We start from the raw sequence: 57,671 nt of genomic DNA, 5'->3' as shown, positions 1-57,671 counted from the left end.
TAGGTCTAGGTGATACAATAGCTGAAGCTGAGCAAAAAGCTGAAAACGCAGTCAAAAACATTTATGGTAAGCTATTTCACCGTCCTGATATAGGTACCAAAGAGCTTATTAATAAGCGTATTAAGCATATGAATTTATTGCGTGGTAATAAGTATCAGGAGCTATAGAAGTGTCTAGGCTAAAACTTGTTGTATTGGGTTCTACGCGTGGGACTAATATGCAGGCTATAATAGATGCTATAGCTGATAGGCAAATAGATGCTGATATAAGTTTGGTCATTTCTAATAAGCAAGATTCTTATATTTTACAAAGAGCAAAAGATCGAAATATAGCTAATAAATTCATAGCTTCAAAAGGTCTATCAAGAGAGGCTTATGATAAGCTTCTTGTCGAAGAAATCCAGAAATATAATCCAGATTTGATTTTACTAATTGGTTTTATGCGTATTTTAAGTCCAGTCTTTATAAAGGCTTTTGAGGGTAAAATTCTAAATATTCATCCATCACTATTACCAAAGCATGCAGGATTAATGGATTTGGCAGTGCATCAGTCAGTTATTGACGCTGGAGATAGTGTATCTGGATGTACTATCCATCAAGTAAGTGAAGAGGTTGATGGTGGTGATATGGTTTTGCAGTTGAAATGTGATGTAGCAAAAGATGATATTGCTGAAAGCTTAAAAGAAAAAGTACAAGCTCTCGAGAGTAAAGCTTGGGTAGAAGTTATTAAAAATTGGAAGCAAATAATTCGGTAGTGTCATTCTACGACTTGATCGTAGAATCTAAGTAAGGTGTTGAGCATCATTATAAATGGATCCTATGGTCAAGCCATAAGATGACATATAAGGGAGAAAAAGAGATGAGTATAGATGTTGGTGTAATCATGGGCTCTAAATCTGATTGGAGCACAATGAAAGAGTGTTGTGATATTTTAGAGAATCTAGGCATTAGCTATGAATGTGAGGTTGTTTCAGCCCATAGAACTCCTGACAAAATGTTCGATTATGCTGAGACAGCCAAGTCTAGAGGCCTAAAAGTCATAATTGCAGGTGCTGGCGGTGCAGCCCATCTACCTGGTATGGTTGCTGCAAAAACAGACCTGCCAGTCTTAGGTGTACCTGTGAAGTCTAGCACATTAAGTGGCAAAGATAGTTTATTATCTATTGTACAAATGCCAGCGGGTATTCCGGTTGCTACTTTTGCAATTGGTGTGGCAGGGGCTAAAAATGCCGCTCTTTTTGCTGCAAGTATTTTGCAACTTGTAGATTCTAAAGTAGGTCAAGCTCTTGCTAAGTTTAGAGCAGATCAAACTCAATCAGTACTAGATAATCCTAATCCGAGGGAACAGTAATATGAAAATAGGTATTATTGGAGCAGGTCAACTTGCAAGGATGCTAAGTATAGCTGGTACGCCTTTAGGTCTAGAGTTTCACTGTCTTGGTAAAACAGATGATTGCGCCGAAGAGGTTGTAAAAAGTGTAACAGATATTGATTTAGAACAAGTTAATGATGTTGTTGTATGGGCAAAACAGTTTGATGTGATAACTTTTGAGAATGAAAATATATCTCACGAGCTTATTAAAGCAATTAACCATGAGGTGAATGTATATCCATCTGCGAAAGCTATTGCTATCTCTCAAGATAGATTACTTGAGAAATCTTTTATGCAAGATCATGGTATAGCTACTGCTAAATTTGTAAATATTGATAGTCTAGATAAGCTTGAAAAAGCTGTACTAGATTATGGGCTACCGGCTATAGTCAAAACACGTAGATTTGGCTATGATGGTAAAGGTCAATTTATGCTAAAATCTCAAGAAGATGTATCAAAAGCTTGGGATGCTCTTAAAGATGCTCCAGATGGTCTTATTTATGAGGCTTTTGTTGATTTTGATTATGAAGTCTCACAAATTTGTACCGCTGATATTAAAGGCAATATAGCTTTTTATCCATTGGCTAAAAATACTCATAGACAAGGTATTATAGTTGAGTCAGAAGCGCCTTTTGAAAATCAGGTTTTAGCTGAAAAAGCACAACAGATAGCTAAAACCTTAGTCAAAGAGTTTGCCTATGTTGGTACTTTAGCTATAGAATTCTTTGTCAAAGGTGATGAGTTAATAGTCAATGAGATAGCTCCTAGAGTGCATAATAGTGGACACTGGAGTATTGATGGCTCAATTACTTCACAATTTGAAAATCATGTTAGAGCTATCGCAGGTTTGATCTTGGGAGATACAACAAGTCGTAAAACTGTGATGTTGAACTGTATTGGTGGTATGCCAGCTACAAAAGATTTAGCAGCACTTGATAGAGTTAAAATTCATAGCTATAACAAGGAGCCGCGTAAGGGCAGAAAAGTAGGGCATCTAAATCTTAATTTAAATGATGAAACCGATGCTTATCAGCTACTACAAGCTAAAAAGCTTATAGAACTTTCTCAAGAGCTTTAATTTAAGATAAAAGCATTTTTTATCCAGTTAATATTTTCTTTGTTAATTGCTATTAAATCGAATCTACATTCGTAGTTTTCAAACTTAGGATTCTCTTGTAAGAAAATATTTGCTGAATTAATAATTTTTTGCTGTTTACTGTAAGTTAGCATTTCTTCTGCTTTAGCAAATTTTGTTTTGCTACGATATTTTACTTCGATAAATACAAGAGTGTTTTGGTCTAAAGCAATAATATCAATTTCACCATAAGGCAAGGCTTTAAAATTTTGAGCTAGAATTTCTAGATTTTTAGCTTGCAAGAATTTAGAGGCTTGTTCTTCAGCTTTATTACCTATTTCAATTGCTTTCATGTTTTATAACTGTGGTATATATTGTAGGAATAAATGTTGCTGGTAGATTAAAGATCTATAGCCACATTTAGCTTTGTTACTTTAATTAATTCCACTATGTCGAAGCAAGGCTTCTTCATTTGGTTTACGCCCCATAAATGCTACAAAGTTATCCATAGCATCACGTGAAGAGCCCTTTGAAATTATGTTTTCTAACAAGTCATTACCAACTTCATTACTAAGGATTCCTTCATTTTCAAAACGTGAAAACACATCTGAAGAAAGTATTTCAGCCCATTTGTAGCTATAGTATCCAGCAGCATAGCCTCCAGCAAAAATATGCGAAAATCCATTTTGGAATCTATTGTAGCTAGGAGTTTTAAGTAAGCTGACTTTTTCTCTAATGCTATCTAATTCATCTTGAACTTTAGCTACCGTAATTAATTTTTTGTAGTGGATATTCATATCAAATATAGCAAACTCAAGCTGTCTAACCATCATTAATGCAGACTGAAAATGTCTCGTGCCTACAAGTTTATCAATTTGTTTGTCACTGAGAGCTTTATCATCGCGTGATCCAGATATAAGTGCTAGTCCTTCTTCGCACCAGCAGAAATTCTCCATGAATTGGCTAGGTAATTCCACAGCGTCCCATTCAACTCCATTGGTTCCAGAAATTGAAGCAACAGTTACACGTGATAAGATATGATGAAGAGCATGACCAAACTCGTGAAATAATGTTACAACATCATTATGCGTTAGGTTTGCACCATCTTTTGATGGAGGTAAGAAGTTGCAATTAACATAAGCTACAGGTTTTTGAGCTAAGCCATTCGGCTGGATAAACGCTGTGCGTGAGCCATCCATCCATGCGCCACCACGTTTATTATCACGAGCAAAAAAATCACAAATTATACTGCCAATATATTCTCCATCCTTGAAAAAATCAAAAGTCTGTTGTTCATCTATATATTTTGTATAGCTTGAATTTTCTTTTATTTCTAAGTTATAGATTTTATTAAGTATCTTGAATAGTCCTTCTAAAACTCTCTCTAATGGGAAATATTCTCTAAGTTCTTCTTCTGTAAAGTCAAATTTAGCTTTTTTGAGTTTTTCAGAATAATATGCTGTATCCCATGGTTGAAGGCCATCTACAAGCCCAGCATCTTCAGCAAATCTGCGCAATTCATTAATTTCTTTTTTTGCTTGAGGCAATGATTTTTCAAGAAGGCTATTAAGTAGTTCAAGTACTTGGGTTGGTGTTTCTGCCATTTTGGTAAATAGAGAATTCTCTGCATAATTATCAAAACCCAATATTTGCGATTTTTCAGCACGTAGCTTTAGGATTTTTTCAATATTGTCATCATTATTGAAGTTTTTGTTATCTGCCTCTTTTGATGCTCTAGTACAGTATGCTTTATAGAGTTTCTCACGTAATTTGCGATTATCAGCTTGTTGCAACACTGCTAGGTATGTTGGGATATCTATTCCTAATGCATATTTTTCAGAAATATTTTTTTGTTTTGCTTTATTTATTGCTGATTCAATAGTATTTTGGGATAGCCCTTTTAGCTCTTTCTCATCATTTGTGGTGTAGAGCCAGTCCATAGTAGCATCTAATACATTATTCTCAAATTTTGTAGTTAGTTGAGCTAACTCTTGCGAGATCTCTTGCAATCTTTTTCTTTTTGATTCGTCAAGATTTACGCCTGATTGCTCAAATCCGACAATGGCTTTTTTTATAGCTTGTGCTTGTTCAGCATTAAGCTCGTGATTTTGAATTTGTTTATATAAATTGTATAAATCTTTATTTTGTCCAAGCTTGGTATAGTAATCTGTAAGTTTTGTTACAGCGTATTCGTAGCTCTCGCGTAACTCTTTAGAATTACAAACAGCATTCATGTGAGCAATTGTAGAAAATGCTTGGCTTATTTTCTCATCATCTACTTCTAGTTGTAGGAGAGTTTGCCAGCTAGGATTTTGTTCTTGCAGTGCCTTTTGTAGATTGGTTTCAGCATGTTCAAAAAGATAGTCTATTGCTGGCTTGACTTCATCAGTTTTAAATTCAGCAAGTTTCGGTAAATTAGATTCTTCTAGTATTGAATTCATGGTAGCCTCAAAATAATGTTTAGATATAATATTGATAAGTTATAATTTATATATGTTAGCTATATTATTATAATCAAGGTTTTTTTGCTATGATGACTTTACAAGAAGAAAAAATTCAAGCTCCAGTTTTTTTTAAAGAATATATAAATGGGCGAATTATTCTTAATATTGGTGAATATGATCATCCTTTGATTTTATCCTCTACAGAGATACTAGAATATCAAGGTGAAATTAGTGATATAAATAGTATTAACAAGAGTCATCTTGATCTTGTGCTATCAACTGGCCCAGAAATTATCATTATTGGAACAGGCAAAAAACAGTTATTGCCTCCAATAGAAATAATTAATGAGTTAGCAAAAGCGGGTAGAAGTGTTGATTTTATGGCGAGTGATACTGCTTGTAAAACATACAATTTGCTTGTTAATGAGAATCGTAGTGTTAGCTGTATAATCATTTGATAAACAGCTGTTTATTTGGTGCAAATTAATGTTATAATCGATTTTGAGTGTATAACTTGTAAAAGGAGTAATTTGTATGAAAAAAATAATTAAACTTAGTCTATTGTCTTTATCAATCGCCGGTCTTGCTAGTTGTTCGACTGTTGCAGGTGAAAATTCTGCTGCTCAGGATCAAGCACCACAAGCTTCAGATGCTACAGCTGTTCAAGATTCTGCTACTAGTACAGCGCCTACAGCTAAGATAAAGTTAAAGAAAACTAACCAGGATGATATCAAAGCTACTATCTACACTACTTACAATAACAATCCTCAAGGAAGTGTAAGATTGCAATGGCAAGCTCCTGAGGGATCTAAGTGTTATGATACTAGTTTCCCTATCACTAAGTATGCTGAGAAAAATGATAAAACATGGGCAACTGTAGAAATTAAACAGGGTAATAAATATTGTAGCGGTAAATGGACAGCAAATGTTCTGTTTGATAAGCAAGTAATTGCTACTGATTCAATCACTGTATAGTCATTGTAAAAAAACACACTATACTCTTTTCTAGAAAGCCTATTCTTTAAATTATAAAATCAGATTATTATTAAATAGCAGTTTTTGCTATACTAATTATTTATAAATAATTAAGGTAGTAGTTTTATGAAAAAGATTTTAATAGTATCAGTAGCGCTGTTGGCTATATTAAGTCTTAGTTCTTGTGGATCTAGTACTGCAGAGCAAATTCAGCAACTTCAGCAAACTCAAAAACAATTAAGTGAACAAGCATCTCAGAATCTTGCTAATATTGATAGTCTACAGACTAAAATAGCTAAATATAGATTGCAAGCTGATGATATGCAAAAAAAATCAGATAAGTTAGGTAGTGATATTGATGATCTGAAGAAAGCGTATAGTAACTTTAGTGATCCAAATAATGATAGTGCAATAGCAGTTAACAAAGAGCTGGTTCAAAAGACTCTTCAAAAAGCTAAAATTGATGAAAAAATAAATGAGTATCGAACTCTTGCAAATGGGTATCAATCTCAGATAAATAATCTAAAAGCTACTTCACAAACTCAGGCTAATCAAGCATCTAAAATATCTCAACAAATAGCGGAACTTAAATCTCATTCAAAATAATGAAGTATTTTATTATCTTGAGTTGTTAATCTTCTTTACTTAAAGCTTCTAGCTGATAAAATATATGCTTATGAATACTGTAGAGATAGATTTAACTTATGAAGAAAATTATATCTGTTCTGCTGATATGTGTGATTTCTGTATCAGCTTTAATGTTAACAAGTTGTGCTGCTGATAGTGAAAAGATGGCAAATTTACAAGATAATCAGCAACAGCTAGAGCAACAAACGCAAGTGCTTCAAAAAGAAGCTCAGGAAGCTGAGCAAAGAGCTGAAAAATATGAAAAATTATCACAAAAATATAAAGGCTTATTAGACCAAAAGGTACAGGAGCTTGATCAGCTTCAAACTGAATACTCTAAACTTAGTGAAGAACACAATGAACAAGTAGCAGCTAAAAAACAAGAGATAAAAGACAAGCTCTTAAAATCTGCACAAGATTCGACGGTTCTTAAGAAGAGATTTAAACGATATACTAAAAAAGCGAGTGTATATAAAGAAAAGTCTTTGAAGCTTGAAGAGCAAGCAAAGCAGACGCAAGATAATCTTGAAAAAACAACTCAAGAGATAGAGCAACTTAAAGGTCAATCAGTGGTTGAGAACAAAGCAAACTAAAAGTGATAGGTAACAATATAATGAAAAAATTTTTACTATTAATATTAATAGCTACGGGATTAGCAAGTTGTAGTACATATAATAACTTTATTGATAAGCTATATAGCTCAGATGATTCAATACAAGTTAATCCGGATGATAATCTTGATAATCCTGATCAAGAAGATCGTCAAGATAGCTCCGAAGATAAACCAACAGCTTCTCTAAATATGAGTTATAAGCCTGAATCTCATGAAATAGAAGCTAAGATTATAACTAATTGGAATGGTGCTCCTCAGGGTACTATCTACTTGACATGGAGAGCTCCTAAAGATACAAACTGTTATAGCACTTCTTTCCCTATTACTAAATTTAAAGATGCTCAAGACTATACTGTTGATAATCAGAGTGTTCTTAGTGATGATAAAGTTTGTGATGGAGTTTGGACTGCAACTATTGTCAATAAATCAGATAACTCAGAATTAGCTAAGTCTTCACTTGAAATTAAATAATATTTCTAAAAAAAATCTAAATTATTATATTTTAATTAACTCAAATTTCTAACTCGAGAAGTAACTGTGAAAAACTTTATAAGAAAAATAAACTTTGATGATTGTATATTTTCTTTTCTTACTATTTCAATATTTTGTGTGTTTTTAATGCCATTTATGAAATATATACCTTTGAATTTAGTGCCCGTATCATCTGGAGGTAAGATTACCGGCTATTTTAATGATACTTTTACAGCTAATCTTCATTTGTTTTTTAATAGATACTATATTTTTTTCTATACACTTTGTACAGCTAGTATAGCTATTTTGCTAAATAAGCAGACCTTCTATAAGCTTATACAAACATTTATGAGCTTTAGTAGTATAGTAAGATATGCGATTTGTATGTTTTTTGTACTTGGTGTTATATCCTCAGCTTTTGCAATTTCTCCATCGATTGCATTCAAAGGTGTTAGCGTAACATTTCTGCAATTTATTTGTATATTATTTATAGCTAGTTACATTAAAGATAACTTAAAGAGTGTACAGTATTTTTATGTAATTATTTTACTTTCATTGATATTCTTTGGAGGAGCATTATTTCTACAGTTATCGTTAGCTAATTATTCAATATATGGATCAGTAGCTGCTGGTAATATACAAAAAGTTTTATTATTTATATATAACTGTCTAAATCCAAGGTTCTTAGATAATTACTTTAGCTGGTTTATTCCTTTATTGCTTTTACCATGGTTTATTAACCTAAGAGCTATTTATAAGGTAGGGTCGTTTATAGCTTTAACAATTGCATGGTTTGTACTGATTAACCATGCATTTAGGACTATATTTGCAGAGTACTTGGTTATAATGCCTTTGCTTTTTATCTTTGCTCGTAAGTATTTCAAAATTACAGTTATAGTATTCTGTTTAACTTTATTTTGTAGTGGATTGCTAGAGTTATTTTATACTCATTTTATATCAGCTGTTGATAACACTAATATTAAATCTTCTGCTGATCTTATTCGAGGTGGGTTTAGTGGCAGGATCCCTCTTTGGAATGAAGCTTTTTGGGTTGGGGTTGAGCATCCTTTTACTGGAGTTGGGCAATGGAATTATTTAGCAATTACAGAAAGACCTGATGGATATCCGCATAATTTACTATTAGAAATATGGTCACAGTGGGGGATCCCAGCCTTTATTGCTGCGATTATAGTTATTATTACAGCGGTTAAGAATTTACTTAAAAAACGTATAGATATTTGTATCAATCCTTATCACTGTATGTTTGTGATGATGTTAACAGCTGGAATGATAGATGGTATGTTGAATGCTATGTTTAAGACATCATTGGGGCTCTTTGGTTGTGTGTTTGTATTTGGCTTTTGCTTATCAATATTTAGTAAGCAGGTTCAAAAAGTAGATGGTATGCTTTCATATAGGTATTATTTGTTGGTTGGTTTACCTGTTGTTGCTAGTATATTTTGTATAACAGTATTACCTCTTATTTTCCCTCCTATGTGGATATGAGCTAGTCATTCTAAAATTGCAGATGCAAATTTTAACTTTTAGCTTATAAACTTTAAAGATACTAGAGAAGCTTAGTATGTAGGATGTGTTGGTTACTAATATTTAAATAGAAATTTTTTAGATAGCAAAATGTTATTATTTGTTTTCTTCCCACGGTACAGCATAATCACATTCTGGATTAGGACATGCTTTTTGTTCACCGTCTTTTTTAGTTGTTTTATGTAGAAGTATTGGTGATTTACATTTTGGACATTCTTCTTTTATTGGAGGATACCAGTAAGCATTTTTACATTTAGGGAAACCAGAACAAGCATAAAAGACTTTGCCTTTACGAGATTTTTTCTCAACAATATTATTTTTATTGCATTTTGGACACACTACGCCTGTATCTTTGGGCTTCTCAAGTGGCTCCATGTGCTTACAAGTTGGATAGTTTGAGCAACCAATAAATTTACCATAACGTCCTTGCTTGATATGTAAATCTGATCCGCACTCTGGGCACTTTCTATCTTCGACAACAGTAGGTTCTTCTTTTTCTATTTCTTTGCCGTCACTGTCGACACGACGAGTATATTTACAGGTTGGGTAGTTTGTACAGCCTATAAATCTACCATTTTTGCCTAAGCGAGATGATAGTTTGCTACCACATTCAGGACAGTCTTCATCGAGCTCTTCTTGGACTACATCTTTACGAGATACATCTTCAGCAATTTTGTTAATTCTCTCAATGAAAGGCTTCCAGAAGCTGTTTAATACGGTAAGGTAATCATTTTTATGATGCGCAATTTCATCTAATTCTTTTTCTAAGCCAGCAGTATAAGAATATTCAACATATTTTTTGAAATATTCTGTCAAAAACTTATTTACGACACGACCTTTATCGGTAGGTATGAAACGACGTTTTTCAACTTCAACATAGTCTCTTTGTTGGAGTGTTGAGATTATAGTCGCATAAGTCGAAGGTCTACCAATCCCATACTTCTCTAGGGCTTTGACTAGAGATGCTTCAGTGTATCGAGGTGGAGGTTCAGTTGAATGAGCTTTTGTTATAATATCTTTAAGAGGAACTTTTTCACCTTTTTCAAATTTTGGTAAAGTTTGTTCATCATTAGACTCTTTTTCATCTTCATCTTTTTCGACATTGTAGATTTTTAAGAATCCTGCATCGACAATTACGGTACCAGTTACTCTAAACTTGTGTTTTTCATTTTCTGTGATTAAATCAACAGATGTGCTATTCAATGTTGCGTGCTTCATCTGACAAGCAATTGTTCTGTTATATATTAGGCTATATAACTTAAATTCATCAGTAGTTAAATAAGGTTTCATAGACTCAGGAGTTCTACTAGCAGAAGTTACACGAATTGCTTCGTGAGCCTCTTGAGCGTTTTGTGATTTTTTACCAAACACTCTTGGTTTAGATGGCAGCATATCCTTATCAAACTTAGATTCAATGAAACTTCTGATATCATTAAGAGCGTCATTAGATAAGTTGGTTGAGTCTGTTCTCATGTATGAGATAAGACCAACAGATTCGCCATTGCCTAAGTCCATACCTTCATAAAGCTTTTGAGCCGTAGACATTGTTCTCTTGGCAGTGAAGCCTAGCTTTTTTGATGCTTCCTGTTGCAATGTTGATGTTATAAATGGAGGGTATGGGTTTCTTCTAGTTTTTTTCTCAGTAATACCTTCTACTATCAAAAAACCATTAGCATCTTTTGTGATGGTTGCTTTTGCATTTTCAGCATCTTTTTCTGCTGTGAAAGTGAACTGTTCAACTTTAGTGCCGTCAAACTCAGTCAGATTTGCAAAAATTTGTTTTTGCTTGAATATATCAGCAGTCAAGCTCCAGTAATCTTTTTTGACGAAATTCTCACGCTCAATTTCACGTTCAACTATCATTCTAAGAGCAGGGCTTTGAACTCTTCCAGCAGATAAACCACTAGTTATTTTACGCCATAGTAGAGGTGAAAGGTTAAATCCTACAAGAAAGTCTAATGCCTGACGAGCTTTTTGAGCATTAACTAAGTCCATAGATAGTTCTTTTGGATTTTCTATAGCATTCGTTACAGCTGATTTTGTGATCTCATTAAATGTAACACGATAAACATTTTTATCCTTCAGTAAACGTGCATTTTTAAGTACTTCTTGTACGTGCCAAGATATGGCCTCTCCTTCTCTATCTGGATCGGTAGCAAGATATATATTTTCTGCATTTTTTGCAGATTTTTTTATTGCATCTAAATGTTTCTTGCTCTTTTCACTTGTTGTAAATTTGATTTTAAAATTATCGTTTACATCAATTGACGTATCTTTAGAGGGTATTTCTCGAACATGACCAAATGAAGCCAAGATATCAAAATCGTTGCCAAGATATTTTTTTATAGTCTTCGTTTTGGCAGGAGACTCAACAATTACTAAATTTTTTGCCATTTTAAACCTTTGAAATAATTTTGTATAAAAAGAGTATTTTTGCGAATACTCGCGAATGAATTAATAAAATATAAGAAAACACTCAGCTTATCAATAGCTAATGTATAAAAGTTGGTTTTATAGCAGGCAAATATAGACTATAATTTCCTAAGTACTCTATATAATAAGTTAATTTATATATTTTAAGGTTTTTTTAAAATGAATCAAAAATGTGCAAAAGTTGTGTCTTTGTTGCAACAAAAAGGTGGCTCGGGAAAAACAACAACGGCAATTAATATTGCGTGTGGCCTAAAAGAGCAAGGCTATAAAGTTGCTATAGTTGACATGGATAAAGATAAACCTGATGCATACATGTGGATGACAAAAAACAATGATGCTGGTGATTTTGTTTATAACCTTGACGAGAAGAATGTAAGAGAAAAGGTTATAGAATTAAAACAAAACTTAGACTTTGTTGTTATTGATACTCCACCTAATTTCCAAACTGCAGCCCTAAAGTCAGCTTTGCTCTCTGACTTGGTGGTTATACCATGTTCACCAAGTGGAATGGACTTATCAGGTCTGATAGAGGCTAAGGATTTGGCTTTAACAGCTGAAAAGCCATACAAGTTTTTTGCAAATAGAGTGCAGATGCAATCGAATATGGCAAAGAGTTTACTAGAGTTTTTTGAAGAGGATGGAAATTATTTTGAAGCTTATGTATCTCAAAGTGTTAAGTTTATAGAAGCTGAAGCTGAGGGTGTATATGTGGGTGAGTATGCAAAGCAAAGTAAAGTACATATTCAAGTTAAAAAATTAGCTAGAGAAATAGTTGAGTTTTTTGGGGAAGAAAAATAATGGCCAAGAAAGTTTCTTTAATGAATCGTAAAACTAATTCTAAAGTTCATGATGCAGTAGCTCAAGAAAAAAAAGATATTCTCAGAGCTATGCAACTACAAGAGCTTAGTGATCAAGCAAGTAAAGTGGGCCAGCTTTTTGAATTACCTTTGAATCTTGTTAAACCTGATGCTAATCAGCCAAGAAAGACATTTAAAAATATTGATTCTCTTGCGGAAAGTATCCGAGAAAATGGTGTTATTCAGCCAATTATTGTTACTGCTAAAAAAAATGATGGAGCACATCATATCATTGCTGGAGAGAGAAGATATTTAGCAAGTCAAAAAGCAGGATTGACAACTATACCGTGTATAGTAAGACAAGAAGAGTCTGATGCAAGTATTATCTTATTACAGCTTTTAGAAAATGATCAAAGAGAGAATGTATCACCATTTGAAGAAGCAGATGCATTAAGAGATCTGATCGAAAATAAGAATGTCAAAAAATCTGATATAGCTAAGGTTTTAGGTCGAGATAATAGTTGGATATCGATGCGTCTAAAAATAGCTGATGCAGAAGATAATATCCGTGAATTATCAAATAAAGGTATTATTGAGGATGTAAGGACTCTATATGAGCTTAAAAAGTTCGCGGAAGAAATACCTCAAGGGGCTGAAGAGTTTGTAAAGAAAGCTTTAGAAAATAAAATATCAGGCTCGTATCGTAGTGCTATTACTAGATATAGAGATAACTGGAAGCGTAAAGCTGAGGTCCTAGATAGTGAAAAAATTGATGTGATAAATATCAAAAACATTTCGAAGGATGGTAATCTTTTAACTATAAAAGGTGCTCGTGGTGGTTCTAAGAATCATAGCTATACTTTTGAAATGACAGAAGAGTTTAAAAAAATACTATTTGATGCACTAATAAACTAATGTAAATATAAGATGAAAATAGCAATATTACAAACAGATCACATTCCTGAGCATCGACGTGGAGTTGCAGGTGGTAATTATCCTGATATGTTTGCCAATCTTTTTTTTAAGTTATCAGTAGTTGTTGATTTTGATATTTATGATGTGACTATCCAAGAATATCCCGATAATTATGATGAATATGATGGCTTTATTATTACAGGCAGTAAAGCTACAGCTTTTGATAATCTTTCATGGATAGTTAAGCTAAAAACAGAGATAAAGAATCTCTATCAGCAAAACAAAAAAATTATAGGTATATGTTTTGGACATCAAATTTTGGCTCAAGCCTTAGGCGGTAGAGTCGAGAGAGGGCCTATGGGGTTTGCTGTAGGGGTACGTAATGTTGAAGTTCTTACAAAAAAACCGTGGATGAGTCCATTTCATAATTATTTGAGTCTATTGTTTTATCATCAGGATATGATAGTCGAGTTGCCTGAGGATGCAGAGCTAATAAGCACAAGTGACTACTGCAAGGTACAGATGTTTTGTATTAATAATCATGTTTTGGGGATACAAGCACACCCTGAGATGCTAAAAGTGCATAATCATGCTCTTATAAAAGAATATCAAGATGATATAAAAAATGAGTTTCATCATGCTTTAGAAAGTTTGAGGATTAGGGATAATAGTTTGATAATAGCCCATTGGATGGCTAATTTTTTTGAGTATAAGGATTAGATATGCAACAAATAGGTAGAATTGTAGTCTTCGGGGACAGCCTTTTAGATAATGGTAATATTATGAAGACACTAGATATACCGGGTAAACCATATCATAATGGAAGATTTTCAAATGGTCTTGTTTCGACTGAGGTACTGGCCGAAATATTGGCTAAAGACCAAAAAACGCAGGAAATTAAGCATAAAAATTATGCTATTGGAGGTGCTCTAACTCATGGAGCCAATCCTTCTTCGCTATTAAAATTTCATTCTTTTTCAGTATCTGATCAGGTTGCTAGATTTGAGAATGAAGAAGGTCGTTTTGCTAATGATGATTTGGTTATTGTGAATGGTGGAGCAAATAACTTCATGTTCATGGTATACAATGAAATACCATATATAAATTTGATGCCGAAGTTCAGAGTGGCAAGAGATTTGAGTAAAATCGTCCGTAAAGTTATAAAAATGGGAGCTAAAAATATAATCTTGTGGAATATTCCTGATGTGACTAGAGCTCCGGGGTACAAAGAGTATCTTTCTAACTGGGTTGGTAAGTTCTTTAAATCATATTTGAAGACTAATGTGAATTTGCAAAATGGACTATTAAGAAATCGTGTTGCAGAGTTACAGATGCTTTTTCCCAATGTTAATCTTAAGCTTTTTGATTTCTTTACCTTATTAAACGATTGTATTGATTCTCCAAGAAAATATGGGTTTGAGAATGTTACTGATGCATGTATTGATAGCTATGGCGGTGCAGATTCTTTAGGTAATATCCAGTATGATATAGATATACTTGGTGATCCTGAAAAATACTTGTGTTGGGATTATTGTCATCCAACAGCAAAAGCTAATAAGGTTGTTGCTAATAGGATGCTAGAGTTATGGAAGCATGATATTTAGATTTAATAATAGAATCTCTTAAACCCTTTTGTGAATTCAGTTAAATGCTTATGCAAGATACTTTAACTACTGATTTTGATCCGGAAAACTATCCAAATGCTTTAATTGTAGGAAAATCTCAAGTTAAAGACTGTGATGAGGAGTCTGAATATCATAGTCATTCTAAAGCTCAATTAATATTGCCAACTAAGGGGCTTATTCAGTCAAATGTCGAGGCTAATATTTGGGCAGTACCTTTAGGCAGTGCATTATGGATTCCTAGTTATGTTTATCATAGTAATTTAATCACAAAAGGTGGTGAAGTGTGTATGGCTTTCGTAGATAAGTCAATGTTTGCTAATATGCCGAAGAAAGCTTGTGTGCTATACATATCTCCTCTAATAAAAGAGTTGATTCTATACTTATCACAACAAAGAGTTTTAGACCAATTGAATTATGAAAATCAAAAAATAGCTAGTGTTTTAGTTGACCAATTATCAAAAATGTTACCAACATTTTATAATTTTTCTTTACCTTCAGAAAAGATTTTACAAGAAGTAGCTCTTCAATGGCTCAGTAAACCAACAAAATATAAATATATATCTGATATGGCTTATGAATGTTCTGTTAGTAGTAAGACTTTGGCAAGGAAAATCAAAAAAAATATAGGGATGAATTTTAGTGATTGGAAAAAACAATTGCATATTGTTGTAGCGCTACAAAAATTATATGAAGGTTATTCAGTAAATTGGGTTTCTGAGTACTTAGGGTATGAATCGACGAGTACTTTTGTTACTTTCTTTAAGAGGATTTTTAAATGTTCTCCTAAAAAGTATGTTAAAGACTATTGTCAGAGTAATTTTTAAATATCATCAACGCTTATTTTTTCAGGATTTGCAACAAAAAGTGAAAAAATAACCATAATAACCGTTACACAAAGACAAATAATAAGAGGTAACTTCCAGCTAGAAGTTATTTGATGGAATGTCCCAGTTATAATAGGACCTAAAGCGGCTAATATATAGGCTATTGATTGAGATTTACCAGAAAGGACAGCAGCTAGTTGTGTATTACTAGTTCTGATGCCTATCAATATTAAGCTGACCATAAATGCACCACCAATTCCTACTCCTAGCATTATAATTGCAATAAAAGTAAATACATTAAGTAAAAGCAATAAAGTTCCTAAAAAATTACATAATGCAAATACTAATGTAAGAATATTTTTGTTTTTTAATATTCTCATAAGAGGAGTTATCATCAATACAGGAAGGCTTGATGATATTTGAAATAACCCTGCTAAATAACCAGCATTCTGAATAGAGTATCCTTTGCTTTCTAGAATGGAAGGAATCCATGTGGAAAGAGTGTACATAAGTATACCACTACATGATAGGAATATACTTATTTGCCATGCGATCTTAGATTTCCAGATGTGGCTATGGAGATTTGTGGAGTTATTATTTTTTGGTAATAGGGTTTTATTCTTAAGCTGAGGTAGCCATATAATTAAAGTTATTATACCAAGTATAGCAACACTTGATAGTGCTAGTGTTAAGCTAGAGTTGCTTGAGTAAGAGAGTCTTTGTGCTAGATGCATGATCGGTATCATTAAACTAATAGTTAGCCAAGATCCTAGACCCATCATTAATCCATACACGGATATCATAATGGGTATATTGTTTGGAAATTTTTTCTTTATAAAAGCTGGGATAAGAACATTAGATATGGTGATACCAATACCGATAATGATGGTACCTAAAAATATTGAATATATATTAATATGAGAGCGTATTAATATACCAAGAGTTATGAATGTTATAGATACTATTAAACTTGTTTCCAGCGAGAGTTTTTTTGTAAAAAAAAAAATAAATACAGATAATGTTGCAAAAATTAGTAATGGTAGGCTAACTAATAGTCCGGCGGTTACTGGAGAAATATTAATTGTATTTACAATATTTGTAAGTAGTGGTGATACTGATGTAATAGGGGCTCTTAAAATAGAGGCTATTAGAACAATTCCAATAAAGCAAATAAATAACTGTTTAGTATTTTTCATTTAATTATATTGATATGTTTTGGTACTTATATCTTATGATATTTATTTTTTTAGGAGGGACTATTTATTTGGTTTAGAGGACATTTCAGCTGTGAAGAACCATCTTAATAAAATATCTACCCTTTAAATCCGTCAGCCACTATATAGAATTCTCTAGATTTGGGTCTTGATGATTTAGGTTTGAACTGTACAACTTTGTTAAAAGATTCTCTCACTAGTTTAATATACTCATCACTACCTTGACCTTGAAATACTTTTGCAACAAATGAGCCGTTTTTGTTGAGATTAGTATTGGCAAAGTCTAAGGCCAGCTCAAGGAGGTGGATAGATCTAGCTTGATCAGAAGTTTTGTTACCACTAAGATTAGGAGACATATCAGATATTACACAGTCAATTTTTCTATTATTGATGAGTTGAATTAGTTTATCGTAAGTTTCATCACTTGAAAAATCACCTTGAATAAATTCTACTCCAGCAATTGGAGTCATATCAAGCAAATCTAAAGCAATAAGTTTACCTTTATTCCCTATGAATTTTATTACTTGCTCTGACCAGCCTCCTGGAGCAGCTCCAAGATCAACTATAAACATATTCTGTTTAAATAAATTGTATTTATCTTGTATTTCAAGGATTTTAAAACTTGCTCGACTACGATAGCCAAGTTTATTAGCTTGAGCTACATAGTAGTCAGAAGTATGCTCTTGAATCCATTTTTTAGTAGTAGAACCTTTAGACATGGTTATCTTAGAATTTTTTCTTTATATTGTATGGATATTTTGTACATAAATAAAGCATGCTGATGATATTGTTTTTGTGTATATCAAAAGCTTATAAAATAGGTGTTTTAGAGTTATAATTAATCTATTGGGATTCTCGTATTTTGAGTTTGAAATGTATAAAAGAATATTTGTGCTGAGTTTAGTGGGTTTGTCTATGGCTTCTTGTACTATAAAAGAAGATATTCAGGACAATATTGATCACTATGATAAGTTAACAAGGTATAGTAAAGCTAGAGAAGTTAGTTATAGTAAGCATACAAATGATATCGATGGAGCTAGATTTTTAGTGGCGAACTATCCAGATCAAGTTATTCGTCTGGATGGAAAGGATTTTAATGATAGGTATAAGAAGTTGATTGAGTATCTTAAAGATAACGGTTATACAATCATGATTAATGAGAAGTTACCTCAAACGGCTACTATTATCGCGGAACTTAATAAGCCTCTTCCTGATATGAAGTATATGGGAGTTATTATGGAACAGGATTCAAAAATGGGCCAAACTGTATATAGTATTTCTTACGGAGGGAATGAGTTTAAAGCTAGGCAGTTCTATACTGACTATAAGAAAACACTATGATTTTTTGGTAAATAACGAAGCAAGTATCAGAAGTATTACGCCACAGGTTATTGCTGAATCAGCTATATTAAAAGATGGCCAGTGATAATTACCAATATGAAAATCTAAGAAGTCGATGACATAACCTTGAAAAGCCCTATCATAGAAGTTACCTAGAGCTCCTCCTAATATAAGTGAGAATGAGATTAGGTTAAGTCTTGCACTAGTTGGTTGTTTGATTATCAAATATATAAGCACAATTGCAGCGATTAATGAAATAGTGGCAAACATAATCATTTGCCATGATGTTTGATCATTGCTTAGTAAACTGAATGCAGCTCCATGGTTGTATAATAAAGTAAAATTAAAGAAGCTAGTCACTTTTACAGGTTGTGCAAATTCTAATTGTGTATTAGCCAAATATTTTGTGTATAAATCAGCAATTATAATAGCAATTGCTATTATAAAATATTTAAGCTTATATTTAAGCGAACTCACGTGATTCTCCGTCTTCGGTAGTAATATTTTCAATACAGCGACTACAGATATCTTGATATTCTTGATTTTGACCTACAGTGGCACTACGGTGCCAACATCTTTCACACTTCGGTTCTTCGATTTTATTAACTTCAACATTTAGGCCTGTGATATTTGATTCAATAGAGTTATTTGTTCTTTCCTCAATAGCTCTCAGACTCGCTTTTGATGATATCAGTAAAAATCTAAGCTCATTACCAAGCTTCTCTAAAAGTTTATAATTATCATTATCTGCATAGATGATAATTTCTGCTTCTAATGATGCTTTAATTACATCTTCATTTCTTTTAATCTCAAGTATTCTATTGACTTCTGAGCGTATTTCTTGAATTTTTGCCCAGAATTCTAGATTTAATTCATCTTGATCATTAAATGATTTTAGATCAGTATACCACTCACAAAGTTGAATAGGTAGGTCAGTAGTCTTTGGTGTAGCCTCCCAAATTTCATCAGCTGTATATGAAAGTATAGGAGACATCCATCTTACTAGAGCATGTACTATATGATATATGGCAGTTTGAGCTGATTTACGTGGATGGCCATCTGCTTTTGCAGTGTATTGTCTATCTTTGATGATATCTAGATAGAAGCTACCCATTTCAATAGAGCAGAAGTGATGAATCAACTGGGCTACAGTATGAGTTTGATATTTATCATAAGCTTCAATTATTTTGTCCTGGAATTCTTTTGTTTTGGCTATTGCCCATTGATCTAACTTGACTAGTTTGTCAAACTCAATAATATCTGTTTCTGGATTAAAGCCTTCTAAGTTTGATAATAAGAATCTAGCAGTATTGCGTAATCTACGATAAGTGTCAGCAGTTCTTTTTAGAATCTGATCGGAAACAGCCATTTCGCTCTTGTAATCAGTAGATGCTGTCCATAGACGAAGTATATCTGCACCTAGAGTGTTGTAAATATCTTGAGGTGAAGTTACATTGCCTAGAGACTTGGACATTTTGCGTCCATGTTCATCAACTACAAAACCATGAGTGAAAACTTCTTTATATGGTTGGCTACCTTTAGCAGACATAGCAACTAATAGAGATGTTTGGAACCAGCCACGATGTTGATCAGAACCTTCTAAATATAAATCGGCCGGGTAGCTTAAACTTTTGTCTATATCTAAAATGCACATACTTGATGAGCCAGAGTCAAACCATACATCCAAAGTATCTTTTACGCGTTTGTATGTATCTGTTTCAGATATGAATTCACTATCGTCTGCATTAAACCAAGCTTCAATACCACCTGCTTCTATCTTTTGAGCTACTTTGTCAAGTATTTCGATAGTGTTAGGGTGTAATTCTTCAGTATCTTTGTGAATAAATAGAGGCAATGGTACCCCCCAAGTTCTTTGACGAGATATACACCAATCTGGTCTATCTTTAATCATACCCTCTATACGGGCTTGTCCCCAGCTAGGAGCCCAACTAGTTTCTTTGATTGCCTCAATAGCCTTTTCACGCAAACCTTCTTTTTCCATACTAACGAACCATTGAGGTGTGGCTCTAAATATCAAAGGAGTCTTATGACGCCAGCAATGAGGATAGCTATGTTTAATTTTGTCAAAATTCATTAAGCGCTTCTTTTCACCTAAGAGTTCAATGATTCTGTCGTTGGCCTTAAAGACAAACTCTCCGGCAAAGAGCTTAGTATTCTCACTATAACAACCGTTGCCTTTTACAAAAATTTCCATAGATAAACCATGTTGTACGCCTAATGCAAAATCCTCGACACCGTGAGTTGGAGCTGTGTGAACCATACCCGTACCAGAATCATCTGTTACATGGTCTCCGTGTAAAATTGGTACATGACGACTATAGAAAGGATGTTCTGCTATGATTCCTGTTAGCTTGTTGCCGCTTGTATTAGCTATAATCTGAGCATTTTCGATTGCATATCTCTTGATAGTCTGCTCAACAAGGTTCTCAGCTAGTATGATGTATGAGTCTTCAACTTTGATTAGACTATAGTTAAGTTCGTTGTGAACAGCTATGGCCTGGTTCGCTGGTAACGTCCATGGAGTAGTTGTCCAAATAACTGCAAAAGCATCATGATTCAGTGACTCAAGACCAAAGGCTTTAGCAAGCTTCGCTTTGTCTTTAATTTTGAACTTTACATCAATGGCTGGAGAAACTTTGTCCATGTATTCTACTTCGGCCTCTGCAAGTGCTGATCCACAGTCAGTGCACCAATGTACAGGCTTAAAACCTTTACTTAAATGACCATTTTCAATAATCTTTGCTAATGTTCTAATCATGTTAGCTTCATAATTAAAGTCCATAGTCAGGTAGGGGTTATCCCACTCACCTAATACACCTAATCTCTTGAAATCTTTCTTTTGTATTTCTACTTGTTTTTTTGCATATTTACGACATTCTTTTCTAAATGCATTTTCAGATATTTTTTGTCCAGCTTTACCGTGCTTTTTCTCTACTTGTAGCTCTATAGGCAGGCCGTGACAATCCCATGTTGGGATATAAGGGGCATCATACCCACTTAGTGTTTTTGATTTGACAATTATATCTTTCAGAATCTTATTAACAGCATGTCCAACGTGTATACTTCCATTAGCGTATGGAGGACCATCATGTAATACAAACTTATCTCGACCAGCAAAATGTTCTCTGATTTTTCTGTAAATACCTTGTTTTTCCCACTTGTTAAGAATCATAGGCTCTTTATTTGCCGGGTTGCCTTTCATTGAGAAAGAGGTTTTTGGAAGGTTTAAGGTGTCTTTGTAGTCACTCATGAGGGTTCCTTAGATATTTATAAATAGTTTATATTCTGAAATTAAAATTACTTAAGCTGAGATTATAAAGTACAAAGGTTATTATGTTAATACTCTTTATAATGTAGTTATTAATTTTTTTGCAGTTTCTGTATCTTTAGAAATCTGAGCTTTAAGTTCATCAAACGAGTTAAATTTTTTTTCTGGTCTAATAAAGTCAATAATTTCAGTAGTTATGTGTTTGCCGTAAATATATTCATTAAAGTTGAATATGTGTGTTTCTAGAAGATTGTTTTTACCATCAATAGTAGGTCGAGTGCCAGCATTTGTAACTCCATAGAATATTTCGTTACCAATATGAACCTTTGATAAATATACTCCTTTTAAGGCTGAATTCTTGAGTAGCTTCTGATTTACAGTGTGAAACCCGATTTTTCTACCGTTTTTTTGTCCATGTAAAACTCTCGAATTAATCTTTAGTGAGTTTCCAAGTAGTTTGTTTGCTTGTTTGATATTGTGCTCGGCAATAGACTGTCGAATTTGGCTACTGCTTATACGGTGATTATCAAGATTAAGTGTAGAAATTCTATCAACTGTAAATTTGTGAGTCAGGGAGTATTGTTTTAATAGTTCATAGTTGCCAGTTCGGTTTTTGCCAAATTTGAAATCATCGCCAACTATTATATGTTTTGTATTTAGCTTTTTAACAAGAAATTCCTCAATAAATTCTCTTGCTTCTATATTTGCAAATTTTTCATTGAATTTTTGACAGATTATATATTCAACTCCTAACTTACTGAGATTGATAATCTTATTTCTAAAGTCATATATTCTCGAAGGCGCAATTTCTTTGAGAAAGAACTCTTTAGGTAAAGGTTCAAAAAACATAATACAAGGTACTAGATTGTTCTCCTTAGCTATATTGATAAGCTTTTTTATGATTGCTTGGTGTCCTAGATGAACACCGTCAAATGAGCCTATAGCTACAGCTTTGGCTGAAGAATTATTAGTTTTGGTTAAGTTTGTAATAATTTTCATTATAAAAAAGAAGGTTTAAAGCTATTTTATTTAGGAGTATAATAGCCTATAGTATTCATTTTTTGTTGAAAAAAAGCAACTACTGATAGATACTTATCTGTTAGATGTTTAGGTTATCGTATAACACAAATTATTATTGAGTGGTTTAAATCATGGCACGTGAGAAAAGAATTAGAAAATTAAGGAATAAGATTGGTAAGGTTTTTGCGATTGAGACAAATCTTACTGGTAGGCAATTATTAAATAATCGTGTTTTAAATAAAGATGTTGCTTTTAGCCAAGAGGAAAGAATTGCATTTGATTTAATCGGTTATCTTCCTGAGAAAGTTGAAAGTTTGGACGAGCAAGCTGCTAGAGTTAAAAGGCAGCTTGATCAAAAGCCAAATGCTCTTGAGAAATATGTATTTTTGAATAGGTTGCATGATTTAAATACAACTCTTTTTTATCATTTTGTCCGCGAAAATATTGAAGATATAATGCCAGTTATATATACACCTACAGTTGGTGAAGCAGTACAAAAGTATAGTAGCTCATTTAGAAAACAGAGCGGACTTTTCTTATCTATAAGCCACAAAAAACATATTGCTAAGATCTTAGAAAGATACGAGTATAACAGTATTGACTTAGTTCTTGTAACAGATGGTGAAGCTGTTCTTGGTATTGGCGATCAAGGTATTGGTGGTATGAATATTAGTATCGGTAAGATCATGGTTTATGTTGCCGCTAGCGGTATAGATCCAGCGAGAGTTTTACCAGTTCAGTTGGATATGGGTACTAATAACGATCAGTTGCTAAGTGCACCTGGCTATCTTGGTATACGCCTGCCAAGGGTTTCAGGTGAGACTTATGATGAATTTATTGAAGAATTTGTGAGTCAGGTTAAGACAAGGTTTCCTAATGTGTTTTTGCACTGGGAAGATCTGGGTCGTGATAATGCTACACGTATCCTTGAGAAATATAAGGATAAGCTATGTACATTTAATGATGACATAGAAGGTACCGGTATTGTGGCAGCAGCTAACTGTATAGCCGCTGTCAAGACTGCTAGTGCAAAAAGGATAGAGGTGGGAGAGTTGACTCCCGAAGAAGCTATAAGTGGTATATGTGATATTAGAATAGTTATCTATGGTGCTGGAAGCGCAGGATGTGGTATTGCAAGACAGCTTGCAGATGTAATATCAGATAGAGCGGGTGTATCTATCGAAGAAGCTATGAAGAGTATCTATTTAGTTGATAGGTATGGTTTGGTATGCGATAAGTTAAGAGCGAAAAGAATTACACCTGAACAGAAGCCTTTTGTTAAATTTAGTGATGAGATTGATACCTGGAAAGTCGAAGATCCAAGTTATATAACATTAGAAGAAGCTGTCAAAAATACAAAATGTGATATTTTAATTGGAACCTCAGGTCAGCCAGGATCATTTAATGAGGAAATCATTAAAACAATGGCTAAAAATAATAATTATCCTATCATTATGCCTTTATCTAATCCAACTTCGCTATGTGAAGCATTACCTGAAGATATTATTAAGTGGACAGAAGGTAGGGCACTGATAGCCGCAGGTAGTCCATTCCCAGATGTAACATATAATGGGTGTAAATATAGAATTTCTCAAGGTAATAATGCCTTTATATTTCCTGGTTTGGGCCTCGGTTCAGTTGCAGTGCATGCAAAAATTCTTACAAAAGGTATGATTCGAGCTGCTTGTTACAGGTTGAGTGAATTATCTCCAATGGTAATCAATGAAGATATAACACAACCATTGCTTGCTAAAATATCTGACTTAGTTGAAGTAACGAAAGAGATAACTAAAGCAGTAGCTAAGCAAGCTATTTTGGAAAATGTTCATGGTGTAGACGTTGATTTGGAAGATCTTACAGAGGAAGAGTTTGATAGTGAGGTAGAAAGATTAATTAATTTATCGTCTTGGACACCAACTTACGCCCCTTATATGCCTATCTAAAATTAATAAATCTTATCTTATATTGATGCATAAAATTTGTTGAAACCAACCATAAAATTATGCTAGACTCAAAAAGATTTTTCTATGTCACTAGTTAAATATTTTTTGAGGAAGAGTTGTGGTAGGTAGATTGAAAAGAACTTGTATGTTGGTTGGCAGCTTACTAGCTTGCTATGGTTATGCTTATTCAGAAGACTCCCCACAAGTGGTTTCTCAGGGAGGGCCTCTGGGAGCTACAAGTATTGGAGATCAGAGTCTTGGTCAATCATCACAAAATAGTACAAGCTCAGCTTCGACTTCAGCAAATGCTTCTCAGCAGTCAAGTGGTAGCGTGAATGAGAGAGAGTTATTGCTTAGTTTACAGAAGCAGGTTCAGCAGCTTCAAGGTCAGTTACAGCAGTTAAAATCACAAAATGGTAATGGTGGTTTAAAAAATACATCTAATGGTAGCTCATCGTTTACTACATATAGTTCAAAAGTAGATGGCAATAAAAACCACGGATCTCTTGGTGGTAATGGTGAAGGTAGAGATTTAAGTCGAGCTCTAGTGTCAGATAGTGATCCTTCTGATATTATGCAAAATGTTAGTGCTAGCGACTCAATTGTAAGTTTAGGAGATCAGCCAGCTGGAGGTATTTTCAGCTCAAATGGTGGTATTGACGTAGGTGGGGCTCCAGCAATTACTACACAAGGTCAGGTAACTTACTTAGGTTCATACTCTGGTAACAACAGTATTCCTATTGGACAGATTTCTTCAAACCTTTTTGCATCTACACTATTAGGTCAAAGAGAGAAATTTGATGATTATTCGGTATTCTTTGGTGGCTTTATCGAGGCAGATGCACAAGCATGGTGGGGTAGTGGAATTACTAAGAATAATCCTAACAATCAAAGATTATCTGCTAATGGACAAAACATATATCTAACGAATGCAAAACTGTATTTCCTATCAAATCTAGGGCATTATGTAACAGCGCAGTTTGACTTTGATACAGATGAGTCAGGAAGCTTTGGTTTAGGTAACGCTTTTGTTATATTTGGTAACCTTGATACATCGCCATTCTTTGTAACAGCAGGTAGAAACAAACCAACTGTTGGATCTTATGGTGGTGGTGGTTCATGGACAGGTGGTATTACCGGTTTCTTAGCTCCTGATAATGTCACTAACGTTTCATTAAACTATAAAGACGCGGTATGGAACGCATCTGTGGCTGTATTTGGTTCAGATGACAAGCATGCAAACTTCTCTACAGGTCTATTCTATGCAGATAGTTGGACTCCTAATCTAGGTGCAGGTTTTAACGTTGGTTATGTATATAATATTGCAGGTGCTGGAAATAGCTCTATTCCATTAGCTCTGGATAATTTGAATAGAAAAGGAGATACAGTTGGTGCTATTAACGTTGATGGAAACTTGGCTTATAGTATGTGGGGAGGAATATTCCAGATAGGTGCCGGATGGGCAAGTACCACAAATGCCGAAGAGTTTAACGGTGTTGGTAATGGTAATGTGTTAGCAGGTGCATGGTACGGAGCACTCAACTACGCAGCTATGCTAGGAGGTAGAAATACTAACTTTAACGTTACTTATGGTCAATCATACAATTCTCAAGCAATACCAATGGGTACAGCAAATGCATCACCAAACTTTGGTAATACTGCAACAGGTATTAAAGAGCAGCTTATTTTCTCTGCTCAGAGAGCATACTTTGATGATAACGTTCTATTTGGTCCAGAGTATGCATATCAAAGACTATATAGTGGTGAACATATGAATACAATTACTCTCGATATGTCAGTATACGTATAGAAATATATTATGAATGCTTAAAAAAAAGATATATGCTTCAGCATTAATTTTTTCAATTTTTGACATCTCTTATGCAGATGATCAGCAACAGTTGAGTCAACAGGAAGTTGCTCAATTAGCAAGTCAAATTAAATTGCTACAAGCAGAGATTAATAATTTAGATCAGCAAGAAAATACAGAAGTCAAGGTTGGCTTAGGCTCGCAACAAAAAGCTAATATTGAATTTAGTGATTTTGATAAAAATGTAAGAGTTAGAGAGCAGTATTTGCAAGAGCAAATGGTTATAGGTGCCCCTGCTAATAGCGATAGCGACCAGGTCGATGTTGGTGATCAAGTTAAGATTACTACGCAGGGTGAAGTTACTTATGTGGGCTCATTCTCAAGTAATAACACCGTACCGATTGGTCAGTTACCAAGTAACCTTTTTGCATCAAGTATTCTTAGACAGAGAGCATTCTTTGATGATTATGCAATCTTTTTTGGTGGATTTATTCAGGCAGATGCTCAGACATGGAATGGTAGCAATATTACAACAAGGTCAGGTGGAACTTTTGAGGGTAATGGCGAAAATATATACCTAACAAGTGCAACACTATATTTTTTGGCAAATCTTGGGCATTATGTAACTGCTAATATGGATTTTGTCGCTGATCAAAATAATAACTATGATCTTCAGGATGGTTTTGTTATTTTTGGTAATCTTGACACAACACCAGTATTTGTATCTGTTGGTAAGTATAGACCTTCTGTTGGATCTTATGGCGGTGGTGGTCCATGGACAAATAGTATTACCGCAAACATGTTTAGACCAAATAGAATTACCAATGCAGCTATAAACTATAGAGGTGACACCTCAAATGCCAACTTTACACTTTTTGATGCGGAGAATCATGCAACTTTTTCATTAGCATACTTCGATGCTGTAAAAATTGATAATCTAGGACAAATTGGTTTTAACCTAGGGTATATGCATGATATTAGAGGAGCTAATAGTAGATTTAGTTTTATAAATAATCGTGTTGGTGAGTTTAATGTCGATACAGCAATTAGTATCCAGAGTATACCTTTTTTACCTGGTAATCTAAATCTTGGGGCAGGTTGGGCAACGACTACTACGCAAAGTACACAGTTTAACGGTTATGGTAATGCTTATGCAGGAGCTTTTACAGTGCAGGCTGCGTATACATTAACATTGTTTGGTAAGGGGCAAAACATTAACGCCAGTTATGGACACTCTTATAATGCTGATAATATTCCTATGCCACTATCTGCAGGGGTTGGGACTTTCAAAACAGCTTCAGGGATTAAAGATCAGATTTTGATATCTACCCAAAGGTCTTTATTTGATGATAATGTACTGGTTGGCCCAGAGTACTCTTGGCAAAGCTTGTATAATGGTCAGAAAATGAATACGTTCACTATAGATTTATCTGTGTATGTTTAATATGAGCTTTAGCTTTATAAAAATCGATAAATAGAGTAAGATTAGTAATTAGTATATATAATAAATTTATAGGACATATATGTCTTTCTTGGTTGCAATAGTTGGTAGAGCCAATGTTGGTAAATCTACTCTTTTTAATGTTTTAACAAACTCTCGTGATGCATTGGTTTTTGATTTTGAGGGAGTAACTCGTGATCGTCAATATGGTCAGGCTAAATACGATGGCTTAGATTATCTTGTTGTCGATACTGGAGGTATATCAGATCAAGATGCAGGTTTTGATGAGTTTATGGCAAAACAGTCTCAGATGGCAATAGATGAAGCGAATTTAGTTTTCTTTGTGGTTGATGGTAGATCAGGTTTAACAGCTGGAGATGAGTATGTTGCCGATCTTTTGCGTCAGAAAGATAAGAAAGTAGTAGTTGTCGTGAATAAAGTAGATGGTGTTGAAGAAGAGTCTGCAATGGCGGATTTTTATAAATTTGGCTTTGAAAAAGTATTTTCAGTATCAGCAGCACATCGTAGAAACACCCAAAAGCTTATTGATAAATTTCTTAAAAAACCTCTGAATGAATACTATCAGGACTACACTCAGACACAAGAGCATAAGGAGCAACTGCGCCATGGTATACACTTCTCGCTTATTGGGCGTCCTAATGTAGGCAAATCAACACTCACAAATAGAATGCTTGGAGAAGACAGAGTAGTGGTTTTTGATATGCACGGTACTACTATCGATAGTGTTAGTATTCCGTTTGAGCGCCATGGGCATAAATACACTATTGTTGATACAGCAGGTGTGCGTAAAAGAGGTAAGGTAAAACAGACATTAGAAAAGTTTTCTGTTATTAAGACTCTACAAGCAATACAAGATTCAAATGTTGTGGTTGCTGTGGTTGATGCAAGACAAGGAATTTCAGATCAAGATTTAAGTTTGATACATTTTGCTATCAAGAATGGTAGAGCACTTGTGTTGGCTATAAATAAGTGGGATGGTATGACTGAAGAAGATCGCAATCAAGTTAAACAAGATTTGAAGCGAAAATTATTCTTCTTAGAAGATTATGTCGATATGCACTTTATTTCAGCATTGCATGGTACAAATGTGGGGCATGTGTTTGAGTCTATAGATACTGCATATAATTGTGCGAATAAAAAAATAACTACAGCAGATGCAACTCGTCTGATGCAACTTGCTGTTGAGGCTCACTCACCCCCGATGGTTGGTAAATTTAGAATTAAGCTTAAGTATGCTCATGTTGGTGGGCATAATCCTCCTGTCATCGTTATACATGGTAACCAAGTTAATAGATTACCTAACTCATATAAAAGATATTTAGAAAATTTCTTTAGAGAAGCTTTAGATTTTCGTGGTACTCCTATAGTATTTGAATTTAAACAGTCAGACAATCCTTTTGCAGATAGAAAAAATAAGAGAACAAAAGATGAAGGCAGTAAGAGTAAAAAAGCTAAATAAAATTGCTGAAGAAGTAACGATTAGTATTAGTGGTGCAAAAAATGCTCTGCTACATTTAATTTTTGCAGGATTGATTCCAGATACTAAGACCAAGTTTTGTAATGTACCTACAACTCTTTTAGACTATAAAGGGGCTAAGGAAATTTTAAAAAATGTTGGTGCTAGAGTCGTAGAGAAGGGAGAGTGTGTAACTATTGATACCAGTTCTATCTCGAATGAACCTCTTGAGTTATGCGGTGAGATGACATCTAAAACTAGATGCTCACTGATGCTACTAGGCTCTATGTTGAAGAAGAAGGGTCGTGTAAGAATTGGCTTTCCTGGAGGTTGTAGCTTTAGTGAAAAAAGACCTTTTGATATTCATCTTAATGGGTTGGAAGCTCTTGGTGCAGAAGTGAAGTTGGCGGATGATTATATAGATGTTATCTATAAGGAAGAAAAAGACGCTGAGTTTAAAATGCTTTTTCCTTCTGTTGGTGCTACTATGAATTTGGTCATGTATGCTGTCATAGGTAGTTCTGAGGTAGTTCTTGAAAATGTTGCCTTAGAGCCGGAGGTCGTTACTTTAATTGACTATCTAAATCAATGTGGTGCAAATATTTATTTTGATACTGATAGTAGGAAGATCAGGGTAATTGGTGTTTCTAGGTTGTCAGGATGTGAGTTTGAGATAATTTTTGATCGGATTCAAGCTATGACCTATGCTGCTATGGCTTATTTATATAAAACAAATGTTACAATTACGAATATTAATACTAATGATACTTATAACATTGAAAAGCCTCTTGAGAAGCTTACAAATATAGGTGCTAGATGGGAGTATGATCAAGCTGGTAATAGTATTAAATTCTTCGGTAAAGATAGCATTATAAAAGGTGATGATATAATAGCAGCACCTTTTCCACATTTTCCTACAGATTTGCAGCCTATATTTGCAGTTATGTTATTTATGGCAAATAGTTCAAGTACTATTCAAGATACCGTATATCCTGAACGCATCAATTATGTGTACCAGATCCGTAAGATGGGTTTCAATATTTCAATAGATAATAATTTAATAAAAATAAGCCCTGTTAGAGATTTGAAAAATATACGTCCTGCTGTAATGAGTGTAAAAGATTTGCGAGCAGGCATGGCATGTTTAATGGCTGGATCATTGTTGGATGAGTTTTCGACTATTAATAATGCTCATCAAATTTTTAGAGGGTATAATAATCTTATAGAAAATATGTCTCATTTTATGCAGATTGAGATTTTAGATGGTAATGTTTAGGTAGCAGATGTCAAAATATATATCTTTAGAACAGTATAATACATATCGCATAAAATCTTATGCTAAGCATGTTTATTTTCCAAATAATGAAAAAGAGTTATTAGAAATTGTGAATAGGCATAATCAGGTATTTTTTCTTGGTAACGGTAGTAATGTTATTTTTTCAAAAGAATATTATGATGATGTTGCGTTTGTGGTATTTTGTGAAAATTTTAATTCCTTTAATATTGATGATAAATGTGTAAAAGTTCAAGCAGGAGTCTTATTGCAAGATCTTGCACTTGCGACCTATGAGGCTGGTTTAAGTGGCATAGAGACTTTTTATGATGTTCCAGCTAGTGTAGGTGGTGCATTGATTATGAATGCCGGTGCTTATGGAGATGAAATATATACATATGTAAAAAGTGTTACGATTCTGGATCTCAAAACAAAAAAAATAAAGAAATATCTCAAAGATGAAATTGAGTATGGTTATAGATACTCTATGTTTAAATATCTTAATGATATTTGTATATTATCAGCGGAGTTTGAGTTTGAGTCAAAATCTAAGCAAGAGATTAAAATGAAACTTGATGATATCTATTCGAGAAGGTTATTGAATTTGCCTCAAAAACCTACAGCGGGAAGTGTTTTTAAGAGACCTCAAGCAAATATGCCTGTAGGAGTTATGGTTGAAGAGCTGGGACTTAAAGGTAAGCAAGTTGGAGGTGCTCAGATATCCCCTAAACATGGAGGTATTATAGTTAATAATGGTCATGCTACGGGTGAGGATATACTGCGACTTATAGAGCTCATAAAACGAGAGGTTTTAGAACATTATAGTATTGAACTACATGAAGAACAGATTGTTATTTAATATCTTTAGTTAAAAGCTCTTTTTTATATGTTTAATATCGAATATACTTTGTTTAGGAAAAATATTTTTAATAAATTATGAAAATAAAGATTTTATCTTCTTTCATTATGGTATCTTTATTTTTTAGCAGTTCTTTTGCTGATACTATTACAGCTAAAGCTAATCAAGCAGTTAATGTAGACACGAGTGATAATCCGTTACGAGATTATGCTCAAAAAACATCTATAAATACAGATTCAGCAATTAATACGGCGCCCACATCATCTAATAACACTCAGATTCTCGATACAAATCAGAGTGATGATAATGTTCCTAAGGCAAATGATTATGGAGATGCATTGAGTAGTTTGGTTGATACAAGTGATGATGATTATGATAAGCTGATTGCAGAAGCAAATGCTATTTTAGCAGATAGCACACCATCTGAAACCAAAAAAAAGATTGATGCTTTCAATAAAGAATTAGAAGAAAGGTCTAAAAAAGAAAAAGACAATTTTATTAAGAGTACAGCAGGTAATACTTTGAGTAAAGCGAGTGATATAGTCAATAGTAACCAAACACAGAAAGTAGATCAGAAATTTGATGAGTCCTATAATACATATTCAGAAAAATCATCAGGTGATTATATAAATGAAAATGTTAAAAACTATGATGAGGATTATAAGCCAAAAAACTATGATGGACTTCTTGAAAGTATTAGTACTCCTAAGGATATTGAAGAATCTTTCAATGATATAGATAAAGATGAAAATGATGATTTTAAATATAAACTAAAAGATGGTTATCCTATTGAGCAAATAACAACAGTTGGTTTATTAAGTGGTGAACAGAAGCGCTATAAGAAATGTTTGATAATGAAGACTTATGGTGGTGGTACATGGAGAACATATTGTCAGCCACTTAAAAAGCCTACTAAATGTCCTGATTATGATTGGCAACAGCTATCATCTATGTCTATCATGTACTGCTAAAATAAAAAACTATTAATTCTTTTTAAACTCCATTATTTGTTTTTTAAGCTCGTCTAGGCTTATTCTATTAGGATTTGCGCGTGGGGTTATATTATTATCTTCATTCTTGCGAACCGCATAACCGTATAGAGCTTCTATTTCTAATTGTAGATTTTGCTTAAATTTTTTAATAAAAGTATTCCACATATTTTTACCAGTCAAACAAGTATGCATATTTGTATCTGCTAGAGGCTCATTGAGATGTCTAATATCTTCAAAGACAGTATTAGTGTTCTCATAAGTAAATGTAATAAGATCTGATTCGATAGCAGGAGTTTTGTATCTACTAGTTTGTAGGGTATTGCCCCATGTTAGAAGATCTATCATATCATTTGTATGCTTTGACTTACTAATAGTTGCAAAAGCTTTTTTCATGGTAGCAAAAGATTTATCGCCAAAGGTCGAAAATAAAAGGATACCATCATCATTTAGTAGCTCATAGTAGTCATCTAATTCTTGAGCTAAATTATCGGTTAGATGGATAATACTATTTGATATAATTATATCGAAAGATTGGATTTGATCTTGGTTTTTATGTATTCTTGTATTAGGAAAGCGACTTTGTAAACTGTTTAAATAATCATCATCACAATACCCAGTTACCAAGATATCTGATGGATTAAGCTTTATGAAGTCAAGTCTTTTGAGTAGCCTATGAGCTATCTCATTTTTAATAAAAGATTGTCGATATAACTTTCTGTTGGATATTCTATTTAAGAAGAGATTATAATTAAACATAAGTGATCGCAATAACATATTTGTATGAAGATTATAACAAAAATACTGCAAATACTCTCTATTCAGAATTGTTTATTATGTAGACAGTCAGCAGAAGATATAGTTTGTAATTACTGTTTACATAATCTAGAAGAAGACTTGAATACACAGCAGTACAAGTTAGATTTTGATATTGAGTATGATTATTATCACCTACTTAGTTACACAACAGAAGTTAGATATTTATTACAAAAGCTTAAGTTTCAAAAAGATTTGTTAGTAATGCGGGTGTTCAGTAAGCTTATGCAGAAATGGTGGGATAAGATGGGCGATAAATACTTCGCTGATGTTGATGCCATTGCTACAGTGCCCATACATAGACTTAGATATGTCTATAGAGGATTTAATCAGTCTGAGCTACTTGCTAGTGAATTAGCAGAATATGCTGATATTAGAACAGTGTTTTCAAATTGCTCACGTACGAAATATACAAAGTCACAAGCTAAATCATCCAAGCAAAAAAGAGCTTCACAGATAAAGGGAGTATTCCAGCTTAATCAACCTATTGTAGCTAAGCATTTATTGATATTTGATGATGTTTTGACAACAGGGGCAACGATTAGAGAATTTATAGGAACTATATCAGAAGGTAGCCAAATTGATAAAATATCTATAGTTACTCTCGTGCGTCCAGAATAAGAAGTCTGCAATGTAGCTAATCCGAATAACTTTTGAAGCCGTTTTGTTATCCTATGGCTTGACCTAGGATCCACTTATTATGGGTTTTAAACTTGGATTCTACGATCAAGTCGTAGAATGACATTTTTCTTTCTGATGAATTATTTGCTATAAGAAAATGTTATGAATATGATAAAATCAATATATTTAACAATCGTATATAATTTTGTAATAATACTATCAACAAATTAAAAGATTATATGAAAAGGTATCAAAATGAAAAAATTAGTATTATTAGTGGTTTCAGTTATGGGTTTAATAAATGTGAGCTTTGCTAGTGGTTTACATGAGCTAAATAGTTTCTCAAGTAGCTCATTCCCACCACCAGTGATGATATTAGCCGAGTAAGGCTTACTCAGGAAGTTTTAGTTTAATTCTACCACCTAGTATATGAGCATGAATATGAAAAACCATCTGTCCACCTTCTTTACCAGTATTAAAAACAGTTTTAAAACCTTTTAAGCCAAGTAGTTTAGCAACCTTTGGTATACTTAACATAAATTTACCCATAAGCTCTTCATCTTCTTCAGTTAGCTTATTCAGGCTAGCTATATGTTTCTTTGGAATAACTAAAACATGAGTATCAGCAGCTGGATTGATATCATGAAAAGCAAAAACATTTTGATCTTCATAAACTTTCTTTGATGGAATCTCGCCTGTGATAATCTTACAAAAAATACAATCAGACATTTATTTCTCCTTTTTGAAAATATAATAAGCCAAGCAAACAACACCTGCTATCAATATGGTTGTACTATGAGTAGTGATTAAATCCTGCAATTTAGTCAGAGAGCTAGTATCTTTAGTTATATTTGCTATAGCGCCTGTAGATATTAATAAAACACTTGCACCCAATGCAAATCGATGCTTTTTCTTAGGTTCTTTAGCTTTACTAACTTGGTGTGATGGCGTGGTTTTTAAATTCATCTGCGTATGTTGTAATATATCAAATACCATACGTGGCAGTTCTGGTAGTCTATCACTAACTCTAGGCATATTCTCTAGCGAACGATGATAAAAACCTCTTAATCCCATTTGTTCTTTCATCCATTTCTCTAATATTGGACGAGATGTTTCCCATATATTAAGTTCTGGACATAGTTTTTGTCCAAGACCTTCAACATGAAATAGAGTTTTCTGCAACAATGTAAGTTGAGGTTGTATATTCATGTTGAAACGACGAGCAACAGCAAATAGCTGCATCAAAGTATAGCCTAGTGAAATTTCTTTCATAGGTTTTTCAAAAATTGGCTCACAAACTGTTCTGATAGCAGACTCCAATACATCTTCACGCGTATCACTAGGAACCCAGCCTGACTCTATGTGTAGTTCAGCCACTTTGCGATAGTCACGTTTAAAAAATGCCAAAAAATTACCTGCTAGATAACGCTGGTCATCACGATTAAGTGTACCAACAATACCAAAGTCGATAGATATGTATTTTGGATCTGCTGGATTTGTGACATCGATAAACATGTTACCGTGGTGCATATCTGCATGGAAGAAGCAGTCATCAAACACTTGAGAGTAGAATATCTCCACACCTCGCTGTGCTAATAAACGGCGATCTACTCCTAGCGCATCGAGAGTTTCGATATCAGATACTCTGACACCACTGACACGCTCCATAACCATTACTGTAGAGCTAGTATATTCCCAATATATCTTAGGTACATAATGTATGGTTGAGCCTTCGAAGTTTCTGCGTATTTGAGATGCATTAGATGCTTCGCGTACTAGATCAAGTTCATCAAAGAAGCTTTGATTAATTTCTTTGACAATTTCAACAGGCTTGAAACGCTTAATTTCTTTTAGTTTGCTAAGTAGTGTTGCAAAGAAAAGCATCAAAGAAGTATCAAGTTTTAGGATTTTCTCTATACCTGGTCGCAATACTTTAATTACAACTTTTTCATCATTTTGAAGTACTGCACCATGAACTTGAGCAACTGAAGCAGAGGCTAGCGGGGTGCTTTCAAAACTTTTGAATATCTTAATTATTGGTTTTTTTGCAGCATTTTCAATTTGTTGAGCAGCAATATCGTTATCAAAAGGAGGCACGTTATCTTGGAGCTTAGATACCTCTTTTATAACTTCAGGAGGAAGCAGGTCAGCACGGACAGATAACGCTTGTCCAAACTTAATAAATATAGGTCCAAGTCTCTCTAGTGCTTCTCTAATTCTGACACCGTGCTCTAGTTTGCGTATTCTTGGAGAGTAATAAAAAGGGTTTACTAAAAGTATAAGCTTAAGACTTCTTATTTTAGTTGCTCTAATTGGTTCATTGAGAAGGCAATACCTATTTATAATATAAAAAATATATATAAGTCTTAGAAATTTTCTAATCATTGTATAAGCTCTGTAATAAGTTTAGTTTGGCTTCTATTCTATCAGTAGCCTGTTTTAGCTCTTGAACTTGACGATAAAAAATATTTATCTCATTTTGTGATATTAATGTTCTTTTTTCTTCAGTTAAAAAATCTTTAATATCAACTATAGTTTCTTGGCGTGATGTTCTAAGATATTGTTTCGCTTTAGTGAATGGTTTCGCTATTATCGCTGCAAATTCCGGGCTAGTAACTTCAGATATCTTATATACTAAATCAATATCAATAGCACTTATGAACTTATTGAACTCATTTAGGTCTTTAAGGCTACCTTGGTAATCAAGTTTATTGGCAATTATAAGTTCTTGAAGATTTTTGTTAAATATCAGTTCAAGTATATAAGCCAGTTTACCTTTTAGCACATTTTTAGAATGCTCATCAGTAGCATGGATTTTTGATTTTTCGACTTTTAATGTAACCGAAAAATCAATATCAGTAATCTCTACCCTTAATGTTTTTTTATTAAGAGGTAGCAGCAAACTACTCATTTGTGGGTCAAGTTTAGATAATAATATTAGGGCTCTATCTATTATTTGAATCATCTTAGTACTTATATCCGATATGTAAAGCTACGATTCCACCAGTCATGTTCTGATATTCCACATTATCAAAACCAGCATCATACATCATTTGCTTTAGTGTTTCTTGATCTGGATGTTTGCGGATTGATTCAGCGAGATATTTATAACTTTCAGCATCTTGAGTGATGATTTTGCCTAAAAAAGGTAAGGCTTTGAAAGAATACTCATCATAAACCTTAGACAGCATAGGTACTATGGGTTTTGAGAATTCTAGTACTAGTAATCTTCCACCTGGTTTTAACACTCTACACATTGATGCTAGAGCTTTAGCTTTGTCAGTGACATTTCTTAAGCCAAAAGATATTGTTATACAGTCAAAATAATTATCAGGAAATGGTAGAGATTCAGCATTAGCTTGAACATATTCAATATTACCTACACACCCTTTATTGGTAAGCTTCTCTTTACCAACTTCTAACATTGATGAGTTGATGTCACTCAAAACCACTTTACCTTGTGAGCCTACCATTTGACAGAATTTATATGCTAAATCACCAGTTCCTCCAGCTAAGTCAAGAACTCTGTCTCCTTTGCGTATGCCAGTCTTTGCAATAGTTTGTTTTTTCCAGATGCGATGGATACCAAAAGACATTAAATCATTCATTAAGTCATACTTAGCCGCTACTGAGTGGAAAACTCCGGCAACTTTTTTTTGTTTTTCTTCCCAAGGTACTTCTGTAAAACCGAAATCTGTTGTTTTATTTTCTTTAGACATTTAAACTAAAAATTATAATATTAAGATATAATTTCATTATAGCAGAATATCAAGTATTTGTATTGGCAAGATACCATTAAATAGGGAGTGTAATAATGTATATATTATCTGGAGATATCGGTGGAACTAATACTAGGTTAGAGGTTTCTCTTCTAGAAGATGGTTTAACACAGAGCATTGCCATCAGGAAGTATAAAGGAGCAAACTTTAATTGTTTGTCTGATATTGTTGATAAGTTTTTGCTAGAAGTTGATTTGGTGGGGCAGATTGATTCTGTGTGTCTTGCTGTTGCTGGATTTGTCGCAAATGGAGAAGTTCAAGTAACAAATTTACCATGGTTAGTCTCAGAGCAGTATATCTCAGAAGGCCTTGGGATAGATAAAAGTAAAGTTAAAGTTATAAATGACTTTGAAGCCATAGGTTATGGAATAGAGTCTTTGGATAGAGAAAAAGATCTTATTACTCTCCAAGAAGGTAAAAAAGATGATGAAACATTGTGTGCTGTAGTCGGTGCTGGTACAGGTCTAGGTATGTGTCTAGTTAGTTATGATAAAGACCATAATCCTAGAGTGTACAAAACTGAAGGTGGGCATGTTGACTTTTCACCAGTTGATGATGAGCAAATTCAACTCTTTAGATTTATGCGTAGAACTTTTCATCGTATATCACCAGAGAGATTTTGCAGTGGCTATGGTATTTTCAATATATATAAGTATGTTGTACGTAATCCTTTATATGATCAGCCAGAGTGCCAATCGCTAAGAAGAGAGTTATTTAGTGTGTCAGATTCTGATAAAGCAGCAGTTATTGTTAAGTATGCCATAGATCATAGGGAACCCTCTGCGTTAAGAACTATAGATATATTTTTAAGTATATATGGGTCAGTGGCAGGTAATTTAGCATTATCAAGTTTACCTTTTAGAGGGTTGTACATTGCTGGAGGTATTGCACCTAGACTTATCAAACAAATCAAAGAAAGTAAGTTTTTAGAGAAGTTTAGAGATAAGGGCAGGATGTCTAGTATGATGAAAGATTTTCCAGTTCATATAATTATGAATACAGATGTTGGTTTAATTGGTGCGCGTACTTATGCAGCCGGCTTAGTCAAAGTAGAGTAAAATTATTTTTTTTCTTTGAGATATTTTGAAAGTCTCAATGCTCCCAACCATATTAGATAAGCTACTACACATCCTGCTATTGCTACATAAAAAGTAGCAAATACGAAAAAGATCCCAACTAATATAGCTAATTCAGTAATAAAAAATATAGCTAATATAGCAATCAGGCAAATACAGCTGAAAACATTCCTGTATGTACAGATTTTATTTGCTGAATTTGGTTCTTGGTTTAAGCTTTCTTGATTCATGTTATTTATATATCGTTATAATAGGTTAATTATACAGTTGGTAATTATTGCATTGCAAATGAAATATTAAGATTATCTTTTTATATGTTTTGATAGATAAATAGATTGAATTATTAAGAAAATAAAAGTTATGCCAAGAAGGCCAAAAAGTTTAAAGTTCATCCATATATTCGTTGAAAAAAAGTAAGCAACAAATAAGTTAAGAGTTCCTAGCACTGTAAAGTAAGCACCCCACATATTGTTGATTTCTCTCCACTTATGTCTTTTTAACTCAACGGCTTCTTTGAGAATTTTTTGCATTGGTGTTTCTTTCATTGTGTATGTTGATATTATCAAACCAATTCCTATTAACCAGTTGATTATGCTAACTTTCCATTTGATAAACTCTTCATTATGGAAGTATAAAGTGGCTCCGCCAAATACCACAACAAGTACAGCTATTAGAATTTGTGCTTTAGCAATTTTTCTATGAGCAATATACTCCCAAATTACTTGAGCAACTGTAACTATAATCAATGCAGCAGTAGCATAAAAAATATCATAGACCTTATAAACTGTAAAAAATACGATTGCTGGCAGCAAATCATTAATCATTTTATTCATTTGTATTATTGTTAAGTGTTGTATAATGTCATAAAAGTATAACTCTTGTTGCTAAGATAATGAAGAAATTAATTGAACTATATAGTTATGGTAATAATGTAACTGAATTAAAAGAGATAGCTGATATTTTGGATAGTGATGGTGTTCTTGCTGTACCAACTGATTCAGGATATGCTTTAGCTTGTAGGATGAAATCAAAAAAGGCTATAGATAAGATCATCAAAATACGTGAATTAGACGGAAAACATAATTTTACTTTATCTTGTAAAGATTTATCAGAAATATCTGAATATGCAAAAGTTGATAATAGCGCTTATCGAATTCTAAAAAGATATACACCGGGGCCTTTTACTTTTATTTTAAATGCAACAAAAAAGGTATCATCATTATTGGTTACTAAATCTAAAAATACAGTTGGTATAAGGGTAAGTGAGCATTATGCTCTTCAGGCTATATCAGCAGAAATTGGTGAGCCATTAGTGATTGGGAGCTTTATTTTACCTGGGCAAGATCATGTTGTTACCGATTGCTCAGTTATTGATGATGAAGTTATGAATTATATAGATGTGGTTATAGAGTCGGATTATTGTGGTTATGAGTCAACTACTGTTGTGGAAATGCTTGAATTACCATATCAGATTTTAAGACAAGGTGCCGGAGAAATAGATCTCTAATCTTAAATGTCATAGATATTGAACATTAATAAGATAGTTAGATATGAACTCTTACAAAACTATATTTGAAAATTTAGAGTTTGAAATTTCACCAATAAAAAAATCTCGCTTTATATCTTTTGTCTACAAGGTAGCTAGTCACGAAGAAGTGCTAGAGGCAATAGATAATGTAAAGATTATTTATCCCGGAGCTAATCATTATTGCTGGGCATATTCTTTGGTAGATAATAATCAGCTTAGATTTAGTGATGATGGTGAGCCAAATGGTTCGGCGGGTAAGCCGATACTCTCACATATTCAAGGTCTTGGTATATCAAATGTTTTGGTTGTGGTCGTAAGATATTTCGGGGGGACGAAGCTTGGTGTTGGTGGACTTGTTAGAGCGTATGGGCAGGCAGCTAAAGAAGGGTTGGCTTTAGCTAAAATTATCGATGTAGAGCCTCAGAGTGAAATTTTAATAGAATATGACTATTCAGAAACAGCAAGTGTTGATAATCTACTAAATCGTTATAATATTCAAATTATAAGGGAGAACTATTCTAATTTGATATCCAAAGTTATCAAGATATGTACATCCGAAAAATCTATCTTCTTAGAAGAAATAACAAATATAACCAAAGGTAGAGTGAAAACGTTAGAGTACTAAATTAGTTTGGTTTCAACTCTACTATTACGAATAAGCATATATATAAATGAGCCAAATAAACAAATAACCCCACTAAATATAAATACAAACATAAAATTATCATTTGTTGATTGTAGTATTATTCCAGTAATAAGTGGGGCAAGTCCAGCACCAACAAAATTAGCAAAATTCTGTAATCCACCAATTGTTCCTACTAAACTATATGGAGAGATATCAGCAACTAATGCCCATGTTGGAGATATTCTTAGACCAAGACAGAAAATGGTAACACTAATAACACAGACAATAATAAAGATGTTGTCTATAAATGGTAGCGCTAAGATTGCTATAGATGCAACTAGACATCCGATGATTATAGGTGTTAATCGTGAAAATACTGCTGTAAATCCTTTTTTTATCATAAGGTCAGATACTATACCACCTAACATTACAGAAGCGATTCCTGAAATAAAAGATATAGATGTTGCTATACTCATTTGAGAAAGGCTTAGGTGTTTTACTTTAATAAAATAAAAAGGTAACCATGTTAGAAATAACCAGTAAGCGTAAGATGAACATAGATTTCCTATACATAAAAAAACTACATTCTTATTCTTTAGTGCATAAGAGATAGAAACCTTTTGAGTCTTTTTGTAAGTTGGTCTACATTCAATAGTTTCTTCTGTATGTAGAAGTTTCCAACCTAATGCAGCTAGCAATCCGATAATACCTAACAAAATAAACATACCGCGCCAATCTATCAGTAGCATTAAACCAACTAGGATTAATGGTGCTAGGATGTTAGCTAATCTAGGACCTAGAGCTACTATTGATGACATTAGTCCCCTTTGAGAACTTGGAAAACGGTGTTGTATTATTCTAGTAGCGACTATGAAAAAGGGAGCTTCAGCGAGACCGAGTAATATCCGTGTTAGTAATATTGAATAAAATCCTATTACTAAGCCTCCTAATACACAAGCTACAGACCATGCAACCATACTTATTAGCATTACTTTATTTACACCAAGACGATCAACCATGTATCCCGCCGGTAGACTAGCGATAGCATACGGCCACATAAATGCTGATAACAATATTCCCATTTCTGTTGGTGTTATATTAAAAGCATTAGCAATTTCTGTATTTGCAATACTTAGAGTAGATCTGTCAATATAATTTAATAATGCTAAAAAGAATAATAGAAAAATTATTAAAATATTATAGTAGGATTTTTTCATTACTAAATACTTAGCTTATTTAACACGCATACCAGGCTGAGCACCTTCATGCGGTTCTAGTATGTATATTCCTTTGCCATCACCAGCTGCTAAAACCATACCTTCTGACATTCCAAATTTCATTTTTCTGGGAGCTAAGTTTGCTACCATTACAGTATGTTTGCCTACCAAATCTTCTGGCTTATAGGCTGATTTTATGCCTGCAAATACTTGTTTTGTAACTCCGCCTAGATCTAATATTAGCCTAAGTAGTTTGTCTGCACCTTCAACATGTGATGCTTCAGCAATTCTAGCTACACGAAGGTCTACTTTCATGAAGTCATCAAAAGTACATTCTTCAGCTATATCAAGTTTAGACCCTTCTTTTTTAGGCTCTGTCTGTTTTTGTGATTGCTCTTTTTCTAGCATTTTTTTAGTATCCTCTAAAATCTTGTCTACTTTTTCTTTTTCTATACGTCTAGCAAGTGGTTTGAATTTGTTGATTTTATGATTCTTTAAGAATGTTGGAGTATCATTCCAGTTTGCAATTTCTATATTTAAAAAAGCTTCTGCTTTTGCAACAATGCTAGGAATTATAGGTTTTAGATATGAGACTAAAACTTTGAACATATTTATTCCTTGTGAGCATACTTGATGGACTTTTTGCTCTTGATCTTCTTCTTTAGCTAGTTGCCATGGCTTATGATGATCTATGAATTGATTTGCTTTATCTGCCAAGGCCATTATTAGTCTTACAGCATGCGCAAATTCTCTTTTCTCAAAAGCATCTGTAATTGCGTGATGATTTTTAGCAAACTCTTCTTCCAACTCTTTATCAAAGACTTCATTAGCTAAGGTTGCATCAAATTTTTTGTATATAAAGCCAGCACAACGACTTGCTATGTTTACTACTTTACCAACTATATCTGAATTTGATTTGGTGACAAATTCTTCAAGGTTTAAATCTATATCATCTATACGAGATGTTAGTCTAGAGGCAAAGTAGTACCTTAAGTAACTAGGCTCTAGATTGTCAAGATATGTTCTGGCTTGGATAAATGTGCCGCGAGATTTTGACATTTTTTTGCCATTTACGGTTAAGAATCCGTTTGCGAAGACACTTGTAGGAGTTTTGTAGCCTGTAGATGACAGTATTGCTGGCCAAAACAATGCATGGAAATAAATAATATCTTTACCAATAAAGTGATAAAGCTCGCTTTCACAAGAGTTATCTCCCCAAAATTCATTGAAATCAACATTACTTTTGTTGCAATAATCTTTGAAGCTTGCAATGTAGCCCATCGGAGCATCTAACCAAACATAGAAGAACTTCTGTTCATTTGTGCCAGGGATTGGATAGCCAAAATATGGCGCATCACGAGATATATCCCAGCTTTGTAATCCTTGTTCAAACCATTCTGCTAATTTATTAGCTACTTCTGGTTGTAGGCTTTTATTAGACTCAATCCAATTTTTAATATCTTTTTCTAATGCGGGCAGGTCAAAAAAGAAGTGTTCAGAATTTTTTTGTATTGGTGCTTTTCCTGATACTACTGATTTTGGGTTTATTAGTTCTGTTGGATCATAAGTTGCACCGCAAACCTCGCAACTATCCCCGTATTGATCTTCAGCCTTACATTTTGGACAAGTACCTTTTACAAATCTGTCTGGTAAAAACATCTTTGCTTCAGGATCATACGCTTGAGCTATTTCTTTTTTTGATATGAGTTTTTGAGCATTCAGCTTACCGTAGATATCTTCAACAATTTCTTTGTTTATTTGACTATGAGTTGAATGATAATTATCAAACTCAATTTCGAAGCTTAAAAAATCTTTTTGGTGATTGTTTGAGTATTTTTCAACAAGTTCTTCTGGTGTGATACCTAAGCTTTTAGCTTTAAGCATTATTGGAGTGCCGTGTGTATCGCTGCCACAGACAAATATACATTCATTACCTTGTAGTTTTTGAAATCTAACCCAAATGTCTGACTGTATATACCCAAGCATATGGCCTAAATGAAGATCGCCATTTGCATATGGCAGTGCATTAGTAACTAGAATTTTTCTCATAATAAAAATACTTATATAATTTATGTATGTTTAAAGTAATGGTTGTATTATAAAGTTTTTTCAAAATTTTGTTTAGTAATATATTAGTAAAAATAATAGTTAATGTAAAAAAAGATAGGAGTACTCTTGACACATTGTTATATGTATATATAATATCCTTTCACATGGTTTAGGAGAGGTGGCCGAGTGGCTGAAGGCGCTCCCCTGCTAAGGGAGTATAGGCGTTAAACCCTATCGAGAGTTCGAATCTCTTCCTCTCCGCCATCAAAAAAGTTTTCGATCTTTTCAAAATCGGGTGCTTAGCTCAGCTGGGAGAGCATCGCCCTTACAAGGCGAGGGTCGGGGGTTCGAACCCCTCAGCACCCACCACTAAATAAAAAGCGACTTAGGTCGCTTTTTTTATGTCTTAAATTTTTGTATATCACTTTTATTGGATTTTACTTTTTCTTATGTGCCCGGTGCATAGAGAATGTCTTGTAATTTATGTTTTATCGACCATATTGGATGCTTCTAAGGTGAGTTTCTGAGATCTGTTTATTAATAAATGATTTTTTTAGTTTAGTTATGAGGATAAAAGTCTTTTAAATTTGCTAATAATCTAAGTAGGAATAGTTCGGGGTATATTTGTATGTGAGTTTAATTGAAATTCAATCTTATTGATTTTCAGATTCAAAACTATGTCTGCAAGTTTTTTAATATCATGTGATTTGTTAGAGTTATATTTATCAAAGGTGTAAGTGCTATATCTGGACTTATGTGAGTTTATTGTTGTTTTGTGTGCAGTTTTATAGACTTGAGTATTATGAAGTTAAACAAAGTACTGTTTTTTTATTTAGTATGGCGCGGTGTCTTAACAGTAGATTAGATTCATTTCAATATCATAAACATTAGTAGGAGCACATTAATATTTATTACCGTATATTGAAAAATAAACTTGTTAATAAATCTATTTCAAAAAATATTAACAACTTTTAAATATAGTTGCCGCTAGAACTGAGGTATTAAGTATTGAAATTAATGATACGTGTAATCAATATAAAAGTAATCAAGTTAGTTGGGATAGTAGGTCTTGGTATATTTATTGAAAAAGAAATGATTAAATAAAGTTTAAAAGAAGAGGCGATTTTTTTGTTCTAAAGCATAGTGGATAAGCTTTAAGATGGTTTAAAAGGCTATGTAGATGGTAGTTTTTGGGGTTGGAATAGCTATTGAAATAAAAAAGTTGTAAAAACTTTAATTTTTTTGAAGAAAGTAGTTGCATTTTGTGAGAGTGATGCGTATTATATGTCTTCACCGGCTGACGAGTGATGTTAACGGTTGGGAGCTAAGGCTTCTAAGATATTTAAGAGATATATTATATACAAACACTTTGTTAAAGAATTTGAGTATCAGTAGTTAGAGTCAGAATTTGAGAATTAAACTGAAGAGTTTGATCCTGGCTCAGATTGAACGCTGGTGGCATGCTTAACACATGCAAGTCGAACGGTAACAGGAGAAGCTTGCTTCTTGCTGACGAGTGGCGGACGGGTGAGTAACGCGTAGGAATCTGCCCATCTGTGGGGGATACCAGTTGGAAACGACTGTTAATACCGCATAATATCTGCGGATTAAAGGTGGCCTTTGTGCTGCCGCAGATGGATGAGCCTGCGTTGGATTAGCTTGTTGGTGGGGTAAAGGCCTACCAAGGCTACGATCCATAGCTGATTTGAGAGGATGATCAGCCACATTGGGACTGAGACACGGCCCAAACTCCTACGGGAGGCAGCAGTGGGGAATATTGGACAATGGGCGAAAGCCTGATCCAGCAATGCCATGTGTGTGAAGAAGGCTCTAGGGTTGTAAAGCACTTTAGTTGGGGAGGAAAGCTTATGAGTTAATAGCTCATAAGAAGGACGTTACCCAAAGAATAAGGACCGGCTAACTCCGTGCCAGCAGCCGCGGTAATACGGGGGGTCCGAGCGTTAATCGGAATTACTGGGCGTAAAGGGTCTGTAGGTGGTTTGTTAAGTCAGATGTGAAAGCCCAGGGCTCAACCTTGGAACTGCATTTGATACTGGCAAACTAGAGTATGGTAGAGGAATGGGGAATTTCTGGTGTAGCGGTGAAATGCGTAGAGATCAGAAGGAACACCAATGGCGAAGGCAACATTCTGGACCAATACTGACACTGAGGGACGAAAGCGTGGGGATCAAACAGGATTAGATACCCTGGTAGTCCACGCTGTAAACGATGAGTACTAGCTGTTGGATTCGGTGTAAAGGATCTAGTGGCGCAGCTAACGCGTTAAGTACTCCGCCTGGGGACTACGGCCGCAAGGCTAAAACTCAAAGGAATTGACGGGGACCCGCACAAGCGGTGGAGCATGTGGTTTAATTCGATGCAACGCGAAGAACCTTACCTGGTCTTGACATCCTGCGAACTTTCTAGAGATAGATTGGTGCCTTCGGGAACGCAGTGACAGGTGCTGCACGGCTGTCGTCAGCTCGTGTTGTGAAATGTTGGGTTAAGTCCCGCAACGAGCGCAACCCCTATTGATAGTTACCATCATTAAGTTGGGTACTCTATTGAGACTGCCGCTGACAAGGCGGAGGAAGGTGGGGACGACGTCAAGTCATCATGGCCCTTACGACCAGGGCTACACACGTGCTACAATGGGTATTACAGAGGGCTGCGAAGGTGCGAGCTGGAGCGAAACTCAGAAAGGTACTCTTAGTCCGGATTGCAGTCTGCAACTCGACTGCATGAAGTCGGAATCGCTAGTAATCGCAGGTCAGAATACTGCGGTGAATACGTTCCCGGGTCTTGTACACACCGCCCGTCACACCATGGGAGTGGGTTGCTCCAGAAGTAGATAGCTTAACGAATGGGCGTTTACCACGGAGTGATTCATGACTGGGGTGAAGTCGTAACAAGGTAGCCGTAGGGGAACCTGCGGCTGGATCACCTCCTTAACGGAAATACGAAAAAATAGAAATAAGCTCTAATTACATATTCAAGTGATTTAGCATAGTGTTTGTAGATAATATATTTTAGTGTAAGTAAAATACGGGTCTGTAGCTCAGTTGGTTAGAGCGCACCCCTGATAAGGGTGAGGTCGGTAGTTCGAGTCTACTCAGACCCACCAGTTTTTGGGGCCATAGCTCAGCTGGGAGAGCACCTGCTTTGCACGCAGGGGGTCAGCGGTTCGATCCCGCTTGGCTCCACCATATTTATTTACATGAAGATAGAGATATTTAACAATTTAGTATAGAAATAGACTTAAGAAAATAAGTGCAAGCGGTGGATGCCTTGGCATTCAGAGGCGATGAAGGACGTGATAATCTGCGATAAGCTTCGGTTAGTTGGTAAATAAACTTTGATCCGGAGATTTCCGAATGGGGGAACCCACCTAACACAAGTTAGGTACTCACTCGACATAGAGTGTAGAGCGAACGAGGGGAACTGAAACATCTAAGTACCCTTAGGAAAAGAAATCAATTGAGATTCCCATAGTAGCGGCGAGCGAAGTGGGAAGAGCCTGGTATGATTTAGCTGTAATTATAGTAGAACAAGTTGGGAAGCTTGACGATAGAGGGTGATAGTCCCGTATACGAAATAATCACAGTGGAACTAAGCATATGAACAAGTAGGACGGGGCACGTGGAACCTTGTCTGAATATGGGGGGACCATCCTCCAAGGCTAAATACTCCTGAATGACCGATAGTGAACTAGTACCGTGAGGGAAAGGTGAAAAGAACCCTTATAAAGGGAGTGAAATAGAATCTGAAACCGCTTGCATACAAGCAGTAGGAGCATGATTTAGTCATGTGACTGCGTACCTTTTGTATAATGGGTCAGCGAGTTACTTTTAGTAGCGAGGATAACTGAATAAGGGATCCGTAGCGAAAGCGAGTCTTAATAGGGCGAATAGTTGCTAGGAGTAGACCCGAAACCGGCGCGATCTATCCATGGCCAGGTTGAAGGTTGGGTAATACCAACTGGAGGACCGAACCCAATACTGTTGCAAAAGTATGGGATGAGCTGTGGATCGGAGTGAAAGGCTAATCAAGCACGGAGATAGCTGGTTCTCCCCGAAAACTATTTAGGTAGTGCCTCGTGTATAACTCATTGGGGTAAAGCACTGTTTCGACGATGGGGGTTTTACGACCTTACTGACTCGATGCAAACTCAGAATACGATGAAGTTCAATCACGGGAGACACACTGCGGGTGCTAAGGTCCGTAGTGGAAAGGGAAACAGCCCAGACCGCCAACTAAGGTCCCCAAGTCATAGCTAAGTGGGAAACGAAGTGGGAAGGCCCAGACAGCCAGGAGGTTGGCTTAGAAGCAGCCACCCTTTAAAGAAAGCGTAATAGCTCACTGGTCGAGTCGGCCTGCACGTAAGATTTAACGGGGCTAAGCTATGCACCGAAGTTGCGGAATATATTTAGTATATTGGTAGGGGAGCGTTCTGTAAGCCGATGAAGGTGAATTGAGAAGTTTGCTGGAGGTATCAGAAGTGCGAATGCTGACATGAGTAACGTAAAATAAGTGAGATTCTTATTGGCCGAAAACCCAAGGTTTCCTACGCAATGTTAATCAACGTAGGGTAAGCCGGCCCCTAAGGCGTAGCTGAAGAGTGAAGTCGATGGGAAACAGGTTAATATTCCTGTGCCGCTTATATAAACGAAGGAGGGACGGAGAAGGTTAGGTAGGCCTGGCGGATGGTTGTCCAGGTGAAAGTATGTAGGTAGAGGTGCTAGGCAAATCCGGCATCTTGTTGATCTGAGATACGAGACGAAGTCAAACTTGTTTGACAAAGCTATTGATACCATGCTTCCAGGAAAAGCTTCTAAGTATATTGTATAAGTGACCGTACTGTAAACCGACACTGGTGGGTAGGTAGAGAATACTAAGGCTATGAGATAACTCTGGTGAAGGAACTAGGCAAAATGACACCGTAACTTTGGAAGAAGGTGTGCCCTTGATGGTGATGAGACTTGCTCTCTGAGCTGTTGGGGGTTGCAGATACCAGGTGGCTGCGACTGTTTATCAAAAACACAGCACTCTGCTAAATCGTAAGATGAAGTATAGGGTGTGACGCCTGCCCGGTGCTGGAAGGTTAATTGAAGGGGTTAGCGCAAGCGAAGCTCTGGATCGAAGCCCCAGTAAACGGCGGCCGTAACTATAACGGTCCTAAGGTAGCGAAATTCCTTGTCGGGTAAGTTCCGACCTGCACGAATGGCGTAACGACGGCCACACTGTCTCCACCAGAGACTCAGTGAAATTGAAATCGCTGTGAAGATGCAGTGTACCCGCGGTTAGACGGAAAGACCCCGTGAACCTTTACTACAGCTTTGCACTGGACTTTGAATATTTATGTGTAGGATAGGTGGGAGACTTTGAAGCAGTCACGCTAGTGATTGTGGAGTCGTCCTTGAAATACCACCCTTGAATATTTGAAGTTCTAACTCAGGAGAAATTCGAGGACAGTGTATGGTGGGTAGTTTGACTGGGGCGGTCTCCTCCTAAAGAGTAACGGAGGAGTACGAAGGTGCACTCGGTACGGTCGGAAATCGTGCCAAGAGTATAAAGGCAAAAGTGCGCTTGACTGCGAGAGTGACGGCTCGAGCAGGTACGAAAGTAGGTCTTAGTGATCCGGTGGTCCTGTATGGAAAGGCCATCGCTCAACGGATAAAAGGTACTCCGGGGATAACAGGCTGATTCCTCCCAAGAGTTCATATCGACGGAGGAGTTTGGCACCTCGATGTCGGCTCATCACATCCTGGGGCTGAAGCAGGTCCCAAGGGTATGGCTGTTCGCCATTTAAAGTGGTACGCGAGCTGGGTTCAGAACGTCGTGAGACAGTTCGGTCCCTATCTGCCGTGGGCGTTAGAGATTTGAGAAGAGTTGCTCCTAGTACGAGAGGACCGGAGTGAACGAACCACTGGTGTTCCGGTTGTTTCGCCAGAAGCATTGCCGGGTAGCTACGTTCGGAAGGGATAACCGCTGAAAGCATCTAAGCGGGAAGCCTCCTTCAAGATTAGATCTCTCTGATGTAAATCAGTAAGGAACGTTGGAGACTACGACGTTGATAGGCTGGGTGTGGAAGTACAGCAATGTATGAAGCTTACCAGTACTAATGATCCGAGAGACTTAAGTCTATTTCTATGCTGAATTGTTAAATATCTTTATAAGATATATTATCCAAAACACAGTTTTGGCGATAATAGCTTGTAGGAACCACCTGATCCCATTCCGAACTCAGAAGTGAAACTACAAAACGCCGATGATAGTTTGGCTCCGGCCAGGTGAAAGTAGGTAATCGCCATCTTATTCAAATATCAAAGACTTATCGTGATAAGCAATACAAAAAGCCTCATAGAAATATGGGGCTTTGTGTTTTTATACTTACTAAATTTAAATTATCCTTATCAATTAGTTTATATACAAAATGATATTAACTAATAATTATGATTAACTACCTTATTACTATACATTTCAAAAGAATCATCATCAGCCTTAGTTTGTTGTTGTTTATTGATTAAAGATTGTGTTTCTATTTCAGCATTAGTTAATTCTTTAGATATTGATTGTAGTATCTGGTTGTTGGATGTTTCTTTATTAATAATAGTAGGAGATGCACATAGGTAGGCAGAATATGATATCAATAATATGTACATTAATAGCTTCGGCTACGTGTGATTTTATTCTTTGCTTGCCAAAAAAGTTAGTATTAGTGAAGATATATTAAGTATAATGAAAATATAAATAGAATGTAAGTAATTGGAAATGCAAATCTGGAGAATATATCTAGCCTCTTAGCAAAGCTTTGTTTATCTAGTTTTATCAGCCAGTATACAATTAGACTCTCTAGGACTGTTGAAAATAGAATAGTAAAGGATAGTAATAAGAAGCCGTCTGTGAAGGTTAGATAGTCAATATCTGGCATTTCCCCCTCAATCAAAAACTGGTATGCGATAACGGATAAAATCCCTATAAACGCTATATTTAACCTGTCTGATAATGCTTTAGTGTCCATCCAGAATACTGCCCACATTGCTAATACTAATAGTGTCAATGGGATTAATACTTTTAAGAGAATGTTAGTAGGCTTTCTTTCCAATGAAATACTAAACTCTAGCATTGATACTTTCTCTGATTTTCCATAATAGTATTTTGTAGGATTTGTATTTACTAAATTAAAGTTAGTAAGGTGCCATTCTGCTATATTTACATTTGGGTGATCTTTAACGTAATCTTTAACAGTAATTCTATGATTTGGTTCTACTACTAATTTTACTTCGTTGGAGTCGTATCCAAATGGAATTATGTATGCTTTTAAGGTCTGCTTATCAAATGGGAATTTCTCAAGTTGCATAGGTGTTTCAAGATGTAGTGTTCGTTGTTCTGTATATACAACATTTCCATCAGGATAAATTTTTATTTGTCTTGCTTTTATTTGAGGAGATCCAACTTCATTTATTATCGATATTTGAGGTTTCCACCCTTCAAAAATTTCATCATATTGAAAGTCTCCTTGATATAAAATGTAAGGAGTTTTTTCTTCATTTGCATTAAACTTTAATCTTGGATCATTCCATCTGAATTTGAAAATAACATCAATTTGTAATTGCTCATTAACTTCATCTAAGCTTTGTATATCAGTAATGAATGCAGAAGTCTTTACAATTGTTGGTTCTTGTGGAGGAATACTGCCATATCCGAACATATTTTTATAATAAGCTAAAGATATAAGTAGTAAAAAAAATAAATTTAAAAGATTATTGTTAAGCATGATTACTAACTAGTTTTTATTCTTTATAGATAGATATTTTACTAAACTAGTATATTTAAACCAAATTTTGATCAATATTAATTACTAAATATATTTTTGTATTTAATTAGAATATGATTAATTGAATAATGTTGATTATTATATTGATAAAAGGTTTCATGATAATAAACAATAAATTAGATCCGTTAAATGGGATTAAAACTAAAGCAAATAAAATATAAAAGCCATATTTTTGTAAATCACTATACTTATATGCTATGGCTTTAGGTAAAAAAGAAGCTACTATTTTACTACCATCAAGAGGAGGGATTGGTAGAAGATTTAGGATCATAAGCACAATATTAATCATTACGCCGTAAAAAGCCATTCCTTGTATATAGGGATATGAAGTTATATATTTTGCTATTATTGCCCATATTATTGCCATTAAAAAATTCGCTAGAGGGCCAGCAATGGCTACAAGAGCAATATCAAGTCTAGGATTTTTTAAGTTGCTATAATTTATTGGGACTGGTTTAGCCCACCCAAAAATAAAAGGAAATCCGGAAGCTAAAGATCCTATCAGCATTAACCCCGGTACTATGATAGTTCCAATTAAATCTATATGAGAGACTGGGTTTAAACTAACTCTTCCCAATTTATATGCAGTATTATCACCTCTATATTTTGCAATATAACCATGCGCAGCTTCATGTATTGTTATTGCAAATACTAATGGGATTATAGCCATTAGAGATGTTATTAAAATATGGTTAAGATCCATACGACATGTTTTAGAAATTTTAATTTTGCAATTATAGTTACTAGACGTATAAATATAAAGCTAAATAATTAAATTAATAAAAAAATCTAGAATGGTGCATATAAATACTTAATATTTAATATTTAGTGTGGTATAAATTTAAGTGTAGCCTAATTAATATTGAGTTTAATTAGATTTTATTAAATTTGTAAGGAGTGTTTCTATGAAAAAAATAATAACTGTAATTTTGGTATCTTGTGTACTAGCTTCATGTGTCTCTACATATGAGCCTGTACCAGCAGATAAACAATCTCAACAATAAAATGAGGAGACTATTATGAGAAAAAATATTCTTAGAGTAACAGTTATGACAATACTTTCAATGATTTTGATGTCTTGTGTTGTCAAGCATGAGTGTCCAACTAAATTAGATGCAAATGGCAATAAGTATATGGACAGAAATGCCTGTGCACAAAATACATATTTACTAGGATTTATTCCGTTAGGTTAGATTCTTGGTGGCATAAAATGCTAATACTTAAATATTTTTTGGCAGTATTTTCTTAAGATTTCTTTAAAAAGGTGTGTCCTATAAATTATAAGATTTTATCAATAAAATTAAACTTCTAAATTTGCTGTATAAAAGGCTTGTTGCAGATAATAAAGTAGGTAATATCCTATCTGTGGGGGTCGATTTGTGTTTCATTTTATTTATAGGAGACTCGTTATATGGCAAATCAATATTCGGGAAATTTTGAACAAATTGTAAAAAATAGATTCAACTGTTCAGCAAAAGAAGTTTTGTTAAAATGTCAAAGAGAAGGTTTAAGTTATCAGGAAGCTGAAAAGGTTCTGGGATTTAAGCACGTAACTATTAGAAAGTGGGCGAAGAGATTTGATATTAAGTTGCCAGCTAGGTTTAGATTTGATGAAGATCGTTTTGGTCAAAGCAAAGAGATTGCTTATGTGAATGAGTGTAAGTCAAATAACATTAATAAGGCTAATATCTTTAGTCGTTGTTGGATAAATATGAATCTCTATTCGGCAATCAAAGCTAAATCCTGATTAACTGAAATTTCTGTATTATTTTCGCTTTGGCAAAATGTTATATTGTCATTAGGAGTTAAGATGATAACTGTTGAGCCAAAGTTAAACCAGCCAAGTGTATCTCCTTTTTTGAATTCTATATTAAAGTTGTCACTGTTGTAATCCCAAGTTTGTACATCTCTATAGTAGCTTGGGGCTACTTTGCCGTGCCAAACTGTTTCGATACCGGCAACAAGTAAAGCACCTACAAAAATCACTGCAACTTCACCAATTTCTGTATTGAAGTAACAAACTAATCTCTCATTTTTTGCAAATAAATTATCAACATTTTTTGCAGTGGTTTGGTTTACAGAAAAAAGCTTACCAGGTATATAAACCATTTTTGTGAGCTTGCCATCGATAGGCATATGGACTCTATGATAATCTTTGGGAGATAGGTATATAGTTGCAAATTTTGTGAAATTGGTTGTTGAACTATCAGCTATTAGTGCCTTTAGTGTAAAAGTTTTTCCCTTAGCTTGAATTAAACTGCCATTAGTAATATTTCCAAACTCACTTAGAACGCCATCTGCAGGAGAGGAGATAACTTTTTTATCTGAAGATATAGGTCTTAATCCATCTTTTAATTCTCTTATGAAGAAGTTGTTAAAAGAAGAATATTTGTTTATATCAATTTCTTTAGCCTCATCTATATTGATTTTAAATTTTTTTATGGCTAAATTTATTAGATAATTTTTTAGATGTCTATTTTTTGATTCTGCTAGTTTACTAACTAGTCTCGATGTTAAAGAATGAGGGATTATATATTGTAGAAATATAAAAAGTTTATCTTTCATTGATCTTTTACTCTTGAAGCTTTTATTATTATTAGTATAGCACTGTGTTATAATGTTTAGTTAATTTAATTAGCTAGTTACTATATATTTGTAGATGAAAAAAAGTTTCCAAATTTTCATTTTAGTGAGTCTTGGTTTGTTGTTACAAAACTGTGCAACTAATGATGTAGATAATGATTTCACTGCTGAAAGTCTTTCTAATGAGAGCTTTAGCTGGGATATATTTAGAAATAGGAAGTATGAGTATGCTAAAGTTCAGGTTAAAGAAGAGCCTTCTTTGATAATTCCTACAGGTTTAAATGGTGAAAAAATCAAACCAGCTTTAAAGCTTCCTGATGGTGATGATAAGTACGCTAGGTCACAAGTTCCTAAAGCATATCAGCAGATGTTACCTCCAAATTATACAGTCAAGTTCGATATGGCTAAAATAATAAGTGATCAAATATCAAAAGTTTCCATAAGTGTTGTTTATGATGATTCTGGATCTTTGAAACTTGTATTTAGAGAGCCGTTATCTATAACCATAAATTTACTAGATGACTATTTCAAAGATCATCCTAGTAGTTATACCGTAACATCTGAGAAAGATGAGGTGTTATCGGGACATTTGATTACAGTTAAAGATGCTCAAAAAGATAGAATATTTGTTATTAAGGCACGTAAAATTGATGAGCTCTCTAGTTTGGTTAAGATAAATGCTGTCTTTACTGGAGATGGTCAGTCTCAAGCACCTGATCATATTTCAGAAGGTGTTAGATTACTAAGTGATATTCGTAAAGAATTAAATAATACCGAATTAAAAAGCGATAATAATCTAGAAATTGCTAAAAAAGCGGAGTTGGATATGGCGGCTTCTGAAGCTAATGCGAGTAAAGGGCAGTCAAGTTTAGGAGGATTGTTAGGTTCTGCTAAGAAGAGCAAGTTCGGTTTTGGTTCATATGATAGAACTATTGATAAATCTATACAGCAAGATGAGACAGACCAGATTCAAAATCAGATGAAAGATTATACTAAAATTACTGCGCCATCCGACAATAGTGTCTACGATAGTCAAGCACAAGCACAAGAGTTAAATACATAGGTGATAGAATATGTATGATATTTCAGTTTTTATCGGAAGATTTCAGCCTTTTCATAGGGGGCATCTGCATAACATATTAGTAGCTTTGGAAAATAGTAAGAAAATTATTATAAACGTAGGAAGTTCATTTAATGCTCCAAATATAAAAAATCCATTTTCATTTGAATTTAGAAGGCAGATGATTATTGAGGACTTAAAGGTAGCGGGCGTTGATTTAAGTTTAGTTGAAATTGAGCCACTAGCAGATTATTTCTATCAAGAGCAAAAATGGGAAGAGTCTTTACGTCAAAATGTCTATAAGTACGCTAGGCTAGGTGAAACTATAGCTATTGTTGGACATATTAAGGATGACTCTAGCTATTATATTAAGAGTTTTCCAGAGTGGGGATATATACCAGTAGATAATTATAAAAATTATAATGCCACAGAGTTTAGAAAATATTTTTATAAAGGCGAAATCCTTGATGAGTATATGTGTAGTCGAACACTAAATCAGGGAACATTTAAGCTATTAAATGCTTTTATGCAAAGCGTAACATATCAAGATCTGGTTGCTGAAAATAATTATGTTGTCGACTATAAGTATTCATGGAGAAATGCGCCTTATAAACCAAATCTAGTTACTGTAGATGCTCTAGTTATAGTAAATAATCATATTCTTCTAGTCCAAAGGAAAGGTTTTCCTGGTAAGGGGTTGTGGGCGTTACCAGGTGGATTCTTGGAGTGTGAAGAGACTATATCTCAAGCGATAGTAAGAGAGTTGTTTGAAGAAACAAATATAGATTTAAGTATTGAGCAATTATCTTTAGCAAAAAGATTTGAAAAAGTTTTTGACTATCCTGATCGTTCTGTTAGAGGTCGAACTATTAGTCATGTTGGTGTTTTTATATTGGAAGAATGGCCGAGTTTACCAATAATAAATGCCGCAGACGATGCTAATAAAGTTCAGTGGGTTTCTATAGATTCAATTATAAATAGTATGTATGATAGAATGCTAGAAGATCATTATCAAATTATCACAGTTCTGCTAGAAGAGTGTGGTGTATAGGGATATAAGGAGTTTTTTGTTATGAGTTTATCAGTTGTTATTTTAGCCGCAGGAAAGGGTTCAAGAATGAACTCTAATAAGCCAAAAGTTTTACAAACCTTAGCAGGAGAAACCTTAATTAGGCATGTGATAAATAGAGTTGAACCTTTAAAACCCAATAATATAATTGTTGTTACAGGTCATCTAAAAGAGATGGTTGAAGAAGAACTTACAGATAAAGGTGTTACCTTTGTAGAGCAAAAAGAACAGTTAGGGACAGGGCATGCAGTACTACAGGCCTTACCTCAGATCAAAGAGGATAAAGTCTTAATTCTATATGGTGATGTGCCTTTAATATCTACAGAAGTCTTGGCTAATTTGATTAAATCAGCAAGTAATGATCTAGCTGTTCTTACCGCTGTTGTAAACAATCCAACAGGTCTTGGACGTATTGTAAGAGACAAGTTTGGTGCAGTAAGCCATATAGTCGAAGAGAAGGATGCTACAGATGGACAGCGCCAGATCAAAGAGATAAATACAGGTATATATTGTGTATCTAGAGATCACTTGGAAAAATGGCTGCCTAATCTAGGTAATACTAATGCACAAGGTGAGTATTATCTTACAGATATAGTAGCAATGGCAAGAGAGGATAACATCTCTATAACGGTAACTCACCCTGTTGAAGAATTTGAAATACAAGGTGTTAATGATAGAGTTCAACTCGCGCAACTTGAAAGACAGTGGCAGAAGCATATTGCTGAAGTAATTATGTCAAAAGGTGTTAGTGTTGCGGATCCTAATAGAATAGATGTGCGCGGTAAACTTGAGGTTGGCAAAGATTGTTGGTTAGATGTTAATGTAATCATTAAAGGGCAAGTGAAGCTTGGCAATAATGTAGTAGTTGGAGCGAACTGTATTCTAAAAAACTGTACTATAGAGAATAATGTCAAAATAAAGGCTAATAGTATGGTTGATGGATCCATTATTCGTGATGGAGCTATTGTTGGACCTTTCGCTAGAGTTAGACCGGAATGTGATGTCAAGGAAGGTGCTGTTATTGGAAACTTTGTTGAAAC

At 34.5% G+C, this 57,671-nt stretch carries 54 protein-coding genes, 4 tRNA genes and 3 rRNA genes (2 of these 61 only partly in view); 40 read left to right on the top strand and 21 right to left on the bottom strand.

Annotated features, from left to right (window positions below; all coding sequences use genetic code 11):
- The 4 genes from F0R75_RS06740 to F0R75_RS06725 all read left to right on the top strand — a co-directional run.
- Positions 1–167 carry the 3' portion of a phosphoribosylaminoimidazolesuccinocarboxamide synthase gene (locus F0R75_RS06740; protein WP_149367876.1) on the top strand. The gene continues 2,143 nt to the left of window position 1, outside the view, so 167 of the gene's 2,310 nt are visible here — the last part of the coding sequence; the start codon falls outside the window, past its left edge; it ends in the stop codon at positions 165–167.
- 2 nt (positions 168–169) lie between these two features.
- Positions 170–754 (top strand): phosphoribosylglycinamide formyltransferase, encoded by a 585-nt coding sequence (gene purN / locus F0R75_RS06735; RefSeq protein ID WP_149367877.1) that lies wholly within the window; start codon positions 170–172, stop codon positions 752–754.
- Between the two features lie 104 nt (positions 755–858).
- Positions 859–1,350, top strand: coding sequence for a 5-(carboxyamino)imidazole ribonucleotide mutase (purE, locus tag F0R75_RS06730; protein WP_013922212.1), 492 nt, complete (start codon positions 859–861; stop codon positions 1,348–1,350).
- Between the two features lies 1 nt (position 1,351).
- Positions 1,352–2,449, top strand: coding sequence for a 5-(carboxyamino)imidazole ribonucleotide synthase (locus F0R75_RS06725; RefSeq protein ID WP_149367878.1), 1,098 nt, complete (start codon positions 1,352–1,354; stop codon positions 2,447–2,449).
- Here F0R75_RS06725 and F0R75_RS06720 read toward each other — a convergent pair.
- Positions 2,446–2,799, bottom strand: coding sequence for a YraN family protein (locus F0R75_RS06720; RefSeq protein ID WP_149367879.1), 354 nt, complete (start codon positions 2,797–2,799; stop codon positions 2,446–2,448). The two genes, F0R75_RS06725 and F0R75_RS06720, sit on opposite strands and share 4 nt — an antisense overlap.
- An 81-nt stretch (positions 2,800–2,880) precedes the next feature.
- On the bottom strand, positions 2,881–4,887 hold the full coding sequence (locus F0R75_RS06715) for a M3 family metallopeptidase (protein WP_149367880.1): 2,007 nt from the start codon (positions 4,885–4,887) through the stop codon (positions 2,881–2,883).
- Positions 4,888–4,976: 89 nt separating this feature from the next.
- Between F0R75_RS06715 and F0R75_RS06710 the strand changes: the two genes are divergently transcribed.
- The 6 genes from F0R75_RS06710 to F0R75_RS06685 all read left to right on the top strand — a co-directional run bounded on the left by F0R75_RS06710 (position 4,977) and on the right by F0R75_RS06685 (position 9,082).
- A complete protein-coding gene (locus F0R75_RS06710) occupies positions 4,977–5,348 on the top strand; it encodes an Mth938-like domain-containing protein (RefSeq protein ID WP_149367881.1) in 372 nt (123 codons plus the stop codon).
- 76 nt (positions 5,349–5,424) lie between these two features.
- Positions 5,425–5,865, top strand: a complete 441-nt coding sequence (gene lpnA, locus F0R75_RS06705; RefSeq protein WP_013922217.1) for an outer member lipoprotein TUL4/LpnA — start codon at positions 5,425–5,427, stop codon at positions 5,863–5,865.
- Between the two features lie 126 nt (positions 5,866–5,991).
- Complete coding sequence (locus tag F0R75_RS06700) at positions 5,992–6,471, top strand: hypothetical protein (RefSeq protein WP_149367882.1); 480 nt, start codon at positions 5,992–5,994, stop codon at positions 6,469–6,471.
- 98 nt (positions 6,472–6,569) lie between these two features.
- Positions 6,570–7,085: a hypothetical protein gene (locus F0R75_RS06695; RefSeq protein WP_149367883.1), complete on the top strand. Its 516-nt coding sequence runs from the start codon at positions 6,570–6,572 to the stop codon at positions 7,083–7,085.
- A gap of 20 nt (positions 7,086–7,105) precedes the next feature.
- The gene (gene lpnB, locus F0R75_RS06690; protein ID WP_146421856.1) at positions 7,106–7,576 is read left to right on the top strand and encodes a TUL4 family outer member lipoprotein LpnB; all 471 of its coding nucleotides are present in this window, start codon (positions 7,106–7,108) and stop codon (positions 7,574–7,576) included.
- 147 nt (positions 7,577–7,723) lie between these two features.
- Entirely contained in the window at positions 7,724–9,082 is a 1,359-nt protein-coding gene (locus F0R75_RS06685) for an O-antigen ligase family protein (RefSeq protein ID WP_149369188.1), read from the top strand.
- A gap of 135 nt (positions 9,083–9,217) precedes the next feature.
- Here F0R75_RS06685 and topA read toward each other — a convergent pair whose 3' ends face one another.
- Positions 9,218–11,515, bottom strand: a complete 2,298-nt coding sequence (gene topA, locus F0R75_RS06680; protein WP_149367884.1) for a type I DNA topoisomerase — start codon at positions 11,513–11,515, stop codon at positions 9,218–9,220.
- 198 nt (positions 11,516–11,713) lie between these two features.
- On the opposite strand from topA, the gene F0R75_RS06675 reads away from it, so the two are divergent.
- The 5 genes from F0R75_RS06675 to F0R75_RS06655 are packed head-to-tail and all read left to right on the top strand — an operon-like array spanning position 11,714 to position 15,715.
- Positions 11,714–12,352, top strand: a complete 639-nt coding sequence (locus F0R75_RS06675; RefSeq protein ID WP_146421859.1) for a ParA family protein — start codon at positions 11,714–11,716, stop codon at positions 12,350–12,352.
- Entirely contained in the window at positions 12,352–13,266 is a 915-nt protein-coding gene (locus F0R75_RS06670) for a ParB/RepB/Spo0J family partition protein (RefSeq protein ID WP_149367885.1), read from the top strand. The genes F0R75_RS06675 and F0R75_RS06670 overlap by 1 nt, the downstream gene beginning before the upstream one ends.
- Before the next feature lie 12 nt (positions 13,267–13,278).
- On the top strand, positions 13,279–13,986 hold the full coding sequence (locus tag F0R75_RS06665) for a glutamine amidotransferase-related protein (protein ID WP_146421861.1): 708 nt from the start codon (positions 13,279–13,281) through the stop codon (positions 13,984–13,986).
- A gap of 2 nt (positions 13,987–13,988) precedes the next feature.
- Positions 13,989–14,870, top strand: coding sequence for an SGNH/GDSL hydrolase family protein (locus F0R75_RS06660; RefSeq protein ID WP_013922226.1), 882 nt, complete (start codon positions 13,989–13,991; stop codon positions 14,868–14,870).
- A 50-nt stretch (positions 14,871–14,920) separates the two neighbouring features.
- Positions 14,921–15,715 carry an AraC family transcriptional regulator gene (locus F0R75_RS06655; RefSeq protein ID WP_149367886.1) on the top strand — a complete coding sequence of 265 codons (795 nt, stop codon included), beginning with the start codon at positions 14,921–14,923 and terminating at the stop codon, positions 15,713–15,715.
- On the opposite strand, the gene F0R75_RS06650 is transcribed toward F0R75_RS06655, so the two are convergent.
- A complete protein-coding gene (locus F0R75_RS06650; protein WP_149377246.1) occupies positions 15,712–16,911 on the bottom strand; it encodes an MFS transporter in 1,200 nt (399 codons plus the stop codon). The two genes, F0R75_RS06655 and F0R75_RS06650, sit on opposite strands and share 4 nt — an antisense overlap.
- Positions 16,912–17,027: 116 nt before the next feature.
- Positions 17,028–17,648: an RlmE family RNA methyltransferase gene (locus tag F0R75_RS06645; RefSeq protein WP_146421864.1), complete on the bottom strand. Its 621-nt coding sequence runs from the start codon at positions 17,646–17,648 to the stop codon at positions 17,028–17,030.
- A 154-nt stretch (positions 17,649–17,802) separates the two neighbouring features.
- Between F0R75_RS06645 and F0R75_RS06640 the strand changes: the two genes are divergently transcribed.
- On the top strand, positions 17,803–18,270 hold the full coding sequence (locus F0R75_RS06640) for a hypothetical protein (RefSeq protein WP_041263596.1): 468 nt from the start codon (positions 17,803–17,805) through the stop codon (positions 18,268–18,270).
- Here the strand turns inward: F0R75_RS06640 and lspA are convergent.
- The 3 genes from lspA to ribF all read right to left on the bottom strand — a co-directional run bounded on the left by lspA (position 18,265) and on the right by ribF (position 22,558).
- On the bottom strand, positions 18,265–18,747 hold the full coding sequence (gene lspA / locus F0R75_RS06635) for a signal peptidase II (RefSeq protein WP_149367888.1): 483 nt from the start codon (positions 18,745–18,747) through the stop codon (positions 18,265–18,267). The genes F0R75_RS06640 and lspA overlap by 6 nt on opposite strands.
- On the bottom strand, positions 18,734–21,541 hold the full coding sequence (gene ileS / locus F0R75_RS06630) for an isoleucine--tRNA ligase (protein ID WP_149367889.1): 2,808 nt from the start codon (positions 21,539–21,541) through the stop codon (positions 18,734–18,736). Before ileS ends, lspA begins: the two co-directional genes overlap by 14 nt.
- 96 nt (positions 21,542–21,637) lie before the next feature.
- A complete protein-coding gene (gene ribF / locus F0R75_RS06625; protein WP_146421868.1) occupies positions 21,638–22,558 on the bottom strand; it encodes a bifunctional riboflavin kinase/FAD synthetase in 921 nt (306 codons plus the stop codon).
- Positions 22,559–22,707: 149 nt separating this feature from the next.
- Between ribF and F0R75_RS06620 the strand changes: the two genes are divergently transcribed.
- From F0R75_RS06620 to F0R75_RS06590, 7 genes are all read left to right on the top strand, one after another.
- Positions 22,708–24,522, top strand: coding sequence for an NAD-dependent malic enzyme (locus F0R75_RS06620; protein WP_146421869.1), 1,815 nt, complete (start codon positions 22,708–22,710; stop codon positions 24,520–24,522).
- 145 nt (positions 24,523–24,667) lie between these two features.
- Complete coding sequence (locus F0R75_RS06615; RefSeq protein WP_425460469.1) at positions 24,668–26,332, top strand: DUF3573 domain-containing protein; 1,665 nt, start codon at positions 24,668–24,670, stop codon at positions 26,330–26,332.
- A gap of 13 nt (positions 26,333–26,345) precedes the next feature.
- Complete coding sequence (locus F0R75_RS06610; RefSeq protein WP_149367891.1) at positions 26,346–27,776, top strand: DUF3573 domain-containing protein; 1,431 nt, start codon at positions 26,346–26,348, stop codon at positions 27,774–27,776.
- Between the two features lie 79 nt (positions 27,777–27,855).
- Positions 27,856–29,253, top strand: a complete 1,398-nt coding sequence (der, locus tag F0R75_RS06605; protein ID WP_149377245.1) for a ribosome biogenesis GTPase Der — start codon at positions 27,856–27,858, stop codon at positions 29,251–29,253.
- On the top strand, positions 29,222–30,526 hold the full coding sequence (locus F0R75_RS06600; protein ID WP_179951686.1) for a UDP-N-acetylglucosamine 1-carboxyvinyltransferase: 1,305 nt from the start codon (positions 29,222–29,224) through the stop codon (positions 30,524–30,526). Before der ends, F0R75_RS06600 begins: the two co-directional genes overlap by 32 nt.
- A gap of 7 nt (positions 30,527–30,533) precedes the next feature.
- On the top strand, positions 30,534–31,382 hold the full coding sequence (murB, locus tag F0R75_RS06595) for a UDP-N-acetylmuramate dehydrogenase (RefSeq protein WP_146421873.1): 849 nt from the start codon (positions 30,534–30,536) through the stop codon (positions 31,380–31,382).
- Between the two features lie 77 nt (positions 31,383–31,459).
- On the top strand, positions 31,460–32,353 hold the full coding sequence (locus tag F0R75_RS06590; RefSeq protein WP_149367892.1) for a hypothetical protein: 894 nt from the start codon (positions 31,460–31,462) through the stop codon (positions 32,351–32,353).
- 12 nt (positions 32,354–32,365) lie between these two features.
- Here the strand turns inward: F0R75_RS06590 and F0R75_RS06585 are convergent, their stop codons facing one another.
- Positions 32,366–33,130 carry a methyltransferase domain-containing protein gene (locus F0R75_RS06585; protein ID WP_187985994.1) on the bottom strand — a complete coding sequence of 255 codons (765 nt, stop codon included), beginning with the start codon at positions 33,128–33,130 and terminating at the stop codon, positions 32,366–32,368.
- Positions 33,131–33,154: 24 nt separating this feature from the next.
- On the opposite strand from F0R75_RS06585, the gene F0R75_RS06580 reads away from it, so the two are divergent.
- Complete coding sequence (locus tag F0R75_RS06580; protein WP_149367894.1) at positions 33,155–33,808, top strand: ComF family protein; 654 nt, start codon at positions 33,155–33,157, stop codon at positions 33,806–33,808.
- Positions 33,809–34,063: 255 nt separating this feature from the next.
- On the top strand, positions 34,064–34,195 hold the full coding sequence (locus tag F0R75_RS10295; protein WP_013922244.1) for a hypothetical protein: 132 nt from the start codon (positions 34,064–34,066) through the stop codon (positions 34,193–34,195).
- 3 nt (positions 34,196–34,198) lie between these two features.
- On the opposite strand, the gene F0R75_RS06575 is transcribed toward F0R75_RS10295, so the two are convergent.
- The 4 genes from F0R75_RS06575 to ubiE are packed head-to-tail and all read right to left on the bottom strand — an operon-like array spanning position 34,199 to position 37,527.
- Complete coding sequence (locus F0R75_RS06575) at positions 34,199–34,537, bottom strand: histidine triad nucleotide-binding protein (protein ID WP_149367895.1); 339 nt, start codon at positions 34,535–34,537, stop codon at positions 34,199–34,201.
- Positions 34,538–36,193: a ubiquinone biosynthesis regulatory protein kinase UbiB gene (gene ubiB / locus F0R75_RS06570; protein WP_149377244.1), complete on the bottom strand. Its 1,656-nt coding sequence runs from the start codon at positions 36,191–36,193 to the stop codon at positions 34,538–34,540. It lies immediately after the preceding gene.
- Complete coding sequence (locus tag F0R75_RS06565; RefSeq protein WP_149367897.1) at positions 36,186–36,773, bottom strand: ubiquinone biosynthesis accessory factor UbiJ; 588 nt, start codon at positions 36,771–36,773, stop codon at positions 36,186–36,188. The genes ubiB and F0R75_RS06565 overlap by 8 nt, the downstream gene beginning before the upstream one ends.
- Before the next feature lies 1 nt (position 36,774).
- On the bottom strand, positions 36,775–37,527 hold the full coding sequence (gene ubiE / locus F0R75_RS06560; RefSeq protein WP_013922247.1) for a bifunctional demethylmenaquinone methyltransferase/2-methoxy-6-polyprenyl-1,4-benzoquinol methylase UbiE: 753 nt from the start codon (positions 37,525–37,527) through the stop codon (positions 36,775–36,777).
- A gap of 95 nt (positions 37,528–37,622) precedes the next feature.
- On the opposite strand from ubiE, the gene glk reads away from it, so the two are divergent.
- The gene (gene glk, locus F0R75_RS06555) at positions 37,623–38,645 is read left to right on the top strand and encodes a glucokinase (protein ID WP_149367898.1); all 1,023 of its coding nucleotides are present in this window, start codon (positions 37,623–37,625) and stop codon (positions 38,643–38,645) included.
- 2 nt (positions 38,646–38,647) lie between these two features.
- On the opposite strand, the gene F0R75_RS06550 is transcribed toward glk, so the two are convergent.
- Entirely contained in the window at positions 38,648–38,893 is a 246-nt protein-coding gene (locus tag F0R75_RS06550; RefSeq protein ID WP_149367899.1) for a hypothetical protein, read from the bottom strand.
- Positions 38,894–38,965: 72 nt separating this feature from the next.
- A complete protein-coding gene (locus F0R75_RS06545; RefSeq protein ID WP_146421882.1) occupies positions 38,966–39,496 on the bottom strand; it encodes a septation protein A in 531 nt (176 codons plus the stop codon).
- Positions 39,497–39,555: 59 nt separating this feature from the next.
- On the opposite strand from F0R75_RS06545, the gene F0R75_RS06540 reads away from it, so the two are divergent.
- The gene (locus tag F0R75_RS06540) at positions 39,556–40,170 is read left to right on the top strand and encodes an L-threonylcarbamoyladenylate synthase (RefSeq protein ID WP_149377243.1); all 615 of its coding nucleotides are present in this window, start codon (positions 39,556–39,558) and stop codon (positions 40,168–40,170) included.
- Between the two features lie 43 nt (positions 40,171–40,213).
- The gene (locus F0R75_RS06535; RefSeq protein WP_149367901.1) at positions 40,214–40,816 is read left to right on the top strand and encodes a YigZ family protein; all 603 of its coding nucleotides are present in this window, start codon (positions 40,214–40,216) and stop codon (positions 40,814–40,816) included.
- Here F0R75_RS06535 and F0R75_RS06530 read toward each other — a convergent pair.
- Together F0R75_RS06530 and metG are read right to left on the bottom strand one after the other, a co-directional pair.
- Entirely contained in the window at positions 40,813–42,033 is a 1,221-nt protein-coding gene (locus F0R75_RS06530) for an MFS transporter (RefSeq protein ID WP_013922253.1), read from the bottom strand. The genes F0R75_RS06535 and F0R75_RS06530 overlap by 4 nt on opposite strands.
- 15 nt (positions 42,034–42,048) lie before the next feature.
- Positions 42,049–44,082 (bottom strand): methionine--tRNA ligase, encoded by a 2,034-nt coding sequence (gene metG, locus F0R75_RS06525; protein ID WP_149367902.1) that lies wholly within the window; start codon positions 44,080–44,082, stop codon positions 42,049–42,051.
- Positions 44,083–44,254: 172 nt separating this feature from the next.
- Here metG and F0R75_RS06520 point away from each other — a divergent pair.
- The 7 genes from F0R75_RS06520 (at position 44,255) to rrf (ending at position 50,395) form a co-directional block, all read left to right on the top strand.
- Positions 44,255–44,346 (top strand) — tRNA-Ser (locus tag F0R75_RS06520).
- A gap of 29 nt (positions 44,347–44,375) precedes the next feature.
- Positions 44,376–44,451, top strand: a tRNA-Val gene (locus F0R75_RS06515).
- Positions 44,452–45,499: 1,048 nt separating this feature from the next.
- Positions 45,500–47,033 (top strand): 16S ribosomal RNA (locus F0R75_RS06510).
- A 96-nt stretch (positions 47,034–47,129) separates the two neighbouring features.
- Positions 47,130–47,206, top strand: a tRNA-Ile gene (locus F0R75_RS06505).
- A 6-nt stretch (positions 47,207–47,212) separates the two neighbouring features.
- Positions 47,213–47,288: transfer RNA gene (locus tag F0R75_RS06500), tRNA-Ala, on the top strand.
- 50 nt (positions 47,289–47,338) lie between these two features.
- Positions 47,339–50,225 (top strand): 23S ribosomal RNA (locus tag F0R75_RS06495).
- 55 nt (positions 50,226–50,280) lie between these two features.
- Positions 50,281–50,395: ribosomal RNA gene (gene rrf, locus F0R75_RS06490) — 5S ribosomal RNA — on the top strand.
- Together the 16S, 23S and 5S rRNA genes with 2 tRNA genes alongside form the textbook arrangement of a ribosomal RNA operon.
- A 130-nt stretch (positions 50,396–50,525) precedes the next feature.
- On the opposite strand, the gene F0R75_RS06485 is transcribed toward rrf, so the two are convergent.
- From F0R75_RS06485 to F0R75_RS06475, 3 genes are all read right to left on the bottom strand, one after another.
- Positions 50,526–50,744: a hypothetical protein gene (locus F0R75_RS06485; RefSeq protein WP_149367903.1), complete on the bottom strand. Its 219-nt coding sequence runs from the start codon at positions 50,742–50,744 to the stop codon at positions 50,526–50,528.
- A 53-nt stretch (positions 50,745–50,797) separates the two neighbouring features.
- Positions 50,798–51,793: a ligand-gated ion channel gene (locus tag F0R75_RS06480; RefSeq protein WP_394367474.1), complete on the bottom strand. Its 996-nt coding sequence runs from the start codon at positions 51,791–51,793 to the stop codon at positions 50,798–50,800.
- Positions 51,794–51,965: 172 nt separating this feature from the next.
- A complete protein-coding gene (locus tag F0R75_RS06475; RefSeq protein WP_149367905.1) occupies positions 51,966–52,622 on the bottom strand; it encodes a site-2 protease family protein in 657 nt (218 codons plus the stop codon).
- Between the two features lie 316 nt (positions 52,623–52,938).
- On the opposite strand from F0R75_RS06475, the gene F0R75_RS10155 reads away from it, so the two are divergent.
- Positions 52,939–53,112, top strand: a complete 174-nt coding sequence (locus F0R75_RS10155; protein WP_187985995.1) for a hypothetical protein — start codon at positions 52,939–52,941, stop codon at positions 53,110–53,112.
- 218 nt (positions 53,113–53,330) lie between these two features.
- Positions 53,331–53,666: a transcriptional regulator FevR gene (gene fevR, locus F0R75_RS06465; RefSeq protein ID WP_013923617.1), complete on the top strand. Its 336-nt coding sequence runs from the start codon at positions 53,331–53,333 to the stop codon at positions 53,664–53,666.
- On the opposite strand, the gene asd is transcribed toward fevR, so the two are convergent.
- Complete coding sequence (gene asd, locus F0R75_RS06460) at positions 53,639–54,484, bottom strand: archaetidylserine decarboxylase (protein ID WP_149367906.1); 846 nt, start codon at positions 54,482–54,484, stop codon at positions 53,639–53,641. The genes fevR and asd overlap by 28 nt on opposite strands.
- Positions 54,485–54,578: 94 nt before the next feature.
- Here asd and F0R75_RS06455 point away from each other — a divergent pair, with 94 nt between their 5' ends.
- The 3 genes in view from F0R75_RS06455 to glmU are tightly spaced (at most 21 nt apart) and all read left to right on the top strand, a layout consistent with a single transcriptional unit that may run on beyond the window.
- On the top strand, positions 54,579–55,565 hold the full coding sequence (locus F0R75_RS06455; RefSeq protein WP_149367907.1) for a hypothetical protein: 987 nt from the start codon (positions 54,579–54,581) through the stop codon (positions 55,563–55,565).
- Between the two features lie 10 nt (positions 55,566–55,575).
- A complete protein-coding gene (locus F0R75_RS06450) occupies positions 55,576–56,613 on the top strand; it encodes a bifunctional nicotinamide-nucleotide adenylyltransferase/Nudix hydroxylase (protein ID WP_149367908.1) in 1,038 nt (345 codons plus the stop codon).
- A gap of 21 nt (positions 56,614–56,634) precedes the next feature.
- On the top strand, positions 56,635–57,671 hold the 5' portion of the coding sequence (gene glmU / locus F0R75_RS06445; RefSeq protein WP_149367909.1) for a bifunctional UDP-N-acetylglucosamine diphosphorylase/glucosamine-1-phosphate N-acetyltransferase GlmU. The gene runs 328 nt beyond the window's last position; 1,037 of the gene's 1,365 nt are visible here — the first part of the coding sequence; its start codon is at positions 56,635–56,637; its stop codon lies off the right edge, out of view.

The sequence above is a fragment of the Francisella marina genome (assembly GCF_008369785.1).
GTDB lineage: Bacteria > Pseudomonadota > Gammaproteobacteria > Francisellales > Francisellaceae > Francisella > Francisella salimarina.
This window is presented reverse-complemented; position numbering and strand designations above follow the sequence as displayed.

Coding starts and splice junctions, on each gene's coding strand:
- purE (WP_013922212.1), top strand. CDS start 859: ATGAGTATAGATGTTGGTGTAATCATGGGCTCTAAATCTGATTGGAGC.
- F0R75_RS06725 (WP_149367878.1), top strand. CDS start 1,352: ATGAAAATAGGTATTATTGGAGCAGGTCAACTTGCAAGGATGCTAAGT.
- F0R75_RS06720 (WP_149367879.1), bottom strand. CDS start 2,799: ATGAAAGCAATTGAAATAGGTAATAAAGCTGAAGAACAAGCCTCTAAA.
- F0R75_RS06715 (WP_149367880.1), bottom strand. CDS start 4,887: ATGAATTCAATACTAGAAGAATCTAATTTACCGAAACTTGCTGAATTT.
- F0R75_RS06710 (WP_149367881.1), top strand. CDS start 4,977: ATGATGACTTTACAAGAAGAAAAAATTCAAGCTCCAGTTTTTTTTAAA.
- lpnA (WP_013922217.1), top strand. CDS start 5,425: ATGAAAAAAATAATTAAACTTAGTCTATTGTCTTTATCAATCGCCGGT.
- F0R75_RS06700 (WP_149367882.1), top strand. CDS start 5,992: ATGAAAAAGATTTTAATAGTATCAGTAGCGCTGTTGGCTATATTAAGT.
- F0R75_RS06695 (WP_149367883.1), top strand. CDS start 6,570: ATGAAGAAAATTATATCTGTTCTGCTGATATGTGTGATTTCTGTATCA.
- lpnB (WP_146421856.1), top strand. CDS start 7,106: ATGAAAAAATTTTTACTATTAATATTAATAGCTACGGGATTAGCAAGT.
- F0R75_RS06685 (WP_149369188.1), top strand. CDS start 7,724: ATGCCATTTATGAAATATATACCTTTGAATTTAGTGCCCGTATCATCT.
- topA (WP_149367884.1), bottom strand. CDS start 11,515: ATGGCAAAAAATTTAGTAATTGTTGAGTCTCCTGCCAAAACGAAGACT.
- F0R75_RS06675 (WP_146421859.1), top strand. CDS start 11,714: ATGAATCAAAAATGTGCAAAAGTTGTGTCTTTGTTGCAACAAAAAGGT.
- F0R75_RS06670 (WP_149367885.1), top strand. CDS start 12,352: ATGGCCAAGAAAGTTTCTTTAATGAATCGTAAAACTAATTCTAAAGTT.
- F0R75_RS06665 (WP_146421861.1), top strand. CDS start 13,279: ATGAAAATAGCAATATTACAAACAGATCACATTCCTGAGCATCGACGT.
- F0R75_RS06660 (WP_013922226.1), top strand. CDS start 13,989: ATGCAACAAATAGGTAGAATTGTAGTCTTCGGGGACAGCCTTTTAGAT.
- F0R75_RS06655 (WP_149367886.1), top strand. CDS start 14,921: ATGCAAGATACTTTAACTACTGATTTTGATCCGGAAAACTATCCAAAT.
- F0R75_RS06650 (WP_149377246.1), bottom strand. CDS start 16,911: ATGAAAAATACTAAACAGTTATTTATTTGCTTTATTGGAATTGTTCTA.
- F0R75_RS06645 (WP_146421864.1), bottom strand. CDS start 17,648: ATGTCTAAAGGTTCTACTACTAAAAAATGGATTCAAGAGCATACTTCT.
- F0R75_RS06640 (WP_041263596.1), top strand. CDS start 17,803: ATGTATAAAAGAATATTTGTGCTGAGTTTAGTGGGTTTGTCTATGGCT.
- ileS (WP_149367889.1), bottom strand. CDS start 21,541: ATGAGTGACTACAAAGACACCTTAAACCTTCCAAAAACCTCTTTCTCA.
- ribF (WP_146421868.1), bottom strand. CDS start 22,558: ATGAAAATTATTACAAACTTAACCAAAACTAATAATTCTTCAGCCAAA.
- F0R75_RS06615 (WP_425460469.1), top strand. CDS start 24,668: ATGTTGGTTGGCAGCTTACTAGCTTGCTATGGTTATGCTTATTCAGAA.
- F0R75_RS06610 (WP_149367891.1), top strand. CDS start 26,346: ATGCTTAAAAAAAAGATATATGCTTCAGCATTAATTTTTTCAATTTTT.
- der (WP_149377245.1), top strand. CDS start 27,856: ATGTCTTTCTTGGTTGCAATAGTTGGTAGAGCCAATGTTGGTAAATCT.
- F0R75_RS06600 (WP_179951686.1), top strand. CDS start 29,222: ATGAAGGCAGTAAGAGTAAAAAAGCTAAATAAAATTGCTGAAGAAGTA.
- murB (WP_146421873.1), top strand. CDS start 30,534: ATGTCAAAATATATATCTTTAGAACAGTATAATACATATCGCATAAAA.
- F0R75_RS06590 (WP_149367892.1), top strand. CDS start 31,460: ATGAAAATAAAGATTTTATCTTCTTTCATTATGGTATCTTTATTTTTT.
- F0R75_RS06585 (WP_187985994.1), bottom strand. CDS start 33,130: ATGTTTAATTATAATCTCTTCTTAAATAGAATATCCAACAGAAAGTTA.
- F0R75_RS06580 (WP_149367894.1), top strand. CDS start 33,155: ATGAAGATTATAACAAAAATACTGCAAATACTCTCTATTCAGAATTGT.
- F0R75_RS10295 (WP_013922244.1), top strand. CDS start 34,064: ATGAAAAAATTAGTATTATTAGTGGTTTCAGTTATGGGTTTAATAAAT.
- F0R75_RS06575 (WP_149367895.1), bottom strand. CDS start 34,537: ATGTCTGATTGTATTTTTTGTAAGATTATCACAGGCGAGATTCCATCA.
- ubiB (WP_149377244.1), bottom strand. CDS start 36,193: ATGATTAGAAAATTTCTAAGACTTATATATATTTTTTATATTATAAAT.
- F0R75_RS06565 (WP_149367897.1), bottom strand. CDS start 36,773: ATGATTCAAATAATAGATAGAGCCCTAATATTATTATCTAAACTTGAC.
- ubiE (WP_013922247.1), bottom strand. CDS start 37,527: ATGTCTAAAGAAAATAAAACAACAGATTTCGGTTTTACAGAAGTACCT.
- glk (WP_149367898.1), top strand. CDS start 37,623: ATGTATATATTATCTGGAGATATCGGTGGAACTAATACTAGGTTAGAG.
- F0R75_RS06550 (WP_149367899.1), bottom strand. CDS start 38,893: ATGAATCAAGAAAGCTTAAACCAAGAACCAAATTCAGCAAATAAAATC.
- F0R75_RS06545 (WP_146421882.1), bottom strand. CDS start 39,496: ATGAATAAAATGATTAATGATTTGCTGCCAGCAATCGTATTTTTTACA.
- F0R75_RS06540 (WP_149377243.1), top strand. CDS start 39,556: ATGAAGAAATTAATTGAACTATATAGTTATGGTAATAATGTAACTGAA.
- F0R75_RS06535 (WP_149367901.1), top strand. CDS start 40,214: ATGAACTCTTACAAAACTATATTTGAAAATTTAGAGTTTGAAATTTCA.
- F0R75_RS06530 (WP_013922253.1), bottom strand. CDS start 42,033: ATGAAAAAATCCTACTATAATATTTTAATAATTTTTCTATTATTCTTT.
- metG (WP_149367902.1), bottom strand. CDS start 44,082: ATGAGAAAAATTCTAGTTACTAATGCACTGCCATATGCAAATGGCGAT.
- F0R75_RS06485 (WP_149367903.1), bottom strand. CDS start 50,744: ATGTACATATTATTGATATCATATTCTGCCTACCTATGTGCATCTCCT.
- F0R75_RS06480 (WP_394367474.1), bottom strand. CDS start 51,793: ATGTTCGGATATGGCAGTATTCCTCCACAAGAACCAACAATTGTAAAG.
- F0R75_RS06475 (WP_149367905.1), bottom strand. CDS start 52,622: ATGGATCTTAACCATATTTTAATAACATCTCTAATGGCTATAATCCCA.
- F0R75_RS10155 (WP_187985995.1), top strand. CDS start 52,939: ATGAGAAAAAATATTCTTAGAGTAACAGTTATGACAATACTTTCAATG.
- fevR (WP_013923617.1), top strand. CDS start 53,331: ATGGCAAATCAATATTCGGGAAATTTTGAACAAATTGTAAAAAATAGA.
- asd (WP_149367906.1), bottom strand. CDS start 54,484: ATGAAAGATAAACTTTTTATATTTCTACAATATATAATCCCTCATTCT.
- F0R75_RS06455 (WP_149367907.1), top strand. CDS start 54,579: ATGAAAAAAAGTTTCCAAATTTTCATTTTAGTGAGTCTTGGTTTGTTG.
- F0R75_RS06450 (WP_149367908.1), top strand. CDS start 55,576: ATGTATGATATTTCAGTTTTTATCGGAAGATTTCAGCCTTTTCATAGG.